The following is a 57,671-nucleotide window of genomic DNA, read 5'->3' as shown; positions in this document are numbered from 1 at the left end:
TTGCAGGTAGCCGGTGAGGAAGGCATGTTTCATGCCGCAGACCAGGTCGGGGGCTTGCGCGGCGAGGGGGTGGAAAGGGCAGTTGCGCAGTCGTAGCCGGTCGGGGGCTTCTCGTGCGGGCTCGAAGCCGTGCCGGTCGAGCATGTGCTCGCACAGGGTCAGGCCTCTCTCGGCGCCGAGTCTGCCAGGGCGCAGCTGGGTGCGTTCTTCCTCGCCGAGTTCTTCGCCCCGCTGTCCTGCCGTGCGCATCGCCGCTTGAGTGGCGGTCTCGTTTGCGCCTTCGGTCACGACGGCCTGGACGAACAGGTCAGCGATGAGTTCATGGCGGCGGTCCGGGACGCTGACGCGGATCGGCGTGCCGGTGGGCTCGTACACCTTGGGCTGCCGGCCGAGTTTGCGGACGCCCGCAGGGGCGGCGTTGCGGGCGCGCAGCAGGCCGACGACGACAAAATTTGTCGAGGTGGAAGGCGGCGAGTTTGCGCGATATTCCGACGGTGGCGGCCGCCTCGTCGCGCGTGACGGGGCGGCGGGCGCGGCGGATGTGGGGCATGTCGCGACATCACCGACGCTGAGTTCCAGCGGGGGAAGAAAAGGACTCTGCACAGAACTCACCGGGGCCGCACACGTGTGGCCCGTGTCCTGCCGCCCGAGAGGTGCTGAAGGTGGTTATTTGGAGGCATGATCAGCAACGTTCGCGCCCGTGTCCTGCCGTCCTCGCAACGCCGCTCGCTGGACGAACTGACCGAGGATCTGATCCTCTCCTGTGGGGACACCACGGCCAAGCGCTCCGCGTTCTGGACGATGCTGACGCTGTCGTCGGTCATCGCGGCAGGTGGTGTGCTCACGGACTCGACGGCAACCGTGATCGGCGCCATGATCATCGCGCCACTGTCCACGCCGATCATGGGCATTGCCCTGGGTTCGGTGCAGCGCCGCCGCACCAGATCGGCCATGGTCGTCCTCCTCGCGTGCGTGCTGGTGATCGCGATCGGGATGGCCATGTCGCTGGCTCTTCCCAGCAACTACGACCTGCTGTCCAACAGCCAGATCTCCTCGCGGACTTCGCCTGACCTCATGGACTTGATCGCCGCTCTGGCGACCGGTCTGGCCGGTGCAGTCGCGCTGGCCCGTCGAGATGTCGCCGCCGTACTGCCCGGAGTTGCAATCGCCATCTCCCTCGTCCCACCCCTCGTAGTGGTCGGGGTGTGCCTGGGGAAGCTGTCCGGATGGCTGTCCCTGGGCGCACTCGCACTGTTCGTGTCGAACCTCTTCGCCCTGGTCTTCGCGGGCATGCTGGTCTTCGCCTCACTCGGCTACGGTACCGAGACCGACAAAGCGGCCGGGCGCCCCGCCCGCAGCGCATCTGCCGCCATGGCCCTGCTGTTCGTCGTCGTGCTCATTCCGCTGACAGCCAACACCGTGGCCACCTTGCTGCTCAACGCATGGACCGGCCGCACCAAGGAGGCGGCACAGCAGTGGCTCACCGACGATCCGGGCGCATCCGTCACGAGTGTCGACGCGAATTCCCGGACCATGTACATCCACGTCCGCACTCCCCGAGAACTCCCGCCAGTGCAGTCCCTGCTCGACCGGCTCGACGGACAGATCCCGGACGGCATCCCCGTCGTGGTGGACGCCTCAAGGGGCCGGCGCATCAACGCCGGAAAGGTCGGCGGCTGAGGATCGCATCAGCACCCGCCCCGAAGAACATCCACCAAAATGACCGCCGCGTCCTGACGCCGTCCCGCGCCACAAGAGATGCCTCCGCGGCCGGATTTGGAATGTCCAAGCGGGGCATTCGCGCGAAGACTGGAGCGCGGATGACCGGGATGCCGATGACGGCGTGCACGAGAGCCTCCCCCGCCTCACCCCAGCCGCAAAGGCCGCCGTCCACCATGTGTGCCACGGCTCAGCCCTCCGGGAAGATCGGGCGTTCGTCACGGCCACGGCTCGGTGGGCCGTACCGTGTCGAACGCCAGGCCGCTCGCGGTCTCCCCCGTGCCGGCGGTCTTCTCCCTGCGCACCCAGCTGTGCAAGGTGCCGTCGGACCAGCGGGCCAGGACGGGGCGGCGGGCGACCAGGACTCCCTCGCGCGGTACCTCCTCCTCGTGCAGCCACAGTCCGGGGGTGATGAGACGGCCCTCGGGGCGGGAGTCGAGGCCGGGGCCGGTGAGGGTGGCCAGGCGGAAGCGGATCTGGCCGGCTCCCACCGGTTCGGGGACGAGGGGGAACCAGAAGTCGGGGACGATGGACTGGACCGCGTACGCGGGCACCGCATCGGGTCCGGGTACGGCCGTTTCGGGCGGCGCGTTGCGGGCCCAGCGGTCGCGGCGGTCGACCTGTTCGCCGCGGCCGTCGGTGTAGTGGTGCTGAACCGCCCAGGCGAGGTTGGCCAGTTCGTCGCGGGCGAGGAGAACCCGTTCGAGAGGCTGTCCCGGCTGGCCGCGTTCGGAGGGCAGGATCAGCAGCCCGGACGCGGCCGGGTGGTCCGGGTCGGGGCTGCTCAGGGTGAACATCGTCCAGGACGGGTCGTCGCGGCCGGCTCGCTCGACCAGGTGGTGGCGGCCGAATACGTCCCGTACGAGGAGCCGGTCCAGGACGGTCAGTGACGCGGCCGGCACCTCCAGCGGCACCAGGAACCAGTCGTTGCCGAAGACCGTGGCGAACGAGATCAGCAGCAGCCGCCCGGTGTCCAGCGCGGACACGTCCGCCGCGCTGAGGTCGACGCGAGCGTCCTCCATCTCCCAGAACCGGTCGGCCGGCAGCCCCCCGTACCGCACGGTCGAGGGCAGGCCCTCCGCTGCGAACGCCCGGCTCTGTCCCGGCGGTGCCGGCTCGGCGTCGGGGTCGGGGTGGACGTCGAGGGAGTACCAGTCCAGGCCGTCGCCCTGGTACTCCTCGGCCCGCAGGACGGTGCCGCCGGTGGACAGTTCGGCCGCGTATTCGCCGCGATGCGGGTCGAAGCAGTCCGGGCCGCGCTCGGCCAGCTGGGCGGCCCACCAGGTCCGCCAGCGGGCGGCCAGCTCGCCGAGGCGCGCGTCGGGTCCGGCGTCGAAGGTGCCCGCGTCCAGCGCGGCCGCCACCGATGCCGCGTCGGGCAGACCGCCGTCGAGCAGGCCGATCAGGCTCTCGTCCGGCTCCTCCCCGGTGCGAAGTCGGTGCGGGGCCAGGGCCGTCAGGGCGGCGGCGAGCAGTCCGGCGTCGTCGGACATGCGCAGCAACGCCGCGCCGCCCTCGGCGCGCAGCCGCTCGTCGATCTGGACGGGCTCGTCCTCGATCTGGGTGTCCAGCGGGCCCTGGCCGAGGTCGTACGGCACCCAGTCGGTGGCCCCGCCCGGGCGCCAGGCATCGACGGGCGCGCTGCTGCCGCTCATCCGCACCACGGCCGGGGATGCGGCGTCCTGGGCGGCGAACTCCCCGAACTGCCACTGCCGGGTGAGCAGCCACAGCGGGTCGTGCACCCGGGCGGCGAGGCCTGTGTCGACGTCGGTGGCCCGGTGCCGGGGCTGCAGCTGGAAGGGGCCCTCCGGGTCGGTGTCGTCCCTTTTCGACTCGATCCGGGCCAGGGCCCGGCCGGTCGCGCTCTGCTGGGCGATGCGGATGCCGGGCAGGAGAGAGTTCAGCGCGCTCAGGTCCTGGAGGTCGACAGCGCGCAGCTTGGCCAGTTCCAGGGTCTCCCGCAGCACCTGCATCAGCCCGTCGGAGGTCCACCCGCGGTCCAGGTCCGGGGGGACGGCGATGAGCACACTGTGCGGGGCCTTGGCGTCCGGGCGGTCGTAGTGGAAGGCGACGCCCGTCAGTTCGGTCTCCGGCGCAGGCTCGGGTCCCGGCGGCGGCTGCTCGGAGCCGGGGAGGAGTTCGATCCACTCGTCCAGGACGACTCCGGTGACCGCCGCGTCCGCCGCGATGTCGTGCGGTGCGTGCCAGACCAGGTGGGTCGTGGCAGGCGGGCGCTGCCCGGCGGGGAAGGGCCCGCCGATCCAGGCGTCGCCGTCGGTCGTCGGATGCTGGGCCGCGCACAGCCGTTCCACTCGTCCGGCCCGGTTCCCGGCCAGCAGCAGCGTCTCGTGCAGGTTGCGCACCGTGGGGCGTACGCCCGCGTTGCGCCGCAGCCAGTCCTCCATGTGGGCGCCCGGCAGATCGCCGCGGCCCGTCGGCGGCGAGGTCGTCGCGGTGAGCGCGGGCAGCAGCGGGAGGTCCGCGGCGAGCACCGGGGACAGCTCCGTGCGGGCCCGCGCGAGCCAGGCGTCGGTCGATCCAGGTGTGACCTCCTCGGTGGCCAGTGCGCTGATCTTGTCCTTGGCGGGGTGCCCGGCGAGCGACGGGCTCGCGGCGAAGGCGGCGAGGCGGGTGCGCAGCTTCGTCGTGTCGACCGAGCGGCCGGCACCGCCCTCGGGCAGGTGCGACGGCAGCAGCGGTTGTGCGGTCGACAGCAAGGACCGGATACGGGTCGCCCTGCCGTGCAGTCCGCTCCAGCCAGGTCCGGTGAACACGACGGGGGTCCGGGGCGGCACGCCCATCGCGCCCTGAACCGCCCTGCGCAGCGCGGCCGGTTCGGCGCCGGCCGCGTCCAGTACGGCGCTCAGGGCGCCCAGACCCAGCCGGTCGGCGGTGAGTTCGAAGGGGCGGGGCTCCGCCTGCCCGTCGTCGAGTCGGCCGGCGAGGGTCCAGCCCGTCGCGGGGCCGAGGAGATGGGCGACCCAGTCCTCCAGCGCGGGTTGCAGCGCGGCGAGCGGGTCGGCGGGCCAGCCTGTCGGAGCGGTCGGTTCGGCTGGGAGCAGCGCGGCAATGCGGTGCGTCAGGGCGCGGGCCCGGTGCGGGGTGCGCAGGACGCGGAAGGCGTCCGGCACGTCCTCACCGCGGCCGAGGGTGTCGGCGGTCAGACCCGCGCGGATCGGGTTTCCACCCACCAACTGGTGGACGCTCTCGGCCAGTACGAGGTCCCCCACGGCGTCGAGCGCGCCGGCGAGGTCGTCCAGTAGCGGAGTCACCGCCTCCCGGTCGCTCTCCGAGCGGACCACCGGCGCCTGGTCGATGACGCTGGCCAGGTCGGGGGCGCCGGCCCCGGCCCGCGCGAGGGCCATGCCGTCGACGACGTTGCGGGCGGAGACCGCCTCCGCGCTGCGCGCCCACAGGTCCGCGTCGGTCCCCTCGGGCGCCGTCTCAGGAACGACGGGCAGCGGGAACTGGCGGCGGAACCGCTCGATGAGGTGGTCCAACTCGGCGTCGTGCAGGGCGCGTTCGAACCGATAGCCCAGCAGGGAACCCAGGTTCTGCCCCTGCCGTACCCCGCCGAGCAGCCAGCGGGCGACGCGGGCGCGGCGGGAGGTGAGGTTGACCGCGTAGCTCTCCTCGTCGGGGTTGCCGAGGAATCCGGACCGCAGGACGGCCGCCGTGGCCGCGTGGTGCAGCGACGGCGCGTGGATGTAGCCGTCCTTCGCGGACAGCTCCACGGTCGTGGCCACGTCGTCCAGCTGGATCTCCAGCTGTTCCCTCGGCACCGGCGGACGCAGGTTCTCCACCCAGCCGTAGCAGCCGAACCGCACGCCCTGGGTGCCGGACGCCCGCAGCTCGGTCAGCCGCTTCGACGCCAGTGAGGTGATCCAGGCGTCCAGGCGGTGCGAGTGGACGTCGATGACCTCCAGCAGCAGCTCGGGGAGCCGGGACACCGGTACGGCGGCCAGGGTGCGCAGGGCCTGCTCCAGCCGGGGCAGCGCGGCCGCGGCCCGGGTGGCGGCGGCGACGCGTTCCGCTCGCTCGCTCTCGTCCAGGCCGTCCAGCACATCGGCGACCAGTTGGTCCACGTCGCCGGTGACGGCGAGGGCCTGCCGCAGGGGGTCGCCGGCGGGGTCGAAGTCGCCCAGGAAGGTGGACCAGTTGGGCAGGAACAGCAGCGCGTCGAGCACCCCGCTCATGTCCCGTTCGTCATCGGGGACTTCCTCGGATCCGCCCTCGTCCTCGACCGGCTCCTCCCCCTCGACGGGCCCCTCGCCCTCGGTCGGCGGCTCCTCCTCCAGGCCCGGAAGATCGAAGAACGTGCTCCGCCGAGCGGGGGTCTCGCGTCCGGTGGACAGCTCCACCGGCCACTCGGCGTCGTACGCCGTGGCGTCCAGCTCCCCCGCCAGGAACGCCCGTACGGCACCCAGGTAGTCCGCTGTGGCGGCCGCTCGGGCCGGAAAGGCCTCGGCGTCCGGGGTCAGCCGGGTGACGAACTCGGGGACGCCGGTCGCCTCGTCCAGGCTCCAGCCGAGCGAGGTCCAGCCATTGCTGGTCGTCGTCCAGCGGGCGAGGCCGTCGGGCGGCAGAGCGGGCAGGCCGAGTGTCGCGGGGGGTGCGTCGAGCGGGGTGAACGGCACGGCGCGGGCCGGCCCGCTCATCCTGATCATGGCCAGGCCTGTGGCCACGGGCAGCCGCTGCAACGCCTCCACCGCGACCCGGTCCACGGGCTTGCCCGGTTCGACGCGCGGGATGGTCACCTCCTCCTCGCCGTTGTCCTGTACCACCCGATGGTCCACCACCGCCCGCCAGCGTTCCCGCAGCCGCATCAGCCAGGGGGCGATCACCGCGTCGACGTCGTCGGCGCGTTCGGCGCGCCAGTCGTCCAGCGCCGTCACGGGCAGGACACCGTACGGCTGACGGCCGACGCGCAGCATCGGCAGCGGTCCGCGGCCGCGCACGTGTGCGGCGATGTGCTCACGGACGGCCCGCCAAGGCCCCTCGGGAGAGACACCGCTCGGCTGTCTGGTACCCAGGTCGATCGTGGTCAGCGCGGCCTCGGCGAAGCCCTTGCCGAGCGTGGGCCAGGTGAGCAGGGTCAGGGCGGCGACAGCCGACGGCGCGGCGTCGTCGGCACCGGGGCAGCCGCGCAGGAACCCGGCGTCCGGCACGCCCAGCGCGGTAGCGAGGGTGTCGGCGACCGGCCGCTCCCCCGCCTCCGGGTCGGGGTCCGGGCCGGGGTAGGCAGGGGCCGAGGACCAACCCGAGCGGGAGCGTGGGGTGTTGTTGGTGGCGGTGCCGGAGGGCAGCAGGCCGAGGCCGCTGCCGTAGCGGTGACCGTGCAGCAGGTCGCGCAGCCGGGCAGCGCCGTCCACGGGCGCATCGTCGCGTACGCCGACCACCAGCAACTGGTCCAGGTTCTCGGTGTTCTCGGGCGGGACGATCAGCTCGATACCCATGCCGGCCTTGACCGCTTCGAACCAGTCGGTCTCCCAGCCCTCCTCCTCGGCGCGCAGCAGGCCGATCGGCAGCGGGTCGGGCACTGGTCGGCCCAGCTTGTCGACCACCACCTCGCCCTCGAACAGCCCGAGGAAGCGCCAGCGCCTCGGCATGGCCACCGCGTGCGGACGCTGCTCCTGGGGGTCGTCGGTCCGCAGGGTGGGCGCCGGGGCGCCGGGACGGCAGGCGCGGACCGCCCAGGAGGCGCGGGCCGGCCGCAGCTTGGTGAGCGCGTCCTGCCATGCCTCGGGGCCGGGGTTCTGCCAGTACGCGGTACCGGCGGCGACCTCGGCGGGAGTGAGCGCGGGCTCGAAGCGGGACAGCAGGATGTCGTCCGGGTAGATCCGCACCCGCAGGGTCCTCGGCTCCCACCAGATGGTCTCGACCCGCACCGGCAGCAGCGCGACGGGCTCCGTGTTGTTCTCGGGGAACAGCGGCTCGCCCACGGCCAGCGCCCGCGTCAGCTCCTCCTGTGCCCCGGCGGCCAGGCGGTTCAACTCCTCGGCCCTGCTCTGGAGTTCCGGCAGGGCCGCCTCGGCCGCGGCGAGCGCCTCGGCGGCGGTGGGTGGGAAGTGGGGATCGGGCAGGCCGGCCTGGATGTGCGCCCGTAGACGCCGTACCACGGCCTCCTGCTCATCGGCGAGGGCCTGTGCGGTGTCCGCTTCGGTACGCGCCCGGTCCAGTCGCGCGCGGGCGGCGAAGGCGTCGGTCATGTCCTCACTGCTCCTGTCCTCGGCACAGTGGTCAGCGGCCCAGCAACGTGGTGGCCCGGAAGGCCAGTTGGAAGGGCTGCTGGAAGGCGATGCGGGCCATGTCGGCCGAGTCCCGGGCCCACTTCGGCGGGTCGGGCTGGGTGAGCCGGGTCGGCGTGGCGGGCACCTGGTCGAGCTGGACGCATCGGGTGGGATCCACACTGATGCCCTGCCAGGTGAGGTCGGCCCATGTCGTCATCTCGGCGGGCTGGTCGCCGGTGTCGAATCCGAACTGGGTGCCCCGCATGGGTTCGCGGAACACGAAGAACCAGTCCTCGGCGCGGGCGCGCTCCGCGTCCAGGTCGGGGAACAAGTACAGGACCGTGGACTCGTCCAGCGCCAGCGCCTCGGCCGGTACGCCGTCGAAGGCGGGCGGCAGCTTGCCGTCCACTGCGCGTACGGCGAGCAGGGCGGTGCCGGGGAAGCGCCGCAGCAGATCGCCGCGTACGAGCAGCGCCAGGTCGCCCGCGCCGCCGGTGCGCAGCCGGCTTCCCAGCGGGGCGTCCGGCGGCCACAGCGCGATCTCCTCGACGTCCGCGCTGTCGCCGGGCCAGAACCGGGCGAACGGGGTGCCACGCTGGTCAGTGGGGTACTCCCGCCACAGCAGCTCACGGTTGAACTCGTGGTTCAGCCCGACCAGCAGCGCGGCGATGAACTCGGGGTTGGTCTCGAGCAGGGTCACCGAGTCCTGCGGCATGGCGCCGATGCCGGGCAGCGCCCATTCCGGCCAGCGGGCCAGCAGTTCCGCGGCAATCGGCACGGTGAACCTCGGGTGGGCCATGATCGGCCGCAGGGGGCGGTCGTCGGCCTCCGTGCGCTGCGCCCAGAAGTCCGCGGGGATGCGGTCGGCGAGACGCAGCAGTTGCAGCCGCATGGGGCTGAGCGCTGCGCGCAGTTCGCCCGGCAGGCCGGCCTCCGGCGCGTCGTCGCTGACCATCCCCAGCAGTTTCATCTTTCCGGCGAGGAACGACTCGGCCGGCTCGCCGTCCGTGCCGAGCTGGGCCCGTCGGGCCAGCGCGCCGTTGGCGCGGGTCAGCCGGACGAACGAGGTACTGGCCGTACCGAACGGCAGGTCCTCCCTGGCCGAGGCCAGCTTCGCGGCCAGGGTGGTCGGCTCCGCGTCCGGTGTCGTCGCGGACACGGGCACCCGCGCGCTCACCGGTGCCATGACGGTGACGAGGTCGGCCGCGTCCAGCGGGCCGAGGTGCTTGCGCTGGGCCCGCTCGGCGGCGACGGCCGCCAGCTCACCGGCCGCCAGCAGCCGGTTGGCCTGCCGGATCTCGCCGACCTGTTCCCAGGCCCGGGCCATGAGGAACTCCTGCTCCAACTGCACATAGCGGCAGCCGAGTGCGGCGGCGACCCGACGGCGGACCTCCACGTTGAGCGTGCTCATCCAGACGTCGCTCGCGGCCGGCACGGTCTGCTCGCCGGTGTGATGGCTGCCGTACAGCGGCGGGGCCACGGCGACGACGTCCCGGTCCCCGGCGGGTTCTCCGTCCCCCTCCGGCACGGGCTCGCCGCGGAGCAGGGCCGGGGCGTCCACCCGCTCGCGGATCAGGGCGCGGAACCGGTCCTGGGCCGCGGGGTCGGACCACGTCTCGGGTGCCGCCGTGCCGGGCGGACGCAGGGCGCCGTCCATGGCGACGGTGGCCGGGCCGACGGCCTCCTCGGCGGGCCAGGGCCGACCGACATCGATGGTCCGGGTGCCGAGGCCGGACTCGGCGGCGGGCCGGAAGCGCAGCCGGCGGGCGAGTTCCTCGAAGGTGCCCGCCCTCCCCGTACGGAAGGTCCACCAGTGGTAGACGGGCAGGTCGACGGTGTCCCGGCCGGGGATGGGCCAGGCGTCCGCGGTGGCCGCCTGGGGCGCAACGTTCAGGCCCGCGTCCCGGCCCGCCGCGGTGGCGGGCACGACCGCGGCGATCCAGCCGCGGTCCGGGGCCAGCCGACGCGGGCACAGCAGCCGTCCGACGACATCCGCAGAGTGATGGCGCACGCCCTGTTCGACGAGCCGCCGGGCGGCGTCGAGGTCGGTGACGTCGTCCGGCAGCCGTGCCTCCACATGGGTCCAGGCCCACCGTTCGGCCAAGGGGGGCAGCGCGGCGACCGGTGCGGTGAGGACGGGCAGCGGATGCCCGGGGCGGGGTGGGGCGGCCTCGTCCTCGGCCAGCACGATCAGCACGATCCAGGGTTGCGGGGTGGGTCCGCCCGCGGTGGCCACCGTGCCCGGGGACAGCAGCCAGGGCAGGTCGGCGTGGACCAGTTCCACGCTCGCCAGCACGTTCTCCGCCGCGTCGGGTGTGCCGGGCGGCGGTTCCTCGCGCAGCACCATCGAGCGGTCGAAGCCGAGCACCTCGCCCGGTCCCACGAGCGACAGGATCGGTCCCGCCACTTCCGGCTCCTCGCGGCGGCCGTCGATGTCCTGGAAGAACCGCACCGCGGTGCGCAGCGCCTGTCCGTCGGCGGAGGCGGCGGCACCGACTCGCGCGGAGGAGAAGAACCAGCGCGTGCTCATACGACGCTCCCGCCTGCTGGACGCCGGGAACGGGGCGCGGTCATCGTCCGACCTCCCAGCTCTCGAGGAGCCGCAACGCCTCTTGCGGCTGGTCGAGTCGGCCGCTCATCGCCTCCCAGGCGTCGGCGGTGGCGTCGACCAGGGTGACGTCGTCCAGCAGCGGCTGAAGCGAATCGGTGGCCGCCACGCTCAACTTGGCGGGGCGCACCTTGATGGCCGCCGCCGGTGTACGCCACCGCTCGAGCCGTTCGGCGGCGCTGGCACCGAAGACGGACTCGAGGCGGAACAGCCCGGGCCACAAGGAGAACTCCGGCTCGGGCAGCGGGGGTTCGTAGCCGGTCTCATAGCCGTCGTCCACGCGGTGGCCGGCGCCGAGGACGATGCCGTCGCTGCGTGCCCGCAGTCCGCACGCGCGGCTGACGAAGGCGGGCTCGCTGAGTTGGGCGTCTTCGCTGAGGTCGAAGAACTCTCCGGGCACGAACCGCTCGGACAGTGAGGGGAGTCCGGCGGCGGGCTGGGTGGTACCGAGGGTGATCTCCTTGATCGTCCAGGTCTGCGCCGGCACCGGGCGCCGCTCGAAGCGGGAGATCGGCACGCCCAGCGGGACCACGCGCTGGGAGACGCACAGGGTGGCGTCGGGGTGCACGAGGGCGCCCTGGTTCAGCTTCTCGTTCGCTTCCCTGGTGAACACCAACGCGGTGCGTTCGGCGGCCGGCCGCTCCGCCGCCCAGGCCTTCGACTGCGCCAGTTCGGGGGTCAGCGCGTCGATCGGCCGGCGCCCGGCCTTCTGCTCCACGGCGGGCGGCGAGCCCCAGCGGATGTCGAAGTCCAGCTCGACGTCCCAGAACAGCACCGCGATGCTGCCGGTGCCGAAGGCATGCCAGGGGGCGGGCCCCTCCAGCGTGAAGTCCAGGGCGATCCCGGCCAGTCGGCGCCCGAAGGCGCGCACCGCCACTCCGGCGCGAACGTGCACGGAGAACGCGAACACCGGGTCGAAGACGAACAGCGCGTCCAGACCCAGCCAGCCCGTCACCCCGCAGCCGGCAATCGTGGCGTCCAGCTGGACCTGGCCGCCGAACATCACCGCGTTGGAGGTGACCGCGAAATAGGCCTCCATGCGAAGCCCCCAGCCCCGCCCGGGGGCCAGGTCCACCTGGAGCCGGTCCAGCGCGGGCACCCGGGCCGGGCGGGTGTAGCGGGGGTGGAAGCCGCCGGCGGACAGCACGAACTCCGGCTGCCCGCCGCCGCGTACGAGCAGATACATCTCGCCGCGCACGGCGAGCCCGACGATCCACGAACCGGTCAGCGACACCAGCACTTCGACCAGCGGGACGGCCGGTTCGATCCGACCGAGCACACAAGCCTGGAGGCGGATCAGCGGCACGGCCGGGTCGGGCAGCCCGACCAGCAGCCGTCCCAGCAGCAGAGCGCGTGCCGGCGCGGGCAGTTCGAGAATGATCGCCCCGGACAGGGACACCCACCGGCCGCCCCAGTTGAGGCGGATCATCGGCCCGACCAGGATGCGCCCGGCAGCGACTGGGAACGCCGAGCCGAGCGAGCCGATGATCTCCGGGGCGCGTTCCACCGCGCGGTCGGGGAACAGCACATGGTCGGCATTGCCGTCACCGACGAGCTGCTGCAGGGCGGTGACATCGGCGCGCCGGTTCACCCCGACCAGACCGCCGACCGCGTCGAGCGCGAAGCCCAGGCCGAGTTGGATGCCGGGGGTCGGGAACTGGGCGGCGAGCAGCGCCAGGAAGCTGGTGGGGGCCTTGCCGTCGGGCGGCCGGAACAGGGCGACCGCTTGGACGCGCAGCACCCCGAGGTCGACGGAGATCAGCCCCCCGTAGCCCTCGTCGGGGGTGCGCCGGACCAGGCCGCCGCCGGAGATGGGCGGCACCTTCAGCTCGGTGCCGATGCCGTCCGGGAACAGCTCGCGCAGTCGGCTCGGGTCGAGGCCCGGGGGGTTCGCCGGGGCAAACGTAACGGGCAGCTCGATCCCGGCGCGGTCCAGGTGGACGCTCAGTGGCAGGCCAGGAAGCCCGGCGCTGGCCGACACCGACACGGCCAGCAGTGGCTCGCCCCCGTCGGAGGTCAGCTCCAGGGCGGCCCCCCGGCTGGACACCGCCGGGGCGTTCAGCCGGAGCGGGAGAGGGACCGTGAGGCCGCCGGTGCCTGCGAAGCGCAGGCCTTCGGCCCGGTCGGCGCGCAGGACGACGGACACGGGCGGACCCGACATCGGGCTCGCGCCGTCGATGCCGAGGAGGCGGGCGAGCGCGGCCGGCAGCACGGCGGCGGTGAACCCCTGCAACTCCAGCTCGACAACGGCGGGGGTGCCCGGCTCCGAGGTCACGGCCAGCCCGATGCCGTCGACGCTCACGCCGGGACCGTCGGTCATTCCGGCGGTGAGCCTGCCGGTGCGGCGCAGCCGGATCGTGGCGCTGCCACCGGGCGGCGCGGGCGGCAGGCCCGGCCCGAAGGCGGCGTCCCAGCCCTGGGCGGCGGTGACGGTCGCCTCCGCGCTCCACGGCCCGTGGACGGTCTGGGGCAGAGTCAGGGCCGCCCCTGGGGTGACGACCACGTCGAAGACCGGTCCGTCAGGGGTCACTCCAAGTACGGCGCGTCCGCCCGCGGCTCCGGCCTGGCCATCGAACACCAGGGCCACGCCGAGCGGGGCGCCGGGGGCCCGCCGCCAGCCGTGCAGCCGTACGGGCGAGGCTGCGTCGAGGTCGCCGAGCGTCTCCCGTACCAGCTCCACCAGCGAGTTGCCGGGCGGCAGTTTGTCGTGCGCGGCGAACAACCGCCCGGCGAGCACGGTCCCGGCGGCCGAGGGGTCCTCGCCGAGCTCGGGCAGGGAGCGGATCAGGCCGTCGACGGCGTCATTGGCCAGCGCGCGCAGTTGGCCGGCGACCTGCTGAAGGAGTGCGAGCGGGTCCATGCGGCTCACCCCTGGTTGGCTTCGCCGTTGTCGATCACCAGCGCGCCGTTCATGGTTCCGACGCCCAGCCAGCGGCCGTCCGGGCTGAACCGCAGCGCCAGGACCTCGTCGGTGGACACGGTGTACAGCTCCTTGCCCTCGACGTTGAACAGCCGTACGACGTTGTCGATGGAGGCGCTGGCCGCGTGCTTGCCGTTCGGGCTGAACGCGACATGGGTGACCGCTCCGAAGCTCTGGTCCTCCGGGTCGCCGGGGTTCAGTTTGGGCGCCCGGCCCCGCTCGACGCCGGTGTCCGCGTCCAGGACCCGGGCGAACCCGTCGGAGCCGCCGACCACGGTCCATTTACCCTTGGGGTCGAAGGCCAGGCAGCTCGGGGCGGTGACCTGGTCGTCGATGTCCTCCGGAGTGGGCCACACCTGCTTGCCGCTCTGCGCCTCGAACATCCGGGTGGTGTCATCCGCGGCACAGCACAGCACGTTCAGCCCGTCCGGGCTGAACGCGACGGCGAAGACGGCATCCTTCGGGGTGAGCCTCGAGATCTCCTTGCCGGTGGCCACGTCGTGCACCCGAGCGGATCCGGCGTGGTGGTGGTTTCCGCCGTGGCGTTCGTCTACGGCCAGCGCGATCCGGGTGCCGTCCCGGCTCAGGTCCACATCGGCGATCAACGGCGGGTCGACGGTGATGCGCTGCTTGATCTCCCCGGAAGCCTCGTCGAGTACGGCGACCAGAGTGTCGGTGGCCACGACCAGCCGCCCCTCCGGGCCGAACCGCACGGAGTTCACCGAGTTGCCCGGGTCGAGCGGCCCCTGCCACAGGGCCGTGCCGGTGGCGCTGTCCCGCAGGACCACCTGCTCGAAGTCGGTCATGGCGATCCTGGTGCCGTCCGGGCTGAAGGCGATGCCGGACACCGATCCGTCGGTGGGCACTTCCAGCGGTGGTGCCCCGATGCCGATCGAGCGCACCCGCAGGTGGGTGTCGCTGCCGCCGGTGGCGAAGCGCGCGTTGTCCGGACGGAAGGCGACGGCCTGGACCGAGCCGTCCTGTGGGGCGCGAAGCGCGACGGTACCGGGCTCGCTCATGACCGGGTCCTCCTCATGCCGGAGTGCGCCTAGCCGACGGGCAGTGAGACGTCGAACGTCGCGCTGCCGCCGCGCACGGTGACCGTGACCGACTCGAGGGCGAGGCCGTCCGGGTTGTCGAAGCGGTACAGGGCGTACGCGTTGGCGCCGGTCATCTGGATGGCGGGCAGCGGGCCGGGGACGGGCGCTTCCGCGACGCTCAGGGACTGTCCGCCGGCGACGAGTTCGACGGCGACGTCGGAGTCCTGGAGGTCCAAGGGCTGTTCCACCGCGATCGCCACGTTGACACGCGCCGACGTGCCGGTCACTTCGTGGAGAGACGGGTAGACCCAGAAGTCACCGGCCAGTTGAGGGGTTTCGTCGTTCATGGGGCTCCTCACGGCACCTGGCAGTTGACGGTCCATTCGCGGGTGAACAGGACCCTTCCGCCGTTGCACACGTCGATCAGTTGCCCGCGGAAGTCGACATCGATCTTGAAGAAGGTGCCGGGCGCCCCAACGCCCCCGGGCGTGTCCCGGCCGGCGTACTGCTCTCCGGAGCGCCGCTTGACGAGATACACGTCGAAGAGGTTCCCGTTGCCGACCGCGGCGTCGCGGTGTCCGTAGTCCAGGTCGACGTGGAAGCGGTTGGCCGGGCTGGACGCGGCCTGGCCATCCTCGATGAAGTGGTCGTCGGCGGAGCCCTGCCCCGGCCGGGAGCGCATCAGACGGGGCGCCGGAACGCCGTGCTCCTTCGTGATGAACCGTACGGGCTGGCCGTTCACCTCAAGCTCACCGCGGATGTACTGCCGGTATTCGCCGCATGCGGGGATCGACGGATCGGCGTCGGCGAACACCGCGTGCATCTCGAATTCGCCACCGCAGCTCACCTCAGGCTGCGTGCGCTTACTGCAACTCACCAGCCTACTCGGAATATCCACACTCGCCACATCGGCCTGCGGCCACTCGATCACCTCGTCGATCGGTCCGGTGAACCCCGCTTGCACCAGCTCCGGCCACTTTCCCGGCTCGGTGATCGGCAGGGGATATCCCGGCCGCACCTTCTCGTTCTGGATGTCGTAGTTCAGGTACTGGCCGCCCTTGAAGAAATACGCCGTCCCGTTCCCCCAGTTGACGGCCGCGTCCACGCCGGACCTGAAAGCGACCGGGAAGTCAGGCCAGCCCTCGGAAATATCGCGGGGGTAGATGGTCTGGTCGACGGAGTCGGTCTGGAGGTCGTAGCGGACGTATTTCGGGCCCTTGAAGAAGAACACCCGGCCGTCTCCCCAGTTGATCGCCGCGCTCATCCCGGCGGTGAAGGACGCGGGCAGGGCGGGCCACTGCGAGGCCGTGTCATGCGGGTAGAAACTCGCGTCGACCGTGTCGTTCGTGGCGTCCCAGCGGACGTACTGCGACCCCTTGAAGAAGTACACAAATCCGTCAGGCCAGTTCACCACCGCGTCGACGCCCTGGGTGAAGGAGGCGGGCATCGCGGACCATGCCTCGGCGACGGCGCGCGGGTAGAAGTCGTGGTTGACCGTCTCCGCGCCGGTCACCGGGTCGATCTCGTAGCGGACGTACTTGCCGCCGCGGAAGAAGAACGCCGTTCGCACCTGCGCCATGAGGGCCCCTTTCTCTAGCATTCGGGTGGCAGTCGGCGACCGTCACATGACGCACCGTCACGAGAGTGCAGGCCCAGCGGCGGACGGACGTCGAACGGCGGGCTGCCGCCTTCCACCGCGCCGAGGTCGGTTCGCGTGAGGGCTTGCACGTCCACCCCGAGGGCCGGGGTGACAGCACGGCGTCCCCGTAGGCGCCCACGAGGGGCGGCCGGCGAGAACCGTCCGGGACACCTGCTCCCGCAGCGCCATGAAGGCCGGCAACCGCTGCTGTTACGGCACAGTTCCACGAGCTCGGTGCCCAGCTCCAGACGGAACTGGCCGAGCAATCGCAGCCGGGAAGGAGCAGACACCAATTCGACCGCCTCACGAGCAGTGTGCCGCCCGGGCGCGCCCTCCGACGGGGCGTGTCGTCGTCACCAGTTTCAGCTCCGCGTGCACACCGTGCAACTCGAACGCCTGCCTCGATGATGGTGCGTTGACGCCGCGCGGACGCCGTTTCCGTACCTTCGAACGCGGCGATCCTTTGGGCCGTCACGGAGCCCCAGCCTGGCGACGGGGGGGCCAAGATCGATGGAGCACCCGCTTCTCAGACCATCAGTGGCAAGGGGTCTGAGAACCAAGTAGCCGTGCTTCCCGGGTTGTTGATGTCTACAGTTTCGCCCGAGAGGCGCAAGTCGAGGCCGAGACGGCCTGTGTACCGCCCCTTCGGTCCGTTGTCCCACTCGATGGTGACCAGAAAGTCGTCGCCTCGGACGAATCCCTGGCAGCCGCCGTGAACGCCGTTGACAAAGGCGTCACCCGATACGTTTCCGGCCTGATCCTGGTCCAGGTTCATATGCACCGTCGCGCCATTGGTCTGGTGTACGTCCCAGTTGCCTCTGGAATCGACTGTCATCGGGCTCTCCTTCGTTCTCATGCTTCGGCAGTCAGAAACGCCGTCCCAGTTCGCGGTAGACGGGTTACACCATGACCGCGCAGCAACTGAGTGAGGCGCCGGCTCATGGCTTCTTACTCCGCCCGAAGGTCGGGGAACTGGCTGGCTGCGTGTCAGGCAGGCTGCCGTACCGTCAGGTGAGCAGTCCTCGCCCACAACGTGGCTGCTGGAAGAGATTGACGCACCAGCGAGACACCTCAGAAGTGTTTCGTTTGCCGTCTTGTCGAGCCTTTTGATTCCAGTAGGCGTCCCGTTCGCGGCAGTGTCAAACCGGGCAGCCGGCGACGGCGAATGACACAGCACCACTGGTTGACCAGTCAATTGTGACCGCCGGAGGCCATTAACGTGAGGGCACACGGCGTTGAGTTCTCCCTTCGGAATGAAACACAAGTTCAGCGAACCGGGGCAGTACCAGCCCCAGAGCGCGAGCCCAGCCGCACCGAGGAGCACGAAGAGGGTGGCGATCCGCAGAATGACGCTGAGGCTGCGAACCCTCCTGACCTCGGCGTCCAGCGCGTCGTACGCGGCGCTCAGAGCCAGGACGAGGAGCCCTCGGTCCCCCGGCTGAGGCCTTCACCTCCATGCGCTCCACGACCGCCTCCGCCCTCACCCGAAGCGGGTTGCCCGGAGCAAGTTGCTGCTCGCCATAGCCCAGCACATCGGTGCTCCGGCTGATCAGGTCCTCTTGCGAGCACAGCCCGAGCAGCATGACGTCGGTCGCGCGCGGGTTTGCCCAGGTCCTTTCGAGGGCTGCGGCTCCCGAGAAGAGGCGGCGCGGTGCGCAGCTGGCATGGCCCGCCTGTTCCAGGCGCCGTGCGATCCCTTCCAGCGTCTGCTGCCGCTGTCGTTGCTCAGCTTGGTCCAGCTCCCGAAGATCCCGAAAGGGCTGTCCAGAGTTCACAGGGCGGCCTGGCGTGAACGACGTTCGTTCGTCTGGACTGCTGGCAGGACCGATCCGCTTCGGCACACCCGGATTCGCCGTGCGGCCGAACAGAGCGACGTAACCCACAGGAAAGCGAAGGCGATTGCATTCCCTCGGAGTTTTGTCGGGCTTCGTGAACTGCTGAAGGCTTTCCCGTTGGCCATCCCGACCTCCAGCAAAGACTCCCCCTTTCACCATAGGACGGACAGCCCACTGGAGCGCGACAAGGGGCGGTTACCGGCAGCAATTGCAGAGCGCCCGACTGGGGAATAGCGTGGTTCAGCAGGCATCTCGCCTTTCCCCGCGAACCGTTCAAGTCTTCGGGAGCCGCTATGACGATGCTGCTCATCAACGGATCGTTCCAGATCACCGGAACACAGCCGGACGGCGACACCATCCACTTCACTCCGAACGACCAGACAGAATGGGCCCTGGTCGGCAGTGGAGGCCGCGCCGTCAAGCACGATGTGCTGGGGCGCGCCACGCTCCGGCTGGACGCGATCGACGCGCTGGAGACGCACTACGGTCCGAGCCGTGTGCACCAGCCGCTCCACTTCGCGCATGCCGCACGTGACGAACTCCAAACGTGGCTGGGGTTCACGAACGTCCAACAGGGGCCGGACGAGACCGTGACGGCGGCGACGCCCGCCACGGTGCCCGGCTTCATCCTGACCAACGGCGCCGACATCCACGGCCGTTGTGTCGCTCTCATCGGGCGGGGCGCCCCCGAGGGCGCCAGCGGAACTGATGTCAATGTCGACGCGGACCTGCTCCGGACGACGGCGAACCATCACCTGATCGCCACCGGCCTGGTCTACCCCACGTTCTACCGAAGCCTGTTCCCCAGCCTGCGCGCCGAGTTGACCGCCGTCGTGCGACAGGCACGGACGGCGCCGGCGCAAGGTCTGTGGCCGAGCGACACCACCACGACCGGGGCCAAGGTCACTGGCCTGTCCTCACTCACCGACGACGTCGTGATCCTGCCCAAGCTGTTCCGGCGGCTCGTCGACTACCTCCATCTCGACAACGGCTCGCTGACCTGCTTCCCGGCTTATCTCGCCGGAGTGCAGGACCGCTTCACCATCGCGTCCACCGGCAAGCGCTGCACCGGCCTGAACAACGTGGTCGAAGTCACCAACGGCCAGATCGTACGAATGACTCAGGCGCCCGAGGACCTTGTGTTCGAGGAGGCTTGACACGGACGCTCGGCACGGACCGGCCCGGTCGCCGACCGGGCCGGTCATCGAGGTTCGGGCGGCGGCCGCAGCGCGTCATCGCCTTGGACGGTCATGTCCTCAGACGACTTCCCTTCATCCTCAGACCGCTTCTCCCACGTTGTCGTCGCCGTAGGACTGACTCTGCACGGCTACGGCGCCGCCTGACGGCGTCCAGGAGATACGCCCGTGCTGGAAGAGGCTGTAGCGGGACTGCTGTGAGCCGCTCTCATCGGAGACCGGGTAGCCGAGGTAGCTGCGTTCCCAGCCCATGCTCGCCCACAGGTCCCGTATGACGCCGTGGACTTCGTGCGAGTCCGTCGCCGGCGTCCAGTAGACGGAGCCGCCCTCGAAATGGTTGTAGCGGCCGACGCCGTCAGGGGTGCCCGTCTCGTCGGTCACGGGGTAGCCGAGGAATCCACGCGTTCCGCCGAGTCGCGCGTAGCGGACCCGAATACTGCCGTGGACCTCGTGGGCTCCGGTCTGGGGCGACCAGAAGATCGAGCCGTTCTGGTAGTCGCGGGATCGGCCGCGGCCGTCGGGCTCGGGCATCTCCGCCGAACCGCCCCCGGCATCCACCGGCGGGCCGATCCACGCCACCTGGGTCCACTTGTCGTCTATCGCTGTCATGACTGCTCACCAGGCTTTCCGAATGGTTCTTGAGATTCCGCACCGGGTGAGCGGCCTCATGCGGGGAGTCCGGCACGACAGCCCCGGACTCGTAGCGCGGAACGCCGCTTTCGCACCCGGATGACATGCCAAGAGTTCGCCGACGGACAACGCGAGCCCGTCCGTCCGATGGTGAGGGACCGTGCATCGGCCTAGCCTGAAACCTGTCACAGCCCCTTGTATCGAGTCTGATCCCGGTCCCCTCGGTCCGCAAACCCGCAATTCCGAGTTCTTCGGCCGGCCATAGTTTCAGCCGCAATCAATTGAGATGACTGTTCAACGGTTTATGCTCTAACCGACGCGCTGGTGCATGAGTTGCATGGTCTGGTCGCACCGGCTGAAATTGATGGCGAGGGCTCCCGAGAGGCTGCCCGGGCCATGGCGAGCGAGGCGATCAAGGTGACGTCCCCTCCCCTGTTGCGTCTGCTCGGCCAGTTCCGGCTTGAGTATGACGCCAAGCCTGTCGAACTGAGCCGCAACGGCCAGCGTTTGCTGGCGTTCGTCGGACTGCACCGGCGTGTGTCCCGCACCGTCCTGGCCGGGACGCTGTGGCCAGAGGTCACGGAAGACCATGCCAGGGGCAGTCTGCGCACCACTCTGTGGAAGCTGCCCCGCTGTGATCAGGCCCTGATCCGGTGCAGCGGAGACTCGCTGTCGACCGGGTCAGCCCTGCATGTCGACGTACACACCTTGATCGAGACGGCATTCGATGTCGTGCAGGGCTGCGCCCGCCCGTTCGACGCCCGGCTCCCGCCGGGACTGATCGGCACGGAGGAACTGCTGCCCGGCTGGGACGAGGAGTGGGTACTGCTGGAGCGCGAACGTCTGCGGCAGTTGCGTCTGCATGCGCTCGACGCCCTGGCCGAGACCCTCGTACGGGAGGGGAAGTCGGCGTTGGCTCTGGAGGCGGCGTGGGCGAGCGTACGCTCGGAGCCGCTGCGGGAGAGCGCGCACCGGGCCGCGGTGGCGGCGCACCTCGCGGAGGGCAATCTCATCGAGGCGGTCCGTCAATACCGCTCGTTCCGACAACTGCTGCGCAAGGAACTGGGCGTCGAACCGTCCCCTCAGTTCACGCGGATGCTGGCTCAGCACGGGATCGTCCTCTTCCGGTGAGGGAAGACGCGAGGGGGATGACGGGAGACTGACGACAGGCTGACAGCGCGCTGACGCGTCGTTCGTAGCCTCGTTCGCGGGACCCTCGATGCGAACGGAGGACGACATGACCGCCCCGGCGACCATCGACGAGACCGTGTGCCTGAGGCCCTCGACCTCGACCGGCTTCTCCCTCTCGGGAGTGATCGACAACGTTCTGCAGCCGGTCCACAACCTGCCGGGCGCCGCCCTCGACAAGGAGCCGGACGATCTGTACGTCACCACCGATCCCCATGGCGGAGCGGACCACGCGGTGTGGCCGGGTGACTCGACGTTCTCCGCCGGCGGCGCACAGATCCCCCTCGGGATCCAGCTCACGGCGGACGGTTCCCGGGAGGTGTTGCTGCGGGACCAGGACGACGTCTCGGCAGACGACCTGCTGGGCTGGGGGCGCAGCAGCCTCTCGAAGCTCGCCCACTCCGAGGAGGAACGCTCTTACTACTACGTCCAGTACCACGTCGACTGAACACCGACTCCACTCGGAGGTCACCATGTCGTGGCGCGTGGCAGCCAGCCTGGAGAACCTTCTGCGTCAGATCGACGCGCGCTTTCCGGAACGCAGCAAACTCTCCGACGGCGGCATCGGCGACGCCGCCCACCAGACACGCGACAGCGACCACAATCCCTGGTACGGGCCCGGGATCGTCACCGCGCGCGACTTCACCCACGACCCGGCCCACGGCCTCGACATCCAGCAGGTCGCCGACCAACTGCTGGACAGCCGCGACCCGCGGATCAAGTACGTCATAGCCAACCGTCGGATCGCCACCCGCAACGACTGGCAGTGGGGACCGTACGACGGGGCCAACCCGCACGAGAAGCACTTCCACCTGTCGGTCGTGGCCGATCCGCTCTGCGACGATCCACAGGACTGGAAGCTGCCCGTTCTCGGAGAGACCCCGGACGGCGCGGGCGATGTCACGACCACCGACTTCGTCACCTGGGGCACCGGAGTCAACGTCCGGGCGGAGCCCCGCCTCGACGCCCCGGTCGTGACCGTGTTGCCCGGCCCGACACAGGTGACGGTGCAGTGCCAGACCAGGGGTGACACGGTCAGCACCGCGGGCCATGTCAACGATGCCTGGTCCTTCGTCCCCCTGCTCGGCGGATACGTGTCCAACATCTTCATCGACCACCCCGCCGCGTGGCTTCCGGGTGTGGGTGAATGCTGATCTGGAGGACGGCATGGCACCGGCCGCGAAACTGCCCATCGTCTATGTCCGGGGATACGCCGGCAACACCGCCGGCATCGACAAGGCCGTGACGGACCCTTTCTACGGGTTCAACGAGGGCTCCACCCACATCCGTATCGGAGCGGACGACGAACCGTCCTTCTATCAGTTCGAGAGCCCCCTGTTGCGGCTGCACCTGGACGAGGGCTACCACATCCTCGTGGACGGCGGCCAGGAGCTCTACCTGGCCACCCACGAGACGATTCCACCGGACTCCATCTGGATTCACCGCTTCTACGACACATCCGCGAGCACCTGGGGAGCCGGCCCTCACGAGTTCCGGCTGGAGACCGCCGCGCAGGACCTGCTGACCCTGATCGAGACCCTCAAGGAGAAGTCCGGGGCACCCGGGGTCCACCTGGTCGCCCACTCCATGGGCGGGCTGGTGTGCCGCTGTCTGATCCAGAAGATCATCCCGGAGCTCGGCCATGATCCGGCCGACTACGTGGGCAAGCTGTTCACCTACGGCACCCCCCACGGCGGCATCGCCTTCGACGTCGGCTTCGGCGTGCTGGAGCGACTGCGTGACGTCACCGGCATCAATGGCGCGGACATCTTCGGCCCGCAACGGATGTACCACTACCTCACTCCTAAGGCGCTCACCGATCCCGACGGACCGCCGCAGTCCTGGGACGCCCGCGCGATGCCGCCGGACCGGCCGTTCGCCTTCCCTCTCGGCCGGGTCTTCTGCCTGATCGGCACCGACCCGACCGACTACGAGGTGGCGCACGGCCTGTCGTCCGCCACGGTCGGGCCCCGTAGCGACGGTCTGGTGCAGATCGACAACGCCTACGTCCCCGGCGCACACCAGGCACATGTGCACCGCAGCCACAGCGGATCCTATGGACTCGTCAACTCCGAAGAGGGCTACCAGAACCTGCGGCGCTTCCTGTTCGGGGACTGCGAGGTGGATGCGGAACTCGTCGACTTCCACCTGCCGGAACGCAACCACACGACCTGGCAGGCAGAGGTGCGGCTGTCGGTGCGCGGCCTGCAGATCGTCACGCACGAACGGACCAGCGCCCAGTGGTGCCCCATCCAGTTGTCCGAGAGCCCGACGGGTACCGACGACGGCGAGACATGCGTCCCGTTGGTGGACACCTTCCTCAACAGCGGCCTGCGGAGCGGCGATTCGGGCGCCATGCGGTACGCGCTGCACCTGCGCATCCTGTCGCTGCACCGTCATGACGGGCTGCTGAGTTTCAACGACCACCTCGAGCAGACCGCCGACTTCGACGACATTCTCGTCGTCGACGTGGGGGGTGGCGACGACCCGGCCGCCATGCCCGTGCTCCGGGCCACCTGGAACTCGACCATCAAGGGCCCGATCAGCGACTACCGGCCCGACGGCGGCAGCGCCCTCGGCGACGAGAACCCCGCTGACGGTGTCTGGGTCCACCACATCGAACTGCCCGCCACCGCCGCCCCGATCCTCGGGGAGGACGCGCGGATCCGGCTCACCGTCACCCCCTGGGACTGACGACACGAAAGGAGGTGAGCCGTCATGGTCACCGTCGCCCTGTCCAGAGTCCGGTTCGGTGAGACCAACGAGGACATCCGAACCGTACAGAAGGCCCTGATCGCCCGCGGCCACCCCATCCCCGGCGGCCCCACCGGCTTCTTCGGCGAACAGACCAAAGCCGCCTACCGCGCCGAACAACACGCCCAGGGCTTCACCGGCCACGACGCCGACGGCATCCCCGGCTGCACCTCCCTCACCACCCTCGGCCACCACGCCCACTTCCACGTCAACTGCGCCCACGCCGCACCCGCCGGCGGAAACGGGCGGGTCCCCTCTCCGGTACCGCACCACAAGGTGACCTTCGCGTTCTTCGCACGCGGCCCCTACGCCTGGAAGCCCGACGGCGTCGGCCGCCACACGGGCGAGGACTTCGCCGCCGACACGGGCGTGCCCGTAGTCGCCGTGCGCAACGGCACTGTCGCCTGGTCGAACGGCAACGGCGGGGCGTACGGCCAGTGGATCGGCCTGCACGCCGACAACGGCCATGTCTACACCTACTGCCATCTCTCACATCGCCAGGTGAAGGACGGTCAGAAGGTCACCGCCGGACAGCGGCTCGGCAAGGTCGGCGCCACGGGCAACGCGACGGGACCACATCTGCACTTCGAAATGTCGAAGGGCTCCAGTTGGTCCTACGGCAGCGTCGCGAAGCCCAACTGGTGAGCGGCCCAAGGAGGAACGCGATGGCGCAGCACAACCGCTACCGGGCGCCCGCGCAGCCGGATGAGTCCATGTCGTTCCGCTTCAATGCCTGACAGAACGGCTACGACTTGGGTATCGGCACTCCTCCCGACGTGCCGCCGACGCCGCTCGTCCGCAACTCCGACTACGCCCGGGCCTGGGCCCAGGGCGCTGTGGCGGGCAACGCCGACGGGCGGCACGAGGGCTGGCTGTGGGCGTACTTCGACGGGGCCGTCCGGCCCGATCCCGGCGAGGGCGCCACAGGCCCGACGGGCCCGGGGACAGCGGAGAACGACTTCCGCAGAGTGCGCAGTACGCGCAGAGCTGGCCCTGGGTGGGCGAACTGCCGTTGGGGGCGGTCCTGGCGCAGTTCGCTCCCGGCAGCGACGACGAGAACGGCCTGGCCGGCACTCTGCTCGCCCAGGTCCGCGCGGACAAGCGCGTGGACCGGCTGTACCTGCCGGTCGCCCTGTCCCCTTCCGGTTCTCCCCCGCAGCCGACGGACGATCCGCTCGCCGACGCCGGCTATTGGCACGGCACGGTGTCCGACTCCTTCGCGGAGGCCGGCGAAGAGGCATCGGCTGCCCCCGGGCCGCTGACCGCGAGGTGCGGCATGGCTGGAATCTTCGGACTGGATCTGGAACGGTTGGCCGACGACCAGCTCCCCACCACGGTGGACATCGACAGTCCGCTCCCCCGGTCCGGCTGCGGGGCAGGCTGCAGCGACGGCAGTTCCGGCCGTTCTCCGGCGTCCTGAGCGCGGCGATGCCCGCCGCGACCGTGACCGCCTTCGGGCAGTTGGACCTGACGGCGCCGGGACGGATCGTCGTCGGGCCCATGTTCCAGGTCTCGTGGGGCGACCGGATGGTTTCCCTGTCGAAGGCCGTGATGGCCGAGGTGCCCGATCCGGTGGGTCGGTCGCTGCTCGGCATCCTACGGGTCGCCGTACCGGACCCGCCGGTGCCGCTGATCGACCTGAAAGCCACCTTCGCCGGACAGTACGACAGTGCCGAGCCCAGCGCCTTCCTCATGGCGAGTCCCACCGGCTCGCACATGGCCGGAGTGCCCCTGGACGGCGATGTCCTGGTGCTGAGCCGCGGCGGCGCCGACTCGGCCTTCCTCCTCGGCGCGGGCGGATTCCACCCGGCGTACCCGATACCGCGTGGCGTGCCCGCGCTGCGCAGGCTGTCCAGCAACCTCTCACCGCTGCCCTGGATCCAGCTGCGCTGCCAGGGGAATTTCGCGGTCACCAACAACACCGTGCAGTTCGGAGCCCAGCTCTCCCTGGTCGCCGAGATCGCCGACCGCGGGCTTGGCGGGCTGTTCGGACTCGATGTGCTCATCCACCCGGAGCCCAGCCTCCTTCACGGCCCACATGTGTGGCTCGCCGGCGGTCAAGGTGTTCGGTGAGACCCTGATGGGCGTCGCCTTCGACCTGGTGCCCCGCTCCGGAATCCGGGTGGAGCGCACCCGTCAGTGCACACGGTGGCAGGACGGCAGAAGGCACACCTGGACCACCCACAGCAGGCGCAGCGGCATTGGCGGCGGATCGAGCGGGCTGCGTCTCGACGTACTGGAAGGAGGCTGAGCGGGCGCCGCATCTGACTTTCCATCAGGAGGACACCATGGGCTGGACCGACGTATCCGACGTGGAACCGGGCGATGTCATCAGCATCCTCGGTATCGACCATGTGTTTTTCGAGGAAGTGACGCGCACCGGCGGGACCGCGTCGTGGAACGACCAGAATCCGGGGAACATCATCAGCTCCGGCGAGGCGGAGCAGTACGGCGCCTACGCCGGAAAGCACAACGACATATTCGCCATCTTCCCGGACGAGGCCACGGGTTTCACTGCCGTCCGCCGATACCTCGAACACCGCGGCGGCAAGACGGTGCTCGACGTGATGCGGGCCTACGCTCCCGCCGGGCACGGCGCGAATGACCCCCAGGCGTACGCACAACGCATCGCCGACGCCTTGCAGGTCGGCACCGACACCACACTCGCCGCACTCGACGACAACCAGAGGAGCGCCTTCGCCCAGGAGATCCAGCGAGTGGAGGGATGGCGCAGCGGCGAGGAGCATGGGCCGGACGATCTACCCGATGACCTGGCGCAATGGTTGACCGACCACCCGAGCCGTGAGGAACGCCTGGAAGCCGACCAGCCCTTCGCCAAGACGGGGACCGTCGCGGAAGGCGTGAAGAACATCCAACGGCGGCTGAACGAACTCGGCTGGAGTCCACCGCTGGACGTCGACGGCAAGTTCGGCCCTCACAGCGCGGCGGCGGCGCGGTGGTTCCAGACGAACAACGGCCTCACGGCGGACGGCATCGTGGGCAACCAGACATGGCGACGGCTCGTGGACTCACAGGGCTGACCCCGAGTACCGCATCCCCTATGGGCCCTCTCGAGGTTCAGCGGCCGTCACCCTCCCCACCCCGCTCGTGGCGAGCCGCGGGCTCGCCGCACGGGCGCCGATCTCTTCTCGTGGGCGTCGGGTCTCGACCCGGCGCCGCGTGAAGCCGAGCATCCACGCGACCGCGGCCTTCAGGTTGTCATACCGGATCTTGCCGAACGGCACGCCGCCCAGCACTCTGAAAACGTGCTCGTGGCCCTCGAAGAACGCCTCCTGACCGCCGGAGGCGAACACCCGGTGCACCGCCTTCCCGGAGAACGACAACCGCAGGCAGAACAAATGGCACTTCATCAGCTCGCCCCGCAAACGGACCGCGACCTCGCCTAAGTCGACCTCTGCTTCGGCGCCGGCCAGGTGCGACTGCTCGATGAACACCTGCGCCGGGCCACGGCCGGCCTCGATCCGAATCTCCGGCTTCCGCTTGGCGACGTAGGCGCGCACGACCTGGTAGGACACGTCGTCCATCGCGTGCTCGTTGATCAACCGGCGATAGATCCGGACCACCGTGTGACACTGCTTCCTCGGCACATCCAGATCAGCCAGCAGCATCTGTCGATCACCGGCTTGAACGGATCCAGCTTGGAACGGCGAGGCGCGTACGGTTCCCGAGGTTGCGGCCACGCCGGACTCAGCGCCTTCTGAACAGTCCGCCAGCCCACCCGGTAGCTTGCGCTCCAGCTCCCGGTTCGACATGCCCTCGCGAGCGTCACGCCGCAGCGCGGCATACAACTCGACCTTCGACTGACCAGGCGGGTATCGGCGGTGCTCCTTCACTGAGCACATTCACCGTGCCACCGCAACCCCGCGAGTGACACTACTTCTCACGAACAACTTCCCAGCTAACCAGCCGGTGACATCCACTCAGACGGACAACTGACAACCCTCAAACACCGTCAGAGCCATCCTTACGAAAACCATTGGTGCCCGGCTTGCTCCGCTGATGGACTGACGTCCTACCGTGAGTCTGCCGCGTGACGGAGGTAGTGGTTGTGACAGGTTATGGCGTGCTTGCCGAGGTGTACGAATGGCTCATCTCGGATGCAAAGTTGCCTCCAGCCGAGTTCGCTGCGTCGTTCGACGACGTCCTCAATCTCCTGCCGTCGAACGCTCACGTCCTCGACTGTTCGTGCGGAACCGGACAGTTGGCGGTTGGCCTCGCCGGTCGTGGCATGCAGGTTGTCGCAACTGACGCCAGCGGGGCGATGGTTCGCCGGACTGAAGAGTTGGCTGAGGAGTTCGGGGCATCCGTCCGGGCCGTACGGGCGAACTGGGAAGAGTTGCCCGACCATTTCCAGGACAACACGTTCGACATGGTGTTCTGCGTTGGCAACTCGCTTCACCATGCCACGGGCGCGACAGGCAGGGGTGCTGCTCTGGAGTCGATGTCACGGCTACTGCGCCCCGGCGGGCGCTTGGTACTCACATCCCGCACTTGGGAACTCGTGAGGGCCAGAGGTTCCCGGCTGGAGGTCGGTGACCGACTCGTCCGCCGGAACGGTCGCGATGCCGTCGTGGTCTACCGCTGGGAGATTGCGCCGCATTGGGAGGAGGAGCACCACATCGAGATTGCGATCGCGCAAGTTGATGCGACCGGGTTGGTTCTTGTCCGCTCGGAACTGCTGTCCTGCTGGCCCTACCGGTACGAGGAACTCGAAGTCGAGCTGCAACAGGTCGGACTCCAGACGGAACTGAGCACGTTCGATCTTGAGGCCGAGAACTACATGGTGGTCGCGAGCAAGGCATAGACACCGGACTCTCAGTCCCTGGCCGGACCGCGCGGTTGCTCGCAGGACGCTTGCGCCCTCTCATCGGTGCGGGTTCAAGCGGTCAACGCAACGCAACGCCTCGGACGAGGAGTGCTCGTCGATCACACGGCGGTAGATCCGGGGTGACGGTGTGGCGCTGTTTCCTGGTCGCGTCCAGATCAATGAGCAGGATCTCGTCGATCAGCAGCGTGAACGGATCCAGCTTCGACGGCTTCGCCGAAGCGGTTGTCGTGCGTGGCTGCGGCCAAGCCGAGGTCAGGGCCTTGTTGACCGTGCTCCAGGTGCCGCCGTACTTGCACTGCAACGCCCGGTTCGACATGCCATCGCGGGAGTCGCGCCGCAGCGCGGCGTACAACTCGACCTTCGACCGGCCAGGCGGCATCGAGGGTGCTCCTTTACTGAGAACATCCAGCTTGACACCGCAACCCCGATGGCGACGTCAGAATTCGCGAACGTCTTTCTGGGCCATCACCTGGTGCCGTCAGCTTTCACGAACAACTGACGTCACCAACTACCGACAGAACCACTGTGGCGTCGGTGGCGGCGGCGGCTGGATGTCAGCCCGGTGGGGGCGGGACGGACACCACAGACGTCGGCGCCACCCCGTCCGGGGCCGTCAGCTCAGCGGCCTCCTCCCCCACGTCCGGCGCCCCGAAGCCCGGCAGCCCCGCCTCCGGTTCCTCCACGCGCTCCGGCCCCTCGACGCCCTCCGCCTCCCGGCCTACGTCCTCCGCACCCGCTCCGGGCGGCCGTACGGCAACCTGTTCCGCCGGCAGCCTGAAGGTGACCTCCCGGTACAGGAACCGGGGCAGCTATCGTCGAGTTCACCAACGTGTCTGCACGGACATGCGTCCTCAAGGGCACCCCACGGTGGCCGGTGCCGCGAACGGCTCTGCCCGGACGGCGTCACCTGCGCCACTGGCGGCGACGTGGAGCTGCGCGATGCGGCCACCGGCGCATCGCGCGCGACTCTCGCCAGACACTCGGGCAGCCTCCTGGGCGCGGCGTTCAGTCCGAACGGCCGCGTCCTCGTCACCGCCGACGGCGACGGCGACGGCGACGGCGACGGCGACGGCGACGGCGACGGCGACGGCGACGGCGACGGTACGGCTGTGGGACGCGTCCGCGCGAACCAAACACGGCACCTTCAAGAAGCCCGCCGGCGAGGTGTACGCGATGGCGTTCAGCCCGAACGGCCGCACCCTCGCCACCGCCAGCGACGACCAGACCGTCCGCCTGTGGGACACGGCCAACGGAAGTTTCCGGACGGTGTGTGTGGTGCGGGGACAGCAGAGATTCTCACCGCGGCTCTTCGTCAGCGGGGCGGCCGGCCCGCGGCGCGGGGCGGGAGCGCCGCGGGCCACGGCTTCATGGAAGGAACTTCACCTCTGGGAAGGCTGCGCTCGGGCCGTCGAGCAGGTGCCCTCGGCGGTGTCGCAGGTGCAGGTCGAAGAAGGCGTGAGGGTAGACCTGTTGTATGCGTATCGACCGGGCCGGGTCGAGGGTCCCGATCAAGTCCTGGATCTGCTGGTCGGTCAAGCCGAGGATCTTGCCTGCCTGCGGGATCAGCGTCGCGTTGTCGCCGTACGAGCCGTGGATGGCCCCGTCGGCCCGGATGTCGAGCCGCCAGTCGCGAAGGTGTGTCCAGAACTCGGCGACGCCCGGCATGGCACGGGTGAACACGGCGGTCATCATCATGAAGGGCCGGTCCAGGTCGGAGGTGATGGTCGGCTGCATCGGGCCGTCGATGCTGAGTCCGGCTCTGACGCGTTGGTCAGCGAGCATGGTGAGCGCGGTGGCGGTGCCGCCCTTCGACCAGCCGAACGAGCCGATGCACCGCGGATCGAGAGCGCCGAGAAGGCCGGGGGGCAGTGGCCTGCCGTCGATGTCGGGGTTGCGGCCGGCGGCAAGCTCCTCCACGCAGTCGAGCAGGAACCGGAGGTCAGCGGCGAAGTCCCTCGGGAACATCGGGACGTCACCCGGGGTGAGCACCCGGCCGTCGGGGAACTCGGTGAACGTGTCGTGGGTGTGGTCGACGGTGACTACGACGTAGCCGTGGCTGGCGAGTTCCTGGACCATGATGGTGTGGTCGCCGCGGTGGCTGCCGGAGCCGTGCGAGTACACGATGACGGGCAGGCGATGGCCCGTACGGAGTACGGGTGCGTCCAGGTGCCCGACGGTGAGCGGGCCGAGGGCGGGGTCGATGGGGAAGCCGGTGTCGGTCAGGAACGCCCGCAACACGCCGTCGGCCATCCAGGGGGCGCGCGGCAGGTCCTTCGCCCCGCGCGCGGGGTACCAGATGCTCGCCATCAGCTCGCGGTGGCGCCCCGGGCCGGTCACGGGATCGGGACGTGAGGTGTCGGCGAGGTGGAGCGGCACCGTCCCCACGGGGTGTGGTCCGGTGGGCGAAGGCAGGGTGAGTCGCGCCGGGTCGGAGGCGGTCGGAGCCGCCCACGCGCGGGAGGCGACGCCGAGCGGCACCGGAGTCCCGATTCCAGCGGTTAACGCCGCCCCGAGCATGCGGCGGCGCGTCAATGGGCTTCGGCTGTTGTACGCCGTGACGGTCATGGATTCTCCCGAGTCTGGGTTTCTTGGTTGGCACCGGGCTCGCGGCCCTTCGTGCTGGGTCGGGCGGCATCGTCATGGCCTCGCGTCCGGTCCTCGACGTCGCTCCGCCGAGGCGCCTGATTTTCGAACCTCTTCGACGATGTTCACCGCAGGACACTGCTGTGATCGGGCCGAGATTTTCGACAGGAAGACGGACGGTCCGAAGGGATGTGCATCGTCACCACGACAGCGGTGTCTCTGAATCTGCAGCCAGGAGCCACTGAGCTCCATCAGCCCCGGACAGGGGGAAGATTGTCCGGGCCCGTTGTGGGGAGTTGGCGCGTCAGCCGTTGCGGGCGGCCTCTGGGCCGGTGATGCGTTTGAGGAGGGGGAGAGTCGAGGCGATGATGCCCAGCGAGGTGACGAGGCCGGCAGCGACGAGCGCGTAGTACGCCGGGCCCGGCGACACCAGGTCGTAGCGCATCTGCGATTTCAGGAACAGGGCCGAGGCGGCGAAGGCCGCGCCGATCGAGATCGCGGCCACGGCCAGCAGCGGCAGCGTGCTCTCCAGTGCGATCACCCGCTGCAGCAACCGTAGTGGCGCGCCGGTGAGCCGCAGCAGCGCGAACGGTCGTCGGCGATCCGACAGGCCCGCGACCACGCTCACCGCCAGGCTGCAGCCTGCGATCGGCAGGGTGGTCAGCAGCACCACGTCGGCCAACTGCCGCCAACCGGCCAGCTCCTGCTGCAAGTCGGTGCCCCAGTCGCCCACCGTGCGAACCTGTTGGTGCGGGTAGGCGGCGGTGAGCAGGGTCCGTACGCGTTCCATGGCGGCAGTCGACCCGTCGGTGGCCACGTAGAGCAGTTGTACGGGCAACTTGGCGACGGCCTGGGTGCTGATCGGGGCGGCGGGCCACGGCAGGTTCGGGTGCGACTGCAGGCCGGCGAACGCGTAGGAGTCGACGGCCGTGACGCTCGCGCCGTCCGGGCAGCGGCCCACCATGGGAGTCTGCGCCAGGTCGGAGCAGGTCACCAGGGCCGGCGCATTCGGGGGCGGGTCGCCCGGGTGGACTCGCCGGTGTGTCACCTTGCCGACGCCGTCGGGGTTGGCATGGACGACTGCCACGCCCCGCACGCCCGGGAGCGCGCGCACCTCGGTGAGGAGCCGTGCCGGGATGGACCCGGCCAACGGCGCCTGACCGTCGCTGCCGGCCTCCACCACCGTCCGGGTCTGCCGGTCTCCGCCCAGTGTGCCGCGGTAGTCGTTGATGGTGCCGATGATGCTGACTGTTGCGGTAGTCACGAACAGGGCCAGGACGAGGCCGCTGACCGCGCGGAAGCCGGTCTTCGGGTCGTCGGCGAGCCGACGCACCGCGATCAGGGCGGCCGGGCGTCGGGTACGGCGGGCTACCGCCCGGGCGGCGATCATGGTCAGCCACGGCCCGGCGATCACCAGGCCCAGCATCACCACCAGGAAGCCCGGGAGGTAGGCGGCCGTCTGCCCGTTCCCGGTCGCCGGGCGGCGGCCGGCGAAGACGAAGTACGCCAGCTCGGCCAGCCCCGCCAGCAACGGGATCAGCCGCCATGCGCGCGGCGGGCGCGGGGGCACCCGGCGGGTCACACCGAGCGGGGAGATGGCGACCCGGCGCAGCGCCAGGCGCGCCGCGATCGCCGCCGCGACCGGCACGCCGACGACGACGCCGAGGGTCTGCGGAGTGCTGAGCGTCAGATCCGAGAGGAAGAACCGCTGCTGCCCGGTGAGCGGAATGGTGGCCACCAGCGGGCGCAGCGCGGCATAGAGCCCGAATCCGGCCACCATCCCAGCGGCCGCCGCCAGCGCGGACTCCACCGCCGAGATCACCGACACCTGCCGGGGCGTGGCGCCGGCCAGCCGCATCGCCGCATAGCGCTGTTCGCGCGCGGCGGCGGACAGCCGGGTCGCGGTGGCGATGAAGATCAGCACCGGGAAGATCAGCGCCCCGGCCACCACGGAGGAGATGAGCGTCAGCGCGTCGCCGCGCACCGCGTTGTCCCAGCACTCGTTGGCGCAGGCGGAGGGCCTGGTACTGGCGATGGTGGTGACCGCTCTCGCCCCTGGTGCACCCTTGATCTGGGCCGGGGTACGGCCGATGACGGCCATCAGCGAGTCCGGGGAGGCCAGAGCGGCGTCGCCGATCGTGCCGGTGAGCCGCCCGGGGAAGCGGTCGCCCAGCTGGTCGGCCGGGGTGTCGCGGATCAGCTGGGCCAGCGCGGGGGAAGCGTAGTACTCGCCCGGCGCGGGCAGGTACGTGAGGCCGGGTGGAACGGGCGAGGTCGGACCGGTCACGGCGACATCCACCTCGGTCAGGGACTTGCCGTCGTAGTAGTCGCCGTGCGGCCACCACCACAGCGGGTCCGCCGACGCCCGCTCGGTACGGCTCGCGGCGCCGGTGTCGAGCCACACCTGCCGCTGATTCGTCCGCTCGACGGCGTTCATGCTGGCGAAGGTCGACAGCAACAGCCCGACCCCGATGGCGACCGCGGCAGCGATCATGGCCAGCCGGGCGATCACTGCCAGGCCTCCGCTGACCGCCAGGCGGAGCGCGAAGGCGATCACGAGGCGATCCGTCCGGTCGTGAGCAGGCTGGCCTTGCCGTCCCGGACGATGGCCTCCCGGTCGGCGTGCGCGGCGACCCGGGGCTCGTGAGTCACCAGCACGACGGTGGTGCCCCCCTCGTGGGCCGCGTCCACCAGGAGGTCCATCACCTGCTCGCCGGCCAGCGAGTCCAGCGCGCCGGTCGGCTCGTCGGCGAAGAGCACCTTGGGCCGGGCCACCAGACCGCGGGCCAGCGCCACCCGCTGCGCCTGGCCTCCCGACAACTCACCGGAGCGGCGGCGCTCGAGGCCGTCCAGGCCCAGCCGCGCGAACCAGGGCCGGGCCTCGGCGAGCGCGGCCGCCCGGCGCATGCCGGAGAACAGCAGCGGCAGGGCGACGTTCTCCTCGGCGGTCAGCTCGGGGACGAGCTGACCGAACTGGAAGACGAAGCCAAACGTGTCGCGGCGCAGGGCACTGCGCTCGGCCTCGGTCAGGGTGTCGATGCGGCGTCCCTCGAAGTGCACCTCGCCCGCATCGGGGGTGAGGATGCCGGCCAGGCAGTGCAGCAGGGTGGACTTGCCCGAGCCGCTCGGACCCATCACGGCGAAGACCTCGCCGGCCTCGACGACCAGGCTGGCGCCGCGCAGGGCGGGGGTCTCACCGAAGGAGAGTGCGAGGTCGCGGGCCTCTATGAGGGCGCTCATGCGCGCACCGCTGCTGCCAGCGCATCCATCCGGGCCGTGGTCAGCTCGATCCATCGTAGGTCCGCCTCCAGGTGGAACAGGCCGTGGTCGGCGAGCAGGGCGTCGACGATCGGACCAGAGCGGCGCAGCTTCGTCAGTTCGTGCATCCGCTGCAGGTGGGCGGCGCGCTGGGTGTCGAGGTACTGGTGCGCGTCGCGGCCGAGCATCAGGGCCAGCACGACTTTGGTGAACAGCACGGTCTGCAGGTTGGGTTCGGGGGCCACCGGCTCGGTGAGCCAGGTCTCGAACTCCGTCGCTCCCGCCTCGGTGATCACGTAGCGCTTGCGCTCGGGACCGACGCCGGGCTCCGCATCGCCTGCCATGACCTTCCCGTCCCGCGCCAGCCTGCCAAGCGTCGTATAGACCTGCCCGTAAGGCAGTGGCTTCCCGCGGTTGAAGAAGGCGTCGTAGTCGCGCTTGAGGTCGTAGCCATGACTCGGCTCCCGCTCCAGCAGTCCCAACAGGGTGAGAGGAACACTCATGCGAGGACCATACACCGGGGATATACTCTGAGTATATATCTGCTGAGAGTCGGTCCTGCTGCTGGGATCTCGCATCCGGTTGCCGGCCCGTCACCGGCGAGCAGCGGCCCGCAACGGTGCGATTGAGTAGGGGCTTTACGCCAAATCTGCGGATGTCCCGTGCCGCCCGCAACGGCACCATGACGGGCATGACCACGCCGGAAGCGCCGCCCCCAGGCCTCAGCTGGGTGACGGCCGACAAGGCCGCCGCTCTCTGGACCGTCAGACGCAAGTACGTGCCCCAGGTGGCCACCGCCCACGGGGTGGGGACCAAAGAGCAGAAGAGCTACGGAACTCTCGGCCAAACCACCATCACGATGTACTTCTACGCGGAGGTCCAGCGGGTGGTGGCGGCACTCGAGTCCGGTGAGATGGCCCTCGACCCGTCCTGGCGGGCGGACACCAGGGAGGGAGCAAGGGGCGCCCGGCGCGACGCGCTGACCGCCTGCGGCTGCGTGGTGCTGATGCTCGCGGCGGTCTTCGCCATCGCCCTGCTGTCGAACTGAGCTTCACGCGGGGCGCACTCCATGGATCTACGCCGCGACGGTGCCAAGGGGCCTTCACCGGTCACACCTGCGGTCATGCCGAATCCCAACGGGGTGAGTGAGCCGCCCACCCGATATCCGCTGACCGCGTCGACCCGGTCCGTCCGGCCGACCTTCGACGGACACACCCTGAGCATCACTCGTCAGCTCTGACCACTGCCCTGGGGCACAGCGGCGCACCCCGCTGCGCGACGTGATGGCCCTTCGCGGGCGGTGTCCGGTCCGACCACCCACCTGCGAATCACGCTGGACCACCTCGGCTGCCTGCGCGGAAGACCGAGTGAGACCGCTCAGGCGGTCAGTGGGGTGCAGTGCACGTTGTTCGCTCCGCCGCTCTGGCCGGAGATCCGTCCCCAGTAGCTCACGCAGTGCCCGGGGTGACCGATGTACGCCGGGCCGGCGTAGGTCGTGTACTGGCCGTCATCGAACTCGGGGTCGACGTCCTGGGCGTCCGTGACCGCTGCCAGCATGGACACTGCGGTGCCGGGGCGGGCGCGCACCGTGACCACGCAGTCCTGTCCCGTGGAGGGGTTGTACGTCAGGTAGACCGTGCCCGCCGTACCGACCGGTGCCGAGTCGACCACCGTATAGCCCGCCCCGCAGACACCGTTGTACTTCGCCAGCGGCGTCGCCGCCCCTGCCTGCGGTGCGACGGCCCCCATGGCGCCGACCACGGCGGCTGTGACCGCTCCGACCGCTGCGGCACGCTGAATGATGTTCATGGCAATCCCCCGTTTCGTCGACAGCTCCAACAGTTTGTCGACCTCGAAGGGATTGACCGTCGTCACCCGACCAACGTTGTAGGCCACCGGCACCGGTTACGGAACCCGTACACGGAGTGAACGGGTCCGTGGCCGTTTTCTCCTCAAGAGACGGCGGCAAAAAGCCCGAACGTTGACCGTCCGCTTCGGAACCCCACTCCTGCCTTCCTGGTCTGAAGCCCTGCCGCATGCAGTAGGGGCCCAGATCTCGCTCGGTGTCGAACTCGCCGAACAGCAGCGTGCAGTCCAGTTGCCAGTACACCTGCACGCACCGTGCGAGCAGGGCCGCGCCGATCCCAAGCCCGCGGGCGTCCTCGGACACGGCAACCGCCTTGATCTTCGCGAAGGTCAGCATCGACAGCAGAATGGCCTGCCGGCTGTCCGGCAGCAGGGCCAGCCCGGAGATGACCGTCCCCGACGGCACACCAAGCAACGCGCCCACGATGTCGCCTTCATCGTCCCTCGCCACCAGCGGCAGAGACAACTCGCCCGCCGACCGCTGAAGTTCGCGGGCCGTCCCTGCCCCCTCGAGACGTTCACCCAGATCTGCGCCATCAAGGACGTCCAGTAGCCACGTCCCGCACTGTCCACTGGCGAGCGCCTCGAGGTGACCGGTCTCCAGATCGTCGGCGGCCGCCTTCAGCAGGGAGGTCACTGCGCCGACCTCCCCGGGTTCCGCGAATCTGATTCGCAGTCCGTCAGGCCCGGCTACACCGTCCAGCAGCTCCTTGCGCGTCAGTCCGGCCAGGGCGTGTTGCGAAAGTGGATCTTCCGCGGAGTTGGCAGGAGGGCCGCCATCACGGTCCGGCCTCGCTCCGAAAGCCTGGCGACGGCGACCGCTGTCTACACGATGTTGAAGCCTCTGCTGGTGTCATATACGTCGACCTCGACAATGACCACGTCGGACGGGGTCACGAGGTAGTGCACCATGAGGCCGTCGGCCCAGGTTGAGCGCGTTGCGTCATCGTCTCTGTAGGCGAGGTGGGTGTCTGGGCCTTGTGGATCGTTGGCGATCTGGTCGACGACGTGCAGCAGTTTCTTCCGGTCGTCGGCTGGGAGGTAGTCGCGGAATCGTCCCGCCTGCTCGGTGAATTGAACACGTCGCTTCATCGTGGATGGAGTGTACGGCGGACAGCTCGGTGGAGGCTTGGTACAGCCACTCGTTGAGGACTGCTCCTTTTGCAGGTCCCCCTTTTCGATGCCCCCGGCGGCGTGCTGGTGGGCCCGACAGACGGTCGAGTCGACGTACACGTCTCAGATGATCAGCCCCTTCGCCTCGGTCTGGAGCCGGGTGACGATCCCGGCCCAGGTTCCGTCCCGCTGCCAGCGGCAGAACAGGTCGTAGACCCGGCTGGCCCGGACGGTGCCCAGCGGGATGCCTCGCGCGGTGAGGGCGTCGTCGACGGCCTGGACGTAGGGCCAGTGCGGCAGCCCCTGCGGCACGCTGCGCCATTCCGGCGGGTCAAGCAGCACCAGGCTCACCTCCCGTGGGAGCGGGTCGGTCGGGTCATGAGGCTGTTGGTGTCGGTGAACTCTGCACCTTCGAGGTCCTCCCGACTCAGGCCGTCGATGAGGGCTAGCGCCCCCTCGAGCTCCTCCTCCGACACCGCCTTGTGCGGCGGGTCCGGCAGCGGCCGGATCCCGGACCTCATCCGGCCAGCGCATCGCGTGCAAAACGATCGCATCGTCACGCAGCCGCAGCAGACCCAGGCGCTCCCGCCCCGACCAGGCGTACTTGGCGATCGCTACCTTCGACGACCTGCCCAGGGCCTGGCGCAGCAGCTTGCAGGGCTTCGCCGCCACCTGCCCGTCCGCACCAGGTAGTGGCCCCCTCCGCAATGCGGATCAGATCGGATCGACTCCAGCGACACGAAGGCCTGGATCCCAATCGCCTTCGCCGTGGCCTGCCACCGCAAGCGAGACGGCAGATCCCCGCACCGCGACGGCCATCGTGTCCGCTGGTCCTGGGCCGTCAAACGGGGGCAGAGCAGATCCTCCACGACCTCTTCCGGCCGCCTCGGATCGTCCTGCCGGTGGTGTCTCCAGCTTGACCGGATGCTGCCTCCGTTTTACCGTGGAGCCATCCCGGAGGTAGCCTCCGTTTTTTCGGAGCCGAAGGATCACGTGAGCCAGGAGGGCGTATGAGCACCGGAGGACAGCAGGGGCGCAAGCCCCGTGCGGATGTCCAGCGCAACCGTGCCGCCCTTCTGGAAGCGGCTCAGCGTCACTTCCTGAAGTACGGGGTCGGCACGTCCCTGGAGGCGGTGGCCAAGGAGGCGGGCGTCGGCCCCGGCACCCTGTACCGGCACTTCCCCACCCGGGAAGCGCTGCTGGCTGCCGTGCTGCAGACGCGCTCCGAGGAACTGGTCGCCCGTCAGGAAGAGATCGCGCGCCTCGGCGACGCCGACAAGGCGCTGGAGCAATGGCTGCGCGCGCTGGAGGAGTACTTCAGCGCGTTCAGCGGCCTGCCCGAGCCACTCATGGCCGCGGCCAGGGCGCAGGATCCGGACAACCCGCTCACGCTGCCCTGCGACACCGTCATCTCCGCCACCGAGGAGTACGTACAGGCCGCTCAGCGGGCGGGCTGCGTACGCCAGTCGGTGAAGGGATACGACCTGTTCCTCGTGGCCATCTCCGTCGCCTGGCTCAAGGGTGCCGGTGCCGCGGAGGAAGAGTCACTGGACCGCGTCCGCGCACTCATCGCAGTCGGCTACCGCGAGCGGGACACCGAGGCGTAAGCCCCTGCAGGGCGATGTCCCGGCCCTTTCTCCGCACTCCGCGGCCTCGCAGTGATCGCATCACCCCGGCCTGGGAGTGGTGCGCCTACTAGAAGGACAAAATATGAAAATTTCTGTTATCGGAACTGGAACGATCGGCGGCAACCTCGCCCGCAAGCTCAGCGAAGCCGGTCACGACGTCCAAGTGGCCGACGCTCGCGGGCCCGAAGCCGTCGCCCCCGGCGTACTGGAGACCGGCGCCCGCGCCGTGGCCCTCGGCGACGCCGTCAAGGACAGGGACGCCGTCATCCTGGCCATCCCCTTCGGCGTGGCGGGACAGCTGGCCGGCCTGTTCGTCTCCGCCCCCGTCGGCACGCTGGTCATCGATACCTCCAACTACTACCCGCACCTCAGCGGCCGCATCGAGGCAGTGGAGGGCGGCGCCATAGAGAGCGTGTACACCTCCGAACTCCTCGGGCGCCCCGTGATCAAGGCATGGAACGCCGCTCTGGCCGAAACCCAGCGGACGAAGGGTGTCCCGGCGGGCACCCCGGGCCGCATCGCCATCCCGGTCGCAGGCGACTCGGAGCAGGCGAAGCGGGTGGTCATGCGGTTGGTGGACGACACCGGATTCGACCCCTACGACGCCGGCACGCTGGCCGATTCCTGGCGTCAGCAGCCGATGGGCCCCGCCTACTGCACCGAGCTGACCCTGGACGAACTGCCGACAGCCCTCGCCGCGGCCGATCGCGTCAAGGACGCGGCGGTCCGGGAGAGCATGGGGGAGCGCTTCGCCGCCCTCGGTGCCGATCCCACCCTGGAGGACGTCGTCGAGATGAACCGCGCCGCCCACAGGTGACCACGCCCGTCGTCGGCCCGCGGCGCACACACCCGTACGAGATCCCCGGCAGCTCCTCTCGTACGGAGCGCGCCGCGGCCGGGCTCTCCGACACCGCTCTTTCCACACGTGCGTCCTGACATTCGGGCGCGATACAGCGCTCGACTCCGTGCACCACACCGTGCTAGGGCCTGTGTGAGGTCGTGATCATTCTCGGGTTCTGGTCCCGTGCGGGGGTGGGGCCTGGTAGGACGCTGGGTGTGACACGTACGCAACTCACCAACGAGCAGTGGGAGTTCATCGAGCCGTACCTGCCGATAGGCGAGTACGGCCCGTACCCCGAGCGGCTGCGGGAGCAGTTCGAGGGGGTGATCTGGCGGTTCCGCTCCAGCGCCCAGTGGCGCGAGATGCCCTCCGAGTTCGGACCGTGGCCGACGGTCTACGGGCGCTTTCGCGTCTGGCGGGACGCCGGGGTCTTCTCCGCTCTTCTGGAGGGCATGATCGCCGAGGCCGCTCGCCGGGGACAGACGGACTTATCCCTGGTCAGCGTGGACTCCACTACGGCCCGCGCCCACCAGGACGCCGCCGGGATGCACCTCGGCAAGGACGTCATGGACGCCCTTGAGGAAGCCGCCGCCGAACAGGAGCGGGCCCGGCAAAAAGGGGCGGCCCGCCGGGACAGAACGGGCAGGACGGCGGGGACGACCCCGAGCAGGAAGAGCGACGGCGTATCCGGCGGCGGCGCAAGTTCCGGCTGAACCAGGCCCTGCTCGGCAGATCCCGTGGCGGACTGACGAGCAAGATTCATCTCGCCGCGGACCGCAGGTGCCGTCCGCTGTCCCTCGTGCTGACCGCAGGACAGGCCGGCGACAGCCCGCAGTTCGTCCCCGTGTTGCAGAAGATTCGGGTCCGTCTGCCTGTGGGCCGGCCTCGAACCCGGCCCGGCGCTGTCGCCGCGGACAAGGCCTACTCGTCCCGCGCCAACCGCTCTTACCTGCGCAAACGCGGCATCAAAGCAGTCATTCCGGAGAAGAAGGACCAGGCCGCCAACCGGAAGAAGAAGGGCCACCGGGGCGGCCGCCCCACGTGCCACGACAGTGATCTTTACAAGGAGCGGAACACGGTCGAGCGGCTCATCAACAAGCTGAAGGCCTGGCGGGGCATCGCCACTCGATACGACAAGTCGCCCGAGAGTTACCTCGCCGGCCTCCACCTCCGTGCCTCAATGATCTGGATCAACGACCTGCTGAAGGCAACTGGCTGATCACAACGCCACACAGGCCCTAGGTCTGCGCAGCTGCTGCCTCACGGCCGGTGCACACCACTCGTACCGTCCGGACGCCGGTCCCGTCCGACAACTCGATCGCCTCTGGCATCGGTCCTGCCGCCATCCCGCCGGCGCGCAACTTGCCCGAAGAACAAGCGATGCCGGCCAGGGCTGACTCGTCCCACTCTCCGGTCGGCACTACAGGCTCCCCGTCTCAGACCTCCACGGTCACGGACGCGGTGTGAGTGTGTCCGGCGCCTTAGAGATCAAGGCGCCCAGGGTGAGCAGTAAGGGAAGGTGCCGGTCTCGAAGCCCTCGGGGAACAGCACAGGAACCTGTGCGTCGTCGAAGTCCTGCAAGGCCCATCCGTGGTAATCCACATTCACTGCATGCTCCTGGCGCCCGATCAGGCTGGCCACGTCACCCACCCGTTGTCGTCGTCTGGTGTGAGGGGCTCCGTCATCGTCGATCTTCGGCGGCGAAATCACTGCGGAACCAGCCTTTGCACGGTTCAGGCGACAGAAGCTACGAGACTCCTTGCGGCTCGGCCGGCAAACCTGCCCCGCTGTTTCGAGGTTGCGCCCGTTGAACGGGGCCGCTCCGGGCTTGGCGGCGCGGACGTCCGATATCAGCTGGCGGTGCCCTGTCCGAAGTGCTCCTGCACGCGGTCCGGCGGGCAGGGTGTGTCGTCGATTTCGTGCAGCAGATCCCGGCTCGCGGCATGCCGAGTTCGGCAACCATGGCTACGACGGCGAGGCAGTGGGTGAGGTGAGGTGCGGTGCGCCGCTGCGACGTGTCTGTCTCTCGTCGTCGTGGGCGTGCTCGATGAGCGAGGCCTCTCGGCGTCGAGGTCGTGCGCTCGCACGATGGCTATGACCCTGTCAACCAGTTGAAGGGCGCCCCGTTGGCGTCCCGCATCCGCAAAGCAGTTACCGGAGGGGTGCGCTGACTGGTTGGATGGACACGTGAGCGGCCTTCATCGTCAGACCGGCGAACTCGGTGTCCGGATTTTTACGAGGCATGGCCACCGACGTCTTTCACCGTGCCGACCGCTATACCGGCAGAACGGCTGACCGCCCTGGTGCCGGCCGCCTACAGCGCTCCGGTCCCCGCCCCCGATCTGGCCACCGTGGCACGCCTGTGCCGGCACTCCCCCAGCAGACCCAAGCGCTGCTCGACCGGCCGGTGGCCGACCGCGCCCTGTCAGCCTGGCACCTCCAGCGGGACACCGACGAGGTGCACTGGCAGCCGGTTCCCCCTCGCCGGGCCATCCCGGCCGGTCAGACACCTGTGCGCATTGAGCGCCGTCATGTTCGGATCTGCTGTCTCTCAGACATGCAGCGGAGAAGGATGCGGATGTCTTCCGTACTATCTCTGCAAACACAACTGTGCAGTGATGGCTGCCCCTGGTCGCAAGGCACCAGGCGCAGAGCACATACGTGTTGGCTTTCGCGTACGCCACGAGCAAAGTGCTCGCTGGCCCACAGCGCCCCGGAAAGGTGTGAGCACCATGCCCGAAACCACCGAGTTGACCTCGCAATACAGCGCCCAGGTGGCCAGTGACCTCGAGCGCAACCTGAAGGAGCAAGAAGACCTCAGCGGTGAAATCGAAGCACTTCAGGCGCGGTTGGCCTCTGTGCAGCACGACCACACTGTCCTGGTGAACCTCCAGCAGGCTCTCGGTGTCCCTGCGCCGGCTGCCGCACCCGCAGCTGAATCCGCCGCGTCGTTGCCTGCCGCACGCAAGAAGACCACTGGCACTTCGGGCTCGGCCAAGAAGAGCGCCGCCCCCAAGAAGCGAAGCGGCAAGAAGACCGCCGCCAAGGCATCGGCCACATCGACCACGCTCGTCGACCTCGTGCGCGAACACCTGACGGGCCAGGACGAACCGCGTTCCGCCGCCGAGATCACCACCGCGCTGGAACAGCTGCATCCGGGGCGCACCGTCAAGACCACCGTCGTGCGCACCACCCTCGAAGGGCTCGTGGCCAAGAGCCAGGCCCAGCGCACCAAGCAGGGCAAGTCCGTCTACTACACCGCCCCCGACACCGCCGCACCGGCCGACTCCGGCGAGTAGCCGTCTGGCAGCGTGGCGGATCCGCTTCCTCGCCGCGCCGTCATGCGCTGTGGGTTCAGCTGGAGCTCCCCACCCCTGCCGGGCCCGCCCTCAGACCCCGCCCCTCCTCAGCTGGAGGGGCAGGGCGGGGCGAGCTCCACCGCAGGACGTGAATGCCGTATGCGGCCCGCCCTCGCGAACAAACGGTGCGGCAGCTTCAGGGTCAAAGCGTCAGCGCGGCACTGCCCACTCCTCCACCAGGAGCCTTTCCCACAGCTGGGCCAGAGTGCGGGCCGGCAGACGGGAGACATGCATCTGGGAGATGCCGACCTCCTGCGCGATCTGCGACTGGGCCATGCTGCCGAAGAAGCGCACCAGCGGGATCCGCTTCTCCCGGGGCGGGAGGTTCTCCAGCAGCGGTTTGAGCGACGCGCGGTACTCGACGCTCTCCAGCACCGCTTCGTCCGCTCCCAGTCTGCCCGCGACAGCCGGAGCGTCGTCGTCGGTGTCGGGGACGGACAAGGACAGCGTGGAGTGGGAGGGCTCTGCCGTGGCCGTCGTGAGCGCCAGTCACAGCTCCTGCAGGCGCCGCGGTACGTGCACCGCCCAGCCCTTGTCGCGGAAGTGGCGCTTGATCTCGTTGGTCAGGTTCCCGTTCATCGGGATGAGCGCCCGGCGGCGAGCCGACCCGCTGCGTGGACGCGGGGCCGGCTCCTGGCATCAGTGGGGCGTGACCTTGCCTGCCGGCTGATCACTGCGCCTGGGAGAGCGAGACCGCGTCGGGGCCGGCGGGGAATCGCAGCTGGCCTGTCGTGTCGTGCACGGCTCGCCACACTGTCTCGGCGACGTCGCTCTCCTTGGTGAACAGGTCCTGGCCCGTGAAGTCGCTCATGGCCTTCTTCGCCCATGGTGCGTAGGGCGCCGGGACCAGCTCGTCCAGCGAGGCGCCCTTCGTCGCGTTGGCCGCGAAGTTCGTCGTCAGGCAGGCGCCCGGCTGGACCGTCTTCGCCTGTACACCGAAGGGCGCGAGCTCGAGCGCGAGGGATGCGGTGAACCCCTCGATGGCCGTCTTGCTCGCCTTGTAGACGGCCGAGAGCGGCATGTGCCCCAGCACCACGCTCGAGGTCACGTTGACCACCACGCCGGAGCCACGCTCGCGGAATTGGGGCAGCACCGCCTGCGTCATCGCCATCACGCCGAACGTGTTGGTCTCGAAGACCTCCCGCACTCGGGCCATGGGGGTGCCCTCGAACACGTTGATCGAGGGCACGCCCGCGTTGTTGACCAGGACATCGATGGGGCCCGCGGCCTCGAACGCGGCGGTGATGCTCTTGGGCCTGGTCACGTCGAGCTCGATGACGCGGAGCCGGTCCGGCTCGGGAAGGACGCCTGGACGCGGCGTCCGCATCGTGGCGATGACGTTCCACCCCTGCGAGTGGAAGTAGAGGGCGGTCTCCCGCCCGTACCCGGATGAGGTTCCGGTGATCAGAACTGTCTTCATGGTGTGCCCCTTTGCGATGTGGTGGGATCCACACGGGTGGGCAGGCATTTTCCTGCTCCCCGGGAGAACCGGTGATCCCATTGAATCGCTCTGACCTGCGCAGATAGTAGAACTATCCTCGCCACTCCTTGCACGATCCTCCAGTAAGGCCACCCAGCTCAGGGCAGGAGACCTGCCGGCGCACGCACGGCCTGACGCAGGCGGGCGGCGTCCTGGCTGGGGGGCGCGCCGAACTGGCGGCGGTACTCCCGGCTGAACTGCGACGGATTGTCGTAGCCGACGCGGTGGCCGACTCCGGTGACGTCTCCGGGGTGGGTGGCGAGCAGCAGCCGGGCCTCCTGGAGCCGGATCTGCTTCTGGAACTGGATGGGGCTCATCGCGGTCACCGCTTGGAAGTTGCGGTAGAAGGCGGAGACGCCCATGCCGGACTGCCGCGCCACGTCCTCGACCCGGAAGGGCTGCGCGTAGTGCTCGCGGATCCAGCGCACGGCCCTCGAGATGTGACTGAGGCTGCTGTCGGCCAGGCCGAGCTGGCGAACCGTCGCACCCTGCTCGCCGGTGATCAGACGCCACAGGATCTCGCGCTTGACCAGCGGGGCCAGTACGGCCCGGTCGCGGGGCTCGTCGAGCAGGCGCAACAGCCGTACCACCGCGTCCAGCAGTGCGGCCGGAGCGTCACTGACGGCGATCCCCGACGGCGCGCCCCCGCTGCTCCGGGAGGCGTCTCCGGGCCCGGCCTCAAGCAACAGCTCGGCAACTGCGGACGGTTCCAGGACGAGACCGAACCCCAGCGCCGGCTGCTCGGGGTCGGCCTGCGTGAACTGCCCGGTGACAGGCAGATCGACGGATGCGACCAGGTACTGCCCGGGCCCGTACTCGAACACCCTCTCGCCCAGGGCGAGGCGTTTGGCGCCCTGGGCGATGACCGCCAGGAGCGTGCCGGACATCGAAGGTGCCGGCGGATCAGGGCGGTCGACCTTCGAGATGAGGACGCCGTCGACGGCGGTGGTCCAGTCGGGCCGCGCATGGCGGGCCAGCAGAGTGCGGAGTTCTTCGAGGTACATGCGTCCATTGCAGCACCATTCCGCGCCGTGGCTCCCGAAGTCGCGAGGATCGTGCAAGGGCGAACGAGTATCGGTCTAACGTTTCCGCAGGTCAACGCGCTTGAATGGAATCACCGCACTCCATCACCGCAGAGGAAGAGAAGGAATCCATGATTGCCGACTACGGCTTCAGCGCCACCCTGACCGCCAGGCCCGGTATGGGCGACCAGCTCGTCGACCTGCTGCTGACCGGACTGAACGAGGGCAGCCCCGGCGCGAGCGAATACTGCCTCGTCTACCTCGTCTCCCGCTCCGCGTCCGACCCCGACGTCGTCCACGTCGCCGAAGGCTGGACCAGCGAGGAGGACCACCACCGCGTCTTCGCCGGCCGGACCGCCCAGGCCCTCGTGGCGCAGATCGCCCCGCTGCTCGCCAAGGACTCCGAGTACACCGACCATGTTCCGGTCCGCGGCAAATTCGCCCTCTGACCCGCCGAACACCCCAGCCGCTGCCGCCTCGGTGCCCGCCGAGGTGGCCCCCGTCCTCACCCGACCGTCCCGCCGCCACCCACGAGAGGCAACGACCATGACCACAGCACGCCCCTCCCTCGACCCCGAACTGCATGAACTGCTGGCCGACATGCCGCTGATGTCCCAGCTCAGCCCGGAAGTGCTGGCGCAGGTACGCCCCTTCTCCTCGATGCCCGTCGAACCCCTCCTCGAAGGTCGCGCCATCGACCGGCGCGAGGTCACCGTCGCGAGTCCGGACGGCACCCCGATCCCCTTGTCCGTCTTCAGCCCCGCGAACAGCGATCGCACCGCTGCCGCACCCTGCGTCTACTGGATGCACGGCGGCGGAATGGTCATGGGCGACCGCTTCTCACAGATCGACATCCCGCTGGAGTGGCTCGACGAGTTCGGCGCCGTCGTGGTCTCCGTCGACTACCGGCTCGCGCCCGAGTCCACCGGCACCATCCCGGTCGACGACTGCTACCGGGGACTGCTCTGGATCGCCGACCACGCCGCCGAACTGGGCATCGACCCCGCCCGGATCATCGTCGCGGGCGCCAGCGCGGGCGGCGGCCTCGCCGCCGGCGTCACGCTGCTGGCCCGCGACCTGGGCACCCCGACGATCGCCGCCCAAGTCCTGATCGGCCCCATGCTCGACCACCGCAACACCACCAACTCCAGCCTCCAATACGCGAACGGGCCCGGCGTCTGGACCCGCGAGATGAACGGATTCGGATGGCGCTGCCTCCTCGGCGACCTCACCGACGACGAGGTACCCGCGTACGTCTCACCCGCCCTGGCCGACGACCTCGCGGGCCTGCCGGCCACCTACATCGACACCGGCTCCGCCGAAGTCTTCCGCGACGAGGACACCGACTACGCCACCCGCATCTGGGCGGCCGGCGGCCAGGCCGAACTCCACGTCTGGGCAGGCGGCTTCCACGGATTCGATGCCCTGTACCCACAGGCACACATCTCGGCAACAGCCCGCCGCACCCGCACCGACTGGCTCGCCCGGCTCCTGTCCACGAACCCCGCCGCATAGGTGAAGCCGACGAGTTCCGGTCGTAGGCTTCAGCCTTGGCCAAGACCTCAGCGTCTGCTGTCTTCGGGCGCGAGCAGGCTGGTGACTTCGGCGACCGCCTCCGCCGAGGGGTGGACGCAGCGCCGTACGTTCTCCGGCTTCTTGTACCGGGACTTCGCCATCAGCATGGGCAGGCTGGCCGGACCAGCCCGATGTCCGGGCACACGTAACGCGGCGCGAGGACCTTGCTGGAACCGGCTTGCGGTGAGTGACGAACACCGGCCCGCGCGCGCGGCCCTTGATCAGCCGGGGCGGCAGGCGGGCGGTGCCGGCGTCCCAGTACACGGGCTCCATGACGTAGTCCTCGCGCGGGACACCTCGGCGGCGGGTACGCGGCTTCGAGCCCTTGGCCTTCACCGGGGCCCTGCGAGCGGCAAGGTCCAGCTCCTCGATGTTGACGACGAGGATCTCCTCCGCCCGCGCGACGGTCTCGTTCAGCATCCGCAACAGCGTCTTCTCCCGCAGGTGGACTTCGCGCCGGACGATCAGCCGGTCCACGGCCATCTTCGAGCGGGCAGGGGTCTCCGAGTCCGGCGGAGGCATCCGCTTCACCCAGGCCGGGGCAGCCGGGCCGTCGTGTCCGCGCTCGACACACCAGCCCAGCTGCTCCGATTCCTCGACCGTGTCAGCACAGCTCACCTGCGAACAGCTCGTCGACCGCCACGGTGTGACCTGCGAGCCGTTCCGTGCGTTGTTGATCGATTACCTGGAAGAGCCACGGCTCCGCCTGGACTACAGCACGCTGGACAACCTCGCCCGCGCCCTGACCCGTATCTTCTGATCAGACCTGGAACGTCATCACCCCGGCATCGACTCCCTCGTCCTGGCGCATAGGCCGGTATCTGTGCGATCTACTCGGTCATCTACGGACCGCTCGCGGCAACCGAAGCGAGCCGGCCTGCTCCTGCAGGGCCGGGCTCGTCGCAACGGTGGGACACCGCAGCCGGAGCTCGGCGACGTCCTCCCGATCTGCCGCGAGGAACCCTCGCCGGTCGGCCGACCTGAAGTGGACGTTCCATGGCAGCCCAGAACTCACCCAGGCAGCATGGGGGCGATGCGTCAGCGCACCCCAGCCGCGTCCACCGAGGTGACCACCGTAGGGACGATGAGCCCGGCCAGCGCAGACACCAATCCCAGCACGGAATCCAGGACGACGCGGGTGACATCGACGAGGCCGGCGTCGCCCAGTCGGTGCACGACGGCCTCGTGCAGGCGGCCCCAGACACCCGCTCTCGACCAGATCAGGAACCGTCGGTGAGCCGTCGACTTCGATATCCCGAAGCACGGCGGAAAGGCGCGCCATGCGCACCCGCTCTCCAGGACGCGGACGATCGCCGCAAACAGCGTCTCATCGGGCGTGTCCTGCGTTCCGCCGCCTAGCGACCGCACCCTGGACGGTGGGGTCAGCGGCTTCGCGATCTCCCACAACGCGCCCGGAACGATCCAACTCCAGGTTCCTCACCCCATGTTGAGGCCAAGGAGAACGACCAAGCCCTCCTTCCGTGACGGACGCTAGTTCAGCACGATGCGCCAGCGGTTGTCGGCGGTGCCGTCGTCCGCGTCCTGGACCGCGAACGCGCCGGCCGCGGTGGAGTTGCCCGCGATGGCGAGCAGCTTGCCGCTGTTCACGTTGCGGATCTTGTAGGTCCCGTCGCCCTGGTCGAGCAGGATCCATTTGTGGTCGGCGGTGCCGTTGTCCGACCACTGCAGGACGGTCGCACCGTCTGCCGTGTCCATGTTCAGGACGCCGAGCACCTTGCCGCTGTTGGCGTTGCGGAATCGGACCGCGCTTCCGTCAGTGATCATTTCCCAGTTGTGATCGGCGGTGCCGTTGTCCGTCCATTGCAGAGCGCGGCCGCCGTTGGCCGTGGACATGTTCTGGATGCCCAGCAGGAGACCGCTTGCCGCGTTGGCGAGACGGACGGTGTTGCCGGTGGTGTTCCAGTAGACGGTGTAGTTGAAGCCGTGCGCGTCGTAGAACGGGCCCAGGTTGACGGTGGAACCGCTGGAGGTGGCGGTGAAGGCGAGTGAACTGCTGCTGGTCCGTTTGACCGAGGACGTGGTCAGCGACGGGAGGGAACTGAGCGTGGTGTCACCGTAGTTGCCGGCCAGGACCACCGGGCCGTAGGTGATCGCGGCGACGTTCGCGTTGTCGTTGGCCGCTCGGATGCCGATCCGCATGGGCAGGCGGACGGTGACCGTGTCGCCGGAGGCCCACGAGCGGTTCAGGGTGGCGTAACTGCCGGGCGTGGTGGTGATGTTCTGCGCGAGGCCATTGACGCTGACGGTGGCCCCGGTGGTCCAACTCGGTATACGGATGCGCATCGCCCACGTTCCGCTGACGCTGCCGGTGACCTGAAGGGTCGTCGTGTCGCTGACAGGGTAGGTCGTCGTCTGGGTGACGGTGATACCGCGCTCCGTCCAAGTGAGCACCGACGGCACGAACATGTTCACGGTCAGCGTGGTGTCGTTGTGGAAGTAGATGGAGTCCATCAGCCTGGTGTGCATCTCCAGGCCCGTGCCCTGGCAGCACCAGAAGGTGCCGTAGTCGGTGCTCCAGGTGCCGCCGCCCAACGCCGGGCCCACACCGCGCCGGCCTCCCGGCTTGAGGGGGGTGAAGTAGGTGACGTGGCCGTGGTCGTCGGCCGGGTTCTGCTGGCCGATGATCTGGTTCAGCCATGCCCGCTCGTAGTAGTCGAACAGCGCGACGCGGTTCGGGTCCAGCGTGAACAGCTCCCGGGTGAGGGTGAGCATGTTGATGGTGTTGCAGCTTTCGCACGTGTCGTTGGTCAGGTAGCCGGCGATGGCGTTCGGGGCGCGGAAGTGCTCCGCCTGGCTGTTGCCGCCGATGGCGTAGGTGTGCGCGTTGACGGTGATGTCCCAGGCGTTGGTGGCGATGTCCCGGTAGCGGGTGGTGCCGGTGGCCTTGTACTCCCGGGCGGCACCGATCCACTTGGGTACCTGCGTGTTGGCGTGAATGCCGTTGAGCTGGTCCTGGTTGGCCGCCAGCGGGTCGAACACCGCGGCGTGGTCGAACCGCTGGGCGACGGTGAGCCACCGCGCGTCGCCCGTCTGCTGGTAGAGATCGGTCAGCACGGCGTTCATGCCGCCGAACTCGACGCGCAGCATGGTCTGCATCTGCTGGGTGGTCAGCCGGCCGGTGCGCCAGTCGACCCATCCGGCCAGGGCGAGGAGCACGTCCCGGGCTTGTGTGCTGCCGATGTGGCGCCATACGTCCAGCAGGCCGGTGAGGGTCTTGTGGATCGTGTAGTACAGCACCTCGCCACTGGTTCCCTGCTCGAGAGCAGTGAAGTTGGACTCGGGGTAGCCGGAGAGGTACCCGGCGTTGAAGCCGGCGGCGCTGTTGTTGGCCTGGCACTTGGCCAACTCCGCGACCATGTAGGTGGCCTTGTCCCGGCAGGTGGTGTCCCCGGTCACGGCGTACGCCTGTGCCCATGCCGTGAGGAAGTGCCCCTGGATGTGGGTGCGGAAGCCGAAGTTCGGCGCGTCCCAACCGCCGGTGGCGGCCGCGCCGTTGGTGGACAGCTTGTGGGTGGCGCGGAAGTTGTACAGCAGCCGGTCGACATCGATGAACCGCAGGTAGTTCTGGGTGCGGTTCTGGTTGTCCAGCCACCGGCTCGCGGTGAGTCGGACCCGGCCGAGTTCGAAGGGGTGCGCCAAGACCCCGATGTCGGTCCTCGCGGGGGTGATGGCCGCTTGGGCGGAAGACGCGCCCAGGAAGGATCCGGTGGCAGAGGCGGCCACGGTGGTCCCGGCCAGTTGCAGGAGACGACGCCTGCTGACGGAGGAAGACATCTTGACCCTTTCGATACGGCAGAGCGACTGCTTGGACTTTTGATGTGCCGGCTCACACGTCCGACGGTCGGGCGTGGCGCGTTCACGGGCTTGTGTGCTGCGGACGCGGCGCCTTACGGCCGACAGACCGGCGACACCTTCCTCACGTGGTTCGACTTTTCAAACGTCGTCCGAAATATGGAACGCGGATCTTCGCTGACACATGGGATGGATTAACGGATATGGACGTTGGTTGTGTCTAGCCTGTGAGCACAAAATTCTTACCGGCTGTCGGGTCATCCCGTTGTTCTGCGGCCACGTGCTGCGGGGGTGCAGTTCCACGCCCCGGTACACGATGGCCTGGTCACGGTCCGTGCAGCCGCTCTGTGAGTGCGGGTTGGCGGTCAGCTTCGCGTACCCGGCGGCGTGGGGCGCGGCGCGGGCCTTCGCCTTGGCGGCCATGCGGGTGAGGTCGGTGCCGGTGTGGAGGAGGGCGGGGTGCGCGAAGGCTCCGCCCCCGGCCACCGAGGGGGTGGCGACGCCGGCTAGACCGACGACTGCGGCCCCCGGGGCCCTGAGCATGGTGCGCCGACTGCTCTGTCGTGTCGCGTGCATGTACAGGAGACGGGGGGACGGCGAGTCAATAACAGAAACTGGGTGGACCTTGTGCAAGTGATCGCCTGACGGGGTCGAGCGCTGCGGTTGGGCTGGTGACCGAGGGTGGGGCCGGCTGCTGGTGGGTGCGCTGGGGGTCGTGCGGGCGGAGGATGTTGCTGGATGCGCGGGAGCGGAGGCGGGCGCTCGCGGCCTACTCGAGCCACCGCGGCCTGCCCGGCCCGGTCCTCGGCCGACGTTCCCGGAAGTTGCGCTGGGCGTCGAGCAGGGAGACCTTGTTCGCGCCGCCGGCCATGGCCGGTCAGCGGAACCGGGCCCCGTCGTCCGCCCAGAAGCGGACGGGGCGCATCTCGTATGAGCCGGGCGAGGGGGCCGGGTGAGTGCCGGATCGCTCATCTGTACGTTCGATGGATCGGATGTGTCGGATGTATTGACGCGCCCTCTTTTGCGGATTTAGCCTCTGCCCGATTTCACGAACAGCGTTCGATATATCGTTCACGATGTCTGATCGAATAGTGAGTTGGCTATGAAGGCTTCCGTCCCAAGTGCCGCCCACCTAAAACGCCTTCACGGGCGCTGAGAGGCGCAGACGCCCGGCCCATGTCGCAACCCCCACCTTGGCGGACACACGTGCTCGCGCGCCCTGACCCGCCGTCACCACGGCGTCATGGGCGAAGCGGCGAAACGCCGTCGTTCGGACCCGGCCTTCCAACTTGCGCCGCAGCCGGGTCCCGTCCCGCCCACTCCGAGACCAAGTTCCTCCGCCGCCCCGCTCCCCCTTAGTCGGCGGTGGCACCCGCACGCGACAGGAGATCCCATGTCTGCGCTCCGCGCCCGGCTGACGGTGATATTGCTCGCCGTCTGTCTCCTCTTCACGGGCCAAACCCTCACCACACCCCAACGGGCGGCCGCCGCCGACCCCGGCTACCTGATGGTGCATTTCACCGGCGATTCCGCGACCGGGCAGATGCTGTACCTCGCGCACAGCTCGGACGGCCTGCACTGGAACGACCTCAACGGCGGAGCGCCGGTCCTGAACTCCATGATCGGCACGAAGGGTGTGCGCGACCCCGCACTGGTGCGCTCTCCTGACGGGAACAAGTACTGGATCGTCGCGACCGACCTGTGCATCCGCTGCGGCTCGACGTACACCAACGGCAGCCCCAACTTCGTGGTGTGGGAGTCGACCGACCTGGTGACCTGGTCGAAACCGTGGCTGCTCGGCGCCGCCGGACTGATCCCCGGCGGAAAGAACGCGTGGGCGCCGGAGGCGATCTGGAACCCCGAGACCAACGACTACGTCCTGTACTGGGCGACGAACGCCACGGTGAACGGCATCTTCAAGTACCGCATCTACTCCGCCCGCACCAAGGACTTCCGCACCATCACCACCCCGCAGATCTGGATCGATCCCCCCGGCAGCACGCCGGTCGTCGACACCCAGATGACAGAGGTGCCCGCCGGTACCGGCCCCTACCGCTACCTGAGGGTCTCCGGCGACGGCCAGAACAACGTCGAGGGCAGCAACTCGATCCTGGGGACGTGGACCAACCTCGGCAACCTCTCCAGCATCGGCCTCACCGGCAACGTGGTCGAAGGCCCGGTCTGGATGAAGTTCAGAGACCGCAATGAGTGGGCCCTCTACATCGACTACAACAACCCCCAAGGCGTCCGCGAATACAGGCCGATCCTGACGACCAACCCGTTCGACGTCAGCACCTACCGGCTTCAGGATGCGACCGGCTACGACATGGGCGGCACCCCGAAGCGGCACGGCGCGATCATGACCCTCACGGCCGCCGAGGAGAGCCGCGTGCTCGCCCGCTGGCCCAACACCCCGGCGCAGCGGCTGCAGTCGTACAACTTCCAGGACCGCTACGTGCGCCAGATCAACTTCGACGTGCGCATCGACCCGAACGTCAGCCCCGTCGAGGACTCCGAGTTCCGGATCAGGCCCGGCCTGGCCGGCACCGGCACCGTCTCCTTCGAGTCGGTGAACTACCCCGGCTACTTCCTGCGGCACGCCAACTACGACTTCCAGCTCGCCCTCTTCGACGGCAGCAGCCAGTTCGCCGCGGACGCCACCTTCCGCAAGGTCGCCGGGCTCGCCGACTCCACCTGGTCGTCGTTCCAGTCGTACAACTACCCGGACCGCTACATCCGCCACTACGCCTACTACTTGAAGCTCGACCCGATCACCACCACGACGGGGCGCGGCGACGCCACCTTCCGCGTGACGAGCTGACCCGACCGTCTCACGGTGAGGCCTCACCGTGAGCGCTCTGCGGAGTCCGCCGTTCCGGCGGCGGACCCAACAAACTCCGGCGATGGCGCCCGCCGCCTTGGCCGGCCCCCGGAGCCACCGTCCGGGCCGGGCTGCCGCCGTGATGGCGGCACCCGGGAGTTCCACTCACCTCCCACTCCACTCTGCGTAGGAGTTCTTCATGATCAAGAAACAGTGGATGCGCCGCGCCCGACGCGCGCTGCTGGCGGCAGGGGCCACCGCCGCCCTCGCCGCCGGCCTGCTCACCGCCACGGCCGCCCCCTCGCAGGCCGCCACCCAGGGGCCGTGCGACATCTACGCCGCGGGCGGCTCCCCCTGCGTCGCCGCGCACAGCACCACCCGCGCCCTGTACGGGGCGTACAACGGCCCGCTGTACCAGGTCAAGCGCGCTTCCGACAACGCGACCAAGGACATCGGCCTGCTGAGCGCGGGCGGATACGCCGACGCCGCGCAGCAGGACTCCTTCTGCGCGAACACCAGCTGTGTCATCTCCGTCATCTACGACCAGTCGCCCAAGGGCAACAACCTCACCCAGGCACCAGGGGGCGGAGCCGCCGGCGGGCCTGACAACCTGGCCAACGCCGTCGAGGCCCCGGTCACGGTCGGCGGGCACAAGGCCTACGGCGTCTACGTGGCCCCCGGCACCGGCTACCGCAACAACAACACCAACGGCATCGCCACCGGCGACCAGCCGGAAGGCATGTACGCGATCTTCAACGGCAAGCACTTCAACGGCGGCTGCTGCTTCGACTACGGCAACGCCGAGACCAACAACCTGGACACCGGCAATGGCCACATGGAGGCCCTCTACTTCGGCAACAACAAGGGTTGGGGCTGGGGCAGCGGCAACGGCCCCTGGGTCATGGCCGACCTGGAGAACGGCCTGTTCTCAGGGGTCAACCGCGGCTTCAACGCCAATAACCCGAGCGTCGACCACCGGTTCCTGACCGCCATGCTCAAGGGCGGCGCGAACCAGTGGGCCCTGCGTGGCGGCGACGCCCAGTCGGGCGGCCTGTCCACCTTCTACAACGGAATACGCCCGACCGCCTCCGGCTACAACCCGATGCACAAGGAAGGCGCGATCATCCTCGGCATCGGAGGTGACAACAGCAAGTGGGCCCAAGGCACCTTCTACGAAGGCGTCATGACCCAGGGCTACCCCTCGGACGCCACCGAGAACGCCGTACAGGCCAACATCACCGCCGCCAACTACGACGGCGGCTCGACCAGCACCGGAACCCTCACCCCCGGCTCCCGGATCTCTCTCAAGGCCACCACCTCGCCCTGCTGCACCTCGCACTACCTGCGCCACAACGACGCCGACACCAAGGTCGTCATCTCCAACATCACCGCCGGCAGCCCGGCCACCGACAAGGCCGACGCCACCTGGATCGTCCGCGCCGGCCTGGCCAACACCTCCTGCCTGTCGTTCGAGTCCGTCGACAAGCCCGGCCAACTCCTGCGCCACTACAACTACCAGCTCAACCTCAACTTCGACGACGGCGGCAGCGCGTTCGCCAAGGACGCCACCTTCTGCCCCACCGCGGGCAACAGCGGCGTCGGCACCTCCTTCCAGTCCGCCAACTTCCCGACCAAGTACCTCCGCCACTACAACTACACGGCCTACATCGCCGGCAACGGCGGCACCAACGCCTGGGACAACACGACGTCGTGGGCCCAGGACACCAGCTGGCTCACCGCGGCTCCCTGGAACTGACGAGGGACGGAACCCGTGGGCGGCTCCGGGCCGGGGCCGCCCACGGGTTCTCCATCCGCCCGCACCTTCCTACGCCTCAGAGGTACCAGATGAGCGCAACGCCCCTCCCCTCGCGCCGGCTGTTCCTCGGCATGGCCGCGGCCGTGCCGCTGTCCATGACCGGCGCGCTGACCCTCGGCAGCCAGTCCGCGAGCGCCGCGACGGCCTCCCCGTTCGTCATGGCCTACTTCACCCAGTCACCGAGAAACCTCGGTACGGACTACGGCCTGCATCTCGCCGTCAGCACCGACGCGCTGCAGTGGATGCCGCTGAACCAGAACAACCCCGTCGTGACCCCGACCGCGGGCGACGGCGGTCTGCGCGACCCCGTCATCCTGCCCAAGCAGGACGGCACCTACGTCGTCATGGCGACCAACCTGAAGGGCACCGACTGGACCAAGAAGAGCCCGTACATCCACGTCTGGGACTCCGCCGACCTGCGCTCCTTCGACAACTACCGCCTGCTGAAACTGCACGACATGGCCACCCACACCTGGGCGCCCGACACCTTCTGGGACGCCTCCCGCGGCCAGTACGCCATCATCTACTCGGCCGTGAACAGCAGCGGCCACAACGTGATCATGGTGAACTACACCACGGACTTCCAGATCGTGACGTCGCCGCAGGTCTTCTTCGACCCCGGCTACGACATCATCGACGGCACCCTGGCCAAAGACGTGAACGGCGTCAACTACCTGTACTACAAAGGCCACAACAGCCTCACGGGTGCGAAGTCCACCTCGCTCAATCCCGGCAGCTTCACCCAGTTCACCCCGGGCCTGGCGCCCCAGGGCGGCATCGAGGGTCCGATCCTCGCCCAGGCCGCCGGCACCTGGTACCTGTGGGGCGACGCCAACGCGCTGTTCTACACCTGGCAGACCAGCGACCTCTCCACCGGCACCTGGACCGCCACCGACCGGCGCGTCTACACCCAGCCGCTGAACTCCAAGCACGCCGACATCAAGCAGATTCCCCAGACGGTGTACGACAACATGGTCGCCAAGTGGGGAAAGCCGGCCTGGAACCGGCTGAAGTCCTACAACTTCCCGGACAGGTACTGGCGGCAGGCCGACAGCATCGGCCGCATCGACCCGTACCCGTTCGACCCGTACACCGACTCGCAATGGAAGTTGGTGCCGGGTCTGGCCGACTCCTCCGGCGTCTCCTTCCAGTCCGTCACCGACCCGACCCGCCACCTGCGGCACGCCTACTTCCAGCTGCGACTGGACGCCAACGACGGCACCGCGAAGTTCGCCCAGGACGCCACTTTCCACAAGACGGCCGGGCTCGCCGACCCGTCCTGGTCGTCGTTCCGCTCGCACAACTACCCGGACCGCTACATCCGGCACCACGACTACGTGCTGCGCATCGACCCGATCTCCACCACCACCGGCAGAGCCGACGCCACGTTCTCCGTCTGGTACTGAACTTGGCGTTTGTCCTCGCCTGCCACCCGACCTGCTGATCTGTGGTTCTTCCAGGGACACCGGAGGCGGCCGGCCGTTCTCCACGCTTCGAGATGTCGAGTAACGAAGCACGAGAGAACGGCCGCTGCGTACGCGAGGCTGTGCGGGACGCGATCGACCGCGGCGACGTCACCGACGCTATCCACCAGGCCGTGCTCAAGGTCCCACCCGCCGCGTGGACGTCGGCCGTCGAGCCAGGCGGTGAGATCCGCGACGGAGCCTGGATCGCCGAACGGTCCGGCGACTGCCTCAAGGGCTGGCCCAAGGGCATGCGGCTGATCGTCCGCAAAGAACGCCCGCACCCCGGCGCGCAGTTGCGGCGAACGCGCAGGCCGTCGCGATCCAGCCTGAAAGAGACATGGATGACCATATCTACGACAGAAGGGAAAATGTCAGTCGGAAACGGGCCTCCGGATTCTACGGTGACTCCCCCGCGGCAGTGA

Annotated in this window: 45 protein-coding genes and 8 pseudogenes (1 of these 53 only partly in view); 25 read left to right on the top strand and 28 right to left on the bottom strand. The window is 69.3% G+C overall.

The genetic code is table 11. From position 1 onward, the window contains the following. Positions 1–375, bottom strand: the 5' portion of a protein-coding gene (locus RKD20_RS45840; RefSeq protein ID WP_424882941.1) for a hypothetical protein. It extends 105 nt beyond the left edge of the window; 375 of the gene's 480 nt are visible here — the first part of the coding sequence; the start codon lies at positions 373–375; the stop codon falls past the left edge of the window. A 303-nt stretch (positions 376–678) separates the two neighbouring features. Between RKD20_RS45840 and RKD20_RS45835 the strand changes: the two genes are divergently transcribed. Then, positions 679–1,680 carry a TIGR00341 family protein gene (locus RKD20_RS45835; RefSeq protein WP_424882940.1) on the top strand — a complete coding sequence of 334 codons (1,002 nt, stop codon included), beginning with the start codon at positions 679–681 and terminating at the stop codon, positions 1,678–1,680. A 257-nt stretch (positions 1,681–1,937) separates the two neighbouring features. Here the strand turns inward: RKD20_RS45835 and RKD20_RS45830 are convergent, their stop codons facing one another. From RKD20_RS45830 to RKD20_RS45800, 7 genes are all read right to left on the bottom strand, one after another. Further along, positions 1,938–7,928, bottom strand: a complete 5,991-nt coding sequence (locus RKD20_RS45830) for a hypothetical protein (protein WP_424882939.1) — start codon at positions 7,926–7,928, stop codon at positions 1,938–1,940. 31 nt (positions 7,929–7,959) lie between these two features. After that, positions 7,960–10,479: a hypothetical protein gene (locus tag RKD20_RS45825; protein WP_424882938.1), complete on the bottom strand. Its 2,520-nt coding sequence runs from the start codon at positions 10,477–10,479 to the stop codon at positions 7,960–7,962. A gap of 40 nt (positions 10,480–10,519) precedes the next feature. After that, positions 10,520–13,417: a DUF6603 domain-containing protein gene (locus RKD20_RS45820; RefSeq protein WP_424882937.1), complete on the bottom strand. Its 2,898-nt coding sequence runs from the start codon at positions 13,415–13,417 to the stop codon at positions 10,520–10,522. A gap of 5 nt (positions 13,418–13,422) precedes the next feature. Beyond that, complete coding sequence (locus tag RKD20_RS45815; RefSeq protein ID WP_424882936.1) at positions 13,423–14,496, bottom strand: WD40 repeat domain-containing protein; 1,074 nt, start codon at positions 14,494–14,496, stop codon at positions 13,423–13,425. A 29-nt stretch (positions 14,497–14,525) separates the two neighbouring features. Continuing rightward, positions 14,526–14,864 (bottom strand): hypothetical protein, encoded by a 339-nt coding sequence (locus RKD20_RS45810; RefSeq protein ID WP_424882935.1) that lies wholly within the window; start codon positions 14,862–14,864, stop codon positions 14,526–14,528. 8 nt (positions 14,865–14,872) lie between these two features. Continuing rightward, entirely contained in the window at positions 14,873–16,096 is a 1,224-nt protein-coding gene (locus tag RKD20_RS45805) for a hemopexin repeat-containing protein (RefSeq protein WP_424882934.1), read from the bottom strand. A gap of 586 nt (positions 16,097–16,682) precedes the next feature. Next, the gene (locus RKD20_RS45800; RefSeq protein WP_424882933.1) at positions 16,683–16,991 is read right to left on the bottom strand and encodes a hypothetical protein; all 309 of its coding nucleotides are present in this window, start codon (positions 16,989–16,991) and stop codon (positions 16,683–16,685) included. Between the two features lie 1,293 nt (positions 16,992–18,284). Here RKD20_RS45800 and RKD20_RS45795 point away from each other — a divergent pair. Further along, entirely contained in the window at positions 18,285–19,148 is an 864-nt protein-coding gene (locus RKD20_RS45795; RefSeq protein ID WP_424882932.1) for a nuclease, read from the top strand. Positions 19,149–19,268: 120 nt separating this feature from the next. On the opposite strand, the gene RKD20_RS45790 is transcribed toward RKD20_RS45795, so the two are convergent. Further along, positions 19,269–19,796, bottom strand: a complete 528-nt coding sequence (locus tag RKD20_RS45790; RefSeq protein WP_424882931.1) for an LGFP repeat-containing protein — start codon at positions 19,794–19,796, stop codon at positions 19,269–19,271. Positions 19,797–20,213: 417 nt separating this feature from the next. Here RKD20_RS45790 and RKD20_RS45785 point away from each other — a divergent pair, with 417 nt between their 5' ends. The 9 genes from RKD20_RS45785 (at position 20,214) to RKD20_RS45745 (ending at position 26,800) form a co-directional block, all read left to right on the top strand. Continuing rightward, complete coding sequence (locus tag RKD20_RS45785) at positions 20,214–20,948, top strand: AfsR/SARP family transcriptional regulator (protein ID WP_424882930.1); 735 nt, start codon at positions 20,214–20,216, stop codon at positions 20,946–20,948. A 106-nt stretch (positions 20,949–21,054) separates the two neighbouring features. Further along, positions 21,055–21,453 carry a hypothetical protein gene (locus RKD20_RS45780; RefSeq protein WP_424882929.1) on the top strand — a complete coding sequence of 133 codons (399 nt, stop codon included), beginning with the start codon at positions 21,055–21,057 and terminating at the stop codon, positions 21,451–21,453. A gap of 37 nt (positions 21,454–21,490) precedes the next feature. Further along, on the top strand, positions 21,491–22,159 hold the full coding sequence (locus RKD20_RS45775; protein WP_424882928.1) for a hypothetical protein: 669 nt from the start codon (positions 21,491–21,493) through the stop codon (positions 22,157–22,159). 13 nt (positions 22,160–22,172) lie between these two features. Then, positions 22,173–23,699 carry an esterase/lipase family protein gene (locus tag RKD20_RS45770; protein WP_424882927.1) on the top strand — a complete coding sequence of 509 codons (1,527 nt, stop codon included), beginning with the start codon at positions 22,173–22,175 and terminating at the stop codon, positions 23,697–23,699. Positions 23,700–23,723: 24 nt separating this feature from the next. Next, on the top strand, positions 23,724–24,404 hold the full coding sequence (locus RKD20_RS45765; protein WP_424882926.1) for a peptidoglycan DD-metalloendopeptidase family protein: 681 nt from the start codon (positions 23,724–23,726) through the stop codon (positions 24,402–24,404). A gap of 352 nt (positions 24,405–24,756) precedes the next feature. Next, positions 24,757–25,179 carry a hypothetical protein gene (locus RKD20_RS45760; RefSeq protein ID WP_424882925.1) on the top strand — a complete coding sequence of 141 codons (423 nt, stop codon included), beginning with the start codon at positions 24,757–24,759 and terminating at the stop codon, positions 25,177–25,179. Positions 25,180–25,187: 8 nt separating this feature from the next. Beyond that, a complete protein-coding gene (locus RKD20_RS45755) occupies positions 25,188–25,832 on the top strand; it encodes a DUF6603 domain-containing protein (RefSeq protein ID WP_424882924.1) in 645 nt (214 codons plus the stop codon). Beyond that, a complete protein-coding gene (locus RKD20_RS45750; RefSeq protein ID WP_424882923.1) occupies positions 25,822–26,010 on the top strand; it encodes a hypothetical protein in 189 nt (62 codons plus the stop codon). Before RKD20_RS45755 ends, RKD20_RS45750 begins: the two co-directional genes overlap by 11 nt. Before the next feature lie 37 nt (positions 26,011–26,047). Next, a complete protein-coding gene (locus tag RKD20_RS45745) occupies positions 26,048–26,800 on the top strand; it encodes a peptidoglycan-binding protein (RefSeq protein ID WP_424882922.1) in 753 nt (250 codons plus the stop codon). 18 nt (positions 26,801–26,818) lie between these two features. Here RKD20_RS45745 and RKD20_RS45740 read toward each other — a convergent pair whose 3' ends face one another. Continuing rightward, positions 26,819–27,613 (bottom strand): hypothetical protein, encoded by a 795-nt coding sequence (locus RKD20_RS45740; RefSeq protein ID WP_424882921.1) that lies wholly within the window; start codon positions 27,611–27,613, stop codon positions 26,819–26,821. 215 nt (positions 27,614–27,828) lie between these two features. On the opposite strand from RKD20_RS45740, the gene RKD20_RS45735 reads away from it, so the two are divergent. Continuing rightward, positions 27,829–28,584 carry a class I SAM-dependent methyltransferase gene (locus RKD20_RS45735; RefSeq protein ID WP_424883482.1) on the top strand — a complete coding sequence of 252 codons (756 nt, stop codon included), beginning with the start codon at positions 27,829–27,831 and terminating at the stop codon, positions 28,582–28,584. Positions 28,585–28,666: 82 nt separating this feature from the next. Here RKD20_RS45735 and RKD20_RS45730 read toward each other — a convergent pair whose 3' ends face one another. Together RKD20_RS45730 and RKD20_RS45725 are read right to left on the bottom strand one after the other, a co-directional pair. Next, positions 28,667–28,987, bottom strand: a complete 321-nt coding sequence (locus RKD20_RS45730) for a hypothetical protein (RefSeq protein WP_424882920.1) — start codon at positions 28,985–28,987, stop codon at positions 28,667–28,669. A gap of 175 nt (positions 28,988–29,162) precedes the next feature. Next, entirely contained in the window at positions 29,163–29,291 is a 129-nt protein-coding gene (locus RKD20_RS45725) for a hypothetical protein (protein ID WP_424882919.1), read from the bottom strand. Between the two features lie 160 nt (positions 29,292–29,451). Between RKD20_RS45725 and RKD20_RS45720 the strand changes: the two are divergent. Further along, a pseudogene (locus tag RKD20_RS45720) lies at positions 29,452–29,802 on the top strand (hypothetical protein); the annotation flags it as partial. Between the two features lie 171 nt (positions 29,803–29,973). Here RKD20_RS45720 and RKD20_RS45715 read toward each other — a convergent pair. From RKD20_RS45715 to RKD20_RS45700, 4 genes are all read right to left on the bottom strand, one after another. Next, positions 29,974–31,173 carry an alpha/beta hydrolase family protein gene (locus RKD20_RS45715; RefSeq protein ID WP_424882918.1) on the bottom strand — a complete coding sequence of 400 codons (1,200 nt, stop codon included), beginning with the start codon at positions 31,171–31,173 and terminating at the stop codon, positions 29,974–29,976. Between the two features lie 322 nt (positions 31,174–31,495). Then, positions 31,496–33,748 (bottom strand): FtsX-like permease family protein, encoded by a 2,253-nt coding sequence (locus RKD20_RS45710; protein WP_424882917.1) that lies wholly within the window; start codon positions 33,746–33,748, stop codon positions 31,496–31,498. Further along, on the bottom strand, positions 33,745–34,431 hold the full coding sequence (locus RKD20_RS45705) for an ABC transporter ATP-binding protein (protein ID WP_424882916.1): 687 nt from the start codon (positions 34,429–34,431) through the stop codon (positions 33,745–33,747). Before RKD20_RS45705 ends, RKD20_RS45710 begins: the two co-directional genes overlap by 4 nt. After that, the gene (locus RKD20_RS45700; protein ID WP_424882915.1) at positions 34,428–34,952 is read right to left on the bottom strand and encodes a PadR family transcriptional regulator; all 525 of its coding nucleotides are present in this window, start codon (positions 34,950–34,952) and stop codon (positions 34,428–34,430) included. Before RKD20_RS45700 ends, RKD20_RS45705 begins: the two co-directional genes overlap by 4 nt. A 188-nt stretch (positions 34,953–35,140) precedes the next feature. On the opposite strand from RKD20_RS45700, the gene RKD20_RS45695 reads away from it, so the two are divergent. Next, positions 35,141–35,497 carry a hypothetical protein gene (locus RKD20_RS45695; RefSeq protein ID WP_424882914.1) on the top strand — a complete coding sequence of 119 codons (357 nt, stop codon included), beginning with the start codon at positions 35,141–35,143 and terminating at the stop codon, positions 35,495–35,497. Positions 35,498–35,826: 329 nt separating this feature from the next. Here the strand turns inward: RKD20_RS45695 and RKD20_RS45690 are convergent, their stop codons facing one another. From RKD20_RS45690 to RKD20_RS45670, 5 genes and pseudogenes are all read right to left on the bottom strand, one after another. After that, positions 35,827–36,258: a spore-associated protein gene (locus RKD20_RS45690; protein ID WP_424882913.1), complete on the bottom strand. Its 432-nt coding sequence runs from the start codon at positions 36,256–36,258 to the stop codon at positions 35,827–35,829. A 331-nt stretch (positions 36,259–36,589) separates the two neighbouring features. Then, positions 36,590–36,721 (bottom strand): annotated as a pseudogene (locus tag RKD20_RS45685) (N-acetyltransferase); the annotation flags it as partial. 419 nt (positions 36,722–37,140) lie between these two features. Then, positions 37,141–37,548, bottom strand: coding sequence for a hypothetical protein (locus RKD20_RS45680; protein ID WP_424882912.1), 408 nt, complete (start codon positions 37,546–37,548; stop codon positions 37,141–37,143). Positions 37,549–37,551: 3 nt separating this feature from the next. Then, a complete protein-coding gene (locus tag RKD20_RS45675) occupies positions 37,552–37,770 on the bottom strand; it encodes a hypothetical protein (protein ID WP_424883513.1) in 219 nt (72 codons plus the stop codon). 222 nt (positions 37,771–37,992) lie between these two features. Next, positions 37,993–38,100 (bottom strand): annotated as a pseudogene (locus tag RKD20_RS45670) (Ku protein); the annotation flags it as partial. Between the two features lie 338 nt (positions 38,101–38,438). Between RKD20_RS45670 and RKD20_RS45665 the strand changes: the two are divergent. From RKD20_RS45665 to RKD20_RS45655, 3 genes and pseudogenes are all read left to right on the top strand, one after another. Beyond that, on the top strand, positions 38,439–39,035 hold the full coding sequence (locus RKD20_RS45665) for a TetR family transcriptional regulator (RefSeq protein ID WP_424882911.1): 597 nt from the start codon (positions 38,439–38,441) through the stop codon (positions 39,033–39,035). 103 nt (positions 39,036–39,138) lie between these two features. Then, complete coding sequence (locus RKD20_RS45660) at positions 39,139–39,873, top strand: NADPH-dependent F420 reductase (protein ID WP_424882910.1); 735 nt, start codon at positions 39,139–39,141, stop codon at positions 39,871–39,873. A gap of 239 nt (positions 39,874–40,112) precedes the next feature. After that, positions 40,113–41,116, top strand: a pseudogene (locus RKD20_RS45655) (IS5 family transposase). Between the two features lie 269 nt (positions 41,117–41,385). Here the strand turns inward: RKD20_RS45655 and RKD20_RS45650 are convergent. Then, entirely contained in the window at positions 41,386–41,538 is a 153-nt protein-coding gene (locus RKD20_RS45650; RefSeq protein WP_424882909.1) for a hypothetical protein, read from the bottom strand. A gap of 1,091 nt (positions 41,539–42,629) precedes the next feature. Between RKD20_RS45650 and RKD20_RS45645 the strand changes: the two genes are divergently transcribed. Continuing rightward, positions 42,630–43,196 (top strand): hypothetical protein, encoded by a 567-nt coding sequence (locus RKD20_RS45645; protein WP_424882908.1) that lies wholly within the window; start codon positions 42,630–42,632, stop codon positions 43,194–43,196. Positions 43,197–43,406: 210 nt separating this feature from the next. On the opposite strand, the pseudogene RKD20_RS45640 reads toward RKD20_RS45645, so the two are convergent. The 3 genes and pseudogenes from RKD20_RS45640 to RKD20_RS45630 all read right to left on the bottom strand — a co-directional run. Beyond that, positions 43,407–43,823, bottom strand: a pseudogene (locus tag RKD20_RS45640) (sigma-70 family RNA polymerase sigma factor); the annotation flags it as partial. Between the two features lie 103 nt (positions 43,824–43,926). Continuing rightward, entirely contained in the window at positions 43,927–44,676 is a 750-nt protein-coding gene (locus RKD20_RS45635; RefSeq protein ID WP_424882907.1) for an SDR family oxidoreductase, read from the bottom strand. Positions 44,677–44,834: 158 nt separating this feature from the next. Next, positions 44,835–45,740: an AraC family transcriptional regulator gene (locus tag RKD20_RS45630; RefSeq protein ID WP_424882906.1), complete on the bottom strand. Its 906-nt coding sequence runs from the start codon at positions 45,738–45,740 to the stop codon at positions 44,835–44,837. A 149-nt stretch (positions 45,741–45,889) separates the two neighbouring features. On the opposite strand from RKD20_RS45630, the gene RKD20_RS45625 reads away from it, so the two are divergent. Together RKD20_RS45625 and RKD20_RS45620 are read left to right on the top strand one after the other, a co-directional pair. Then, positions 45,890–46,207: a putative quinol monooxygenase gene (locus RKD20_RS45625; protein WP_424882905.1), complete on the top strand. Its 318-nt coding sequence runs from the start codon at positions 45,890–45,892 to the stop codon at positions 46,205–46,207. Positions 46,208–46,304: 97 nt separating this feature from the next. Continuing rightward, complete coding sequence (locus RKD20_RS45620; protein ID WP_424882904.1) at positions 46,305–47,273, top strand: alpha/beta hydrolase; 969 nt, start codon at positions 46,305–46,307, stop codon at positions 47,271–47,273. Positions 47,274–47,320: 47 nt separating this feature from the next. Here RKD20_RS45620 and RKD20_RS45615 read toward each other — a convergent pair. Continuing rightward, a pseudogene (locus RKD20_RS45615) lies at positions 47,321–47,915 on the bottom strand (site-specific integrase); the annotation flags it as partial. Between the two features lie 19 nt (positions 47,916–47,934). Here RKD20_RS45615 and RKD20_RS45610 point away from each other — a divergent pair. Then, complete coding sequence (locus tag RKD20_RS45610; protein ID WP_424882903.1) at positions 47,935–48,093, top strand: hypothetical protein; 159 nt, start codon at positions 47,935–47,937, stop codon at positions 48,091–48,093. Positions 48,094–48,452: 359 nt separating this feature from the next. Here RKD20_RS45610 and RKD20_RS45605 read toward each other — a convergent pair. Both RKD20_RS45605 and RKD20_RS45600 read right to left on the bottom strand, forming a co-directional pair. Continuing rightward, positions 48,453–48,755, bottom strand: a pseudogene (locus RKD20_RS45605) (transposase); the annotation flags it as partial. Positions 48,756–48,824: 69 nt separating this feature from the next. After that, complete coding sequence (locus tag RKD20_RS45600) at positions 48,825–51,128, bottom strand: beta-L-arabinofuranosidase domain-containing protein (RefSeq protein WP_424882902.1); 2,304 nt, start codon at positions 51,126–51,128, stop codon at positions 48,825–48,827. 1,411 nt (positions 51,129–52,539) lie between these two features. On the opposite strand from RKD20_RS45600, the gene RKD20_RS45595 reads away from it, so the two are divergent. The 4 genes and pseudogenes from RKD20_RS45595 to RKD20_RS45580 all read left to right on the top strand — a co-directional run. Then, the gene (locus tag RKD20_RS45595) at positions 52,540–53,967 is read left to right on the top strand and encodes a glycoside hydrolase family 43 protein (RefSeq protein ID WP_424882901.1); all 1,428 of its coding nucleotides are present in this window, start codon (positions 52,540–52,542) and stop codon (positions 53,965–53,967) included. A 199-nt stretch (positions 53,968–54,166) separates the two neighbouring features. Further along, positions 54,167–55,723 (top strand): alpha-L-arabinofuranosidase B, encoded by a 1,557-nt coding sequence (locus tag RKD20_RS45590; RefSeq protein WP_424882900.1) that lies wholly within the window; start codon positions 54,167–54,169, stop codon positions 55,721–55,723. A gap of 89 nt (positions 55,724–55,812) precedes the next feature. Next, positions 55,813–57,189, top strand: a complete 1,377-nt coding sequence (locus tag RKD20_RS45585) for a glycoside hydrolase family 43 protein (protein ID WP_424882899.1) — start codon at positions 55,813–55,815, stop codon at positions 57,187–57,189. A 200-nt stretch (positions 57,190–57,389) separates the two neighbouring features. After that, positions 57,390–57,554 (top strand): annotated as a pseudogene (locus RKD20_RS45580) (IS1380 family transposase); the annotation flags it as partial. Positions 57,555–57,671: the final 117 nt, after the last annotated feature.

Origin of the sequence: Streptomyces sp. SLBN-8D4 (assembly GCF_049739545.1) — a bacterium.
GTDB lineage: Bacteria > Actinomycetota > Actinomycetes > Streptomycetales > Streptomycetaceae > Streptomyces > Streptomyces canus_C.
Note: the sequence above shows the minus strand (reverse complement) of the source record. Positions and strands in the feature narration are given on the sequence as shown.

Bases quoted from the DNA above. Each gene is read 5' to 3' on its own strand.
- RKD20_RS45600 (WP_424882902.1), bottom strand. From the start codon at position 51,128: ATGTCTTCCTCCGTCAGCAGGCGTCGTCTCCTGCAACTGGCCGGGACC.
- RKD20_RS45825 (WP_424882938.1), bottom strand. From the start codon at position 10,479: ATGAGCACGCGCTGGTTCTTCTCCTCCGCGCGAGTCGGTGCCGCCGCC.
- RKD20_RS45690 (WP_424882913.1), bottom strand. From the start codon at position 36,258: ATGAACATCATTCAGCGTGCCGCAGCGGTCGGAGCGGTCACAGCCGCC.
- RKD20_RS45795 (WP_424882932.1), top strand. From the start codon at position 18,285: ATGACGATGCTGCTCATCAACGGATCGTTCCAGATCACCGGAACACAG.
- RKD20_RS45625 (WP_424882905.1), top strand. From the start codon at position 45,890: ATGATTGCCGACTACGGCTTCAGCGCCACCCTGACCGCCAGGCCCGGT.
- RKD20_RS45820 (WP_424882937.1), bottom strand. From the start codon at position 13,417: ATGGACCCGCTCGCACTCCTTCAGCAGGTCGCCGGCCAACTGCGCGCG.
- RKD20_RS45595 (WP_424882901.1), top strand. From the start codon at position 52,540: ATGTCTGCGCTCCGCGCCCGGCTGACGGTGATATTGCTCGCCGTCTGT.
- RKD20_RS45645 (WP_424882908.1), top strand. From the start codon at position 42,630: ATGCCCGAAACCACCGAGTTGACCTCGCAATACAGCGCCCAGGTGGCC.
- RKD20_RS45765 (WP_424882926.1), top strand. From the start codon at position 23,724: ATGGTCACCGTCGCCCTGTCCAGAGTCCGGTTCGGTGAGACCAACGAG.
- RKD20_RS45695 (WP_424882914.1), top strand. From the start codon at position 35,141: ATGACCACGCCGGAAGCGCCGCCCCCAGGCCTCAGCTGGGTGACGGCC.
- RKD20_RS45665 (WP_424882911.1), top strand. From the start codon at position 38,439: ATGAGCACCGGAGGACAGCAGGGGCGCAAGCCCCGTGCGGATGTCCAG.
- RKD20_RS45780 (WP_424882929.1), top strand. From the start codon at position 21,055: ATGACCGCCCCGGCGACCATCGACGAGACCGTGTGCCTGAGGCCCTCG.
- RKD20_RS45770 (WP_424882927.1), top strand. From the start codon at position 22,173: ATGGCACCGGCCGCGAAACTGCCCATCGTCTATGTCCGGGGATACGCC.
- RKD20_RS45660 (WP_424882910.1), top strand. From the start codon at position 39,139: ATGAAAATTTCTGTTATCGGAACTGGAACGATCGGCGGCAACCTCGCC.
- RKD20_RS45705 (WP_424882916.1), bottom strand. From the start codon at position 34,431: ATGAGCGCCCTCATAGAGGCCCGCGACCTCGCACTCTCCTTCGGTGAG.
- RKD20_RS45785 (WP_424882930.1), top strand. From the start codon at position 20,214: ATGGCGAGCGAGGCGATCAAGGTGACGTCCCCTCCCCTGTTGCGTCTG.
- RKD20_RS45620 (WP_424882904.1), top strand. From the start codon at position 46,305: ATGACCACAGCACGCCCCTCCCTCGACCCCGAACTGCATGAACTGCTG.
- RKD20_RS45715 (WP_424882918.1), bottom strand. From the start codon at position 31,173: ATGACCGTCACGGCGTACAACAGCCGAAGCCCATTGACGCGCCGCCGC.
- RKD20_RS45830 (WP_424882939.1), bottom strand. From the start codon at position 7,928: ATGACCGACGCCTTCGCCGCCCGCGCGCGACTGGACCGGGCGCGTACC.
- RKD20_RS45700 (WP_424882915.1), bottom strand. From the start codon at position 34,952: ATGAGTGTTCCTCTCACCCTGTTGGGACTGCTGGAGCGGGAGCCGAGT.
- RKD20_RS45755 (WP_424882924.1), top strand. From the start codon at position 25,188: ATGCCCGCCGCGACCGTGACCGCCTTCGGGCAGTTGGACCTGACGGCG.
- RKD20_RS45630 (WP_424882906.1), bottom strand. From the start codon at position 45,740: ATGTACCTCGAAGAACTCCGCACTCTGCTGGCCCGCCATGCGCGGCCC.
- RKD20_RS45810 (WP_424882935.1), bottom strand. From the start codon at position 14,864: ATGAACGACGAAACCCCTCAACTGGCCGGTGACTTCTGGGTCTACCCG.
- RKD20_RS45800 (WP_424882933.1), bottom strand. From the start codon at position 16,991: ATGACAGTCGATTCCAGAGGCAACTGGGACGTACACCAGACCAATGGC.
- RKD20_RS45805 (WP_424882934.1), bottom strand. From the start codon at position 16,096: ATGGCGCAGGTGCGAACGGCGTTCTTCTTCCGCGGCGGCAAGTACGTC.
- RKD20_RS45635 (WP_424882907.1), bottom strand. From the start codon at position 44,676: ATGAAGACAGTTCTGATCACCGGAACCTCATCCGGGTACGGGCGGGAG.
- RKD20_RS45585 (WP_424882899.1), top strand. From the start codon at position 55,813: ATGAGCGCAACGCCCCTCCCCTCGCGCCGGCTGTTCCTCGGCATGGCC.
- RKD20_RS45745 (WP_424882922.1), top strand. From the start codon at position 26,048: ATGGGCTGGACCGACGTATCCGACGTGGAACCGGGCGATGTCATCAGC.
- RKD20_RS45590 (WP_424882900.1), top strand. From the start codon at position 54,167: ATGATCAAGAAACAGTGGATGCGCCGCGCCCGACGCGCGCTGCTGGCG.
- RKD20_RS45730 (WP_424882920.1), bottom strand. From the start codon at position 28,987: ATGCCGCCTGGCCGGTCGAAGGTCGAGTTGTACGCCGCGCTGCGGCGC.
- RKD20_RS45835 (WP_424882940.1), top strand. From the start codon at position 679: ATGATCAGCAACGTTCGCGCCCGTGTCCTGCCGTCCTCGCAACGCCGC.
- RKD20_RS45790 (WP_424882931.1), bottom strand. From the start codon at position 19,796: ATGACAGCGATAGACGACAAGTGGACCCAGGTGGCGTGGATCGGCCCG.
- RKD20_RS45815 (WP_424882936.1), bottom strand. From the start codon at position 14,496: ATGAGCGAGCCCGGTACCGTCGCGCTTCGCGCCCCACAGGACGGCTCG.